The sequence below is a fragment of the Enhydrobacter sp. genome (assembly GCF_030246845.1).
Lineage (GTDB): Bacteria > Pseudomonadota > Alphaproteobacteria > Reyranellales > Reyranellaceae > Reyranella.
The window spans coordinates 1,839,590-1,894,118 of record NZ_CP126889.1; the positions used below are offsets into that span (position 1 = coordinate 1,839,590).

Consider the following 54,529-nt stretch of genomic DNA (forward strand, 5'->3'; position numbering starts at 1 on the left):
ATCGAGCCGGTCAGGCCAACGATCACCATACGACTTCGCCCGTCAGAGGAAAGATTGCGCCACTGGAGTGGCGCGCTCCCCTGAGCGCTCATCGGAGCGCGCAACTCCAGTTGCGCCTGCCCTGAGGCCTGCCGAAGGGCTCATGCGGTGTGGCGACCGTATTCCAATGAAGTGTCGGGCAGGTCTTTCAAGGCACCAGGATCGTCTGGCCGGTGGTCTTGCGGTTTTCGAGGTCGATATGGGCCTGTCCCGCCTCGCCGAGCGGATAGCGCTGGTCGATCGAGATCTTGACCTTGCCGCTTTTCACCATCCTGAACAGCGAGTTCGCCGAGGCCTCGAGCTCCTTGCGGGTCGAGGTGTAGGCGCCCAAGCTGGGGCGGGTGACGTAGAGCGACCCCTTGGTGTTCAGGATGCCGAGCGCGACCGGCGGGACCGCGCCCGAGGCATTGCCGAACGACACCATCAGGCCGCGGGGCTGGAGGCAGTCGAGCGAAATCGTCCAGGTGTCCTTGCCGACGCCGTCGAACACGACCGGCACACCCTTGCCCTTGGTGATCTTCTTCACCTCGGCCACGACGTCGTCCCTGGTATAGTCGATGACCCACTTGTAGCCGTTCTTTTTGGCGAGCGCGGCCTTTTGCGCCGAGGAAGTGGTGCCGATCACCTTGTAGCCGCGCGCCTTGGCCCACTGGCCGAACAGCAGGCCGACTCCGCCCGCGGCGGCATGGAACAGGATGGTGTCACCCCTCTTGAGCCAACCCTTGGGCGTGCGATCGACGAGATATTCCGTCGTCATGCCCTTCAGCATGATGGCCGCGGCCTGCTCGTCACTCACGCCCTTCGGGATATGCACGAGCTGCTCGGTGCCCATCAGACGCTCCTCGCAATAGGCGCCGAGCACGCCGCAATAGGCGACATGATCGCCTTTCTTGAAGCCCCTGGTCCTCGGCCCCACCTCGACGATCACGCCCGCCGCCTCGCGTCCGACGGCATTGGGCAGCGGCGTTTGGTAGAGGCCGCTGCGGGTGTAGATGTCTATGAAGTTCAGCCCGATCGCGGTGTGCCGGATCTTCACCTGGCCGGGGCCGGGACTACCGACCTCGACATCGGCAAGCTGCATCTTTTCAGGCCCGCCATTCTCGTGGATCAGGATCGACTTCGACATTGGCAACTCCCCCTGGAGGTTCGGGTTCACTCCGCCGCGCGGCTCGACCTGGCGGCGTACTTCGCGATCTCGCCTTCCACCGCGGCCTGGCTCTGCGCCGAGTAGGTGCCGCGGTTGGAAGTGGCGATATCGTAACTGCGCTGGCGCAGCGTATTGGCGCCGCGCTGGAAGTGGGGATGGACGAAGCGGGCCATCAATTCGTAGGAGCGCAGGGTCGCCGGCCAGTCGGCCCAGTTGTTGGCGAGCAGCAGCACGGCGCCGAAGCCGCCGTCCGATCCCTGCCACAGCCGCTCGAAATGCCGGATGCAGTCGTCGGGCGTGCCGATGCAGGCGATGCCCTCCCGGGTAAGATAGTCGACGGCATCGGTGATGCCCGGCGGCAGGATCGGGAAGGTCGCGACATCGGTGAAATACCGGGCGAAACGATCGAGGCCGAATTTCACCTCCTCGTGCGCCTTCTCGCGGGTCTCGGCCACGTGCGCGAAGGTGACGATGCGCCACCTGGAACGGTCGGCGGCCTTGCCGGCCTGCCGGGCATGGTCGGTGTAGATCTTCCAGTTGTTGGCATGGGCTTTCAGGGCGTCGTCCGATGTGCCACCGATCGACAGCATGCCGATGCCATGGCGGCCGGATGCCACCGCGCCGACCGGCGAGCGGGCGCAGGCCACCGCCATTTCCATCCCGGGCTGGCTGTAGGGTCGGAGCTGGAGCTGCGCGGCGTTGAGGTCGAACCAGTCCGTCTTGCGCGTGACCGACCGGCCGGCCATCAGCTCGACGATGGCATCGAGCGCCTCGTTCATGCGATCGCGCTGGTCGGCCGCCTTGATGCCCATCTTCGCCGCATCGTGCACCAGGGCGCCCGGCCCGACCCCGAACATGGCGCGGCCGCGGGTCATGTGATCGAGCTGGGTCATGCGCGAGGCCAGCATGAAAGGATTGTGGTAGGGCAGCGACACGACGCCCGTCCCCAGGCGGATATGGCGCGTGCGCTCGGCAGCCGCGGCGATGAACATCTCCGGGCTCGCGATGATCTCGAAGCCGCCGGAATGATGCTCGCCGATCCAGGCCTCGTGGTAGTTCAGGCGGTCGAGGTGCTGGAGCAGCTCCATGTCGCGCTCGAGCGCCAGGGTCGGATTCTCGTCGAGCGCATGGAAGGGCGCCATGAAGATGCCGGTACGCAGATAGCGGTCAGACACGGAACCCTCCCGATTTGGCGCGCCGAGTATAATGGCCGGCCTTTCGTGCGCCAGCCCGGAGCGCCCATGTGCCATCCCCGCGACCAGGAGAGTTTATTGCAACGTCGCCGTTCCTTCCTTGCCACCGCTGCCGCGGCCGTGGCCACACCCGCGATCGCACGCGCCCAGGATGTGATCCGCAGCGCCAAGGCGTCGTACCGGCTGGTCACGCTCAGCCGCGATCTCGAGCAGCCGTGGTCCATCGCCTTCCTGCCCGACGGCCGGCTGCTGATCACCGAACGGCCAGGCCGCCTGCGGCTGTTTGCCCGGGGCCGGCTCGAGCGCGCGCCAGTCGGGGGTTTGCCCAAGGTCTATGCCCGCGTCCAGGGCGGCCTGCTGGATGTCTGCCTGCATCCACGCTTCACCGAGAACCGGACCCTCTACCTTTCATACGCCGGCGAGGGCGAAGGGGGCGCCGCGACCGTGGTGGCGCGCGCCGAGCTGGCCGAAAGCGGCGGTTTGCGCGGTGTGCGTCCGATCTTCGAGGCTTTGCCGCGCGCCTCCGGCGGCCTGCATTTCGGCTCGCGGATCGCCTTCGACCGCGCCGGCCTGATGTATGTCACCACGGGCGAGCGCTTCCAGATGCAGCGCGCCCAGAAGCTGGGCGATCTCGGCGGCAAGGTCGTCCGGCTCCGGGACGACGGGTCGGTGCCGCCGGACAATCCCTACCTCGGCCGCGACGGGGCGCGACCGGAAATCTTCACCTACGGCCATCGCAATCCGCAGGGGATCGCCATGCATCCCGACACCGGGCGGATGTGGCTGATCGAACATGGGCCGCGCGGCGGCGACGAGCTCAACCTGCTGACTGCCGGCGCCAACTACGGCTGGCCGCTCGCCACGCACGGCATCGACTACAACGGCGCCACGATCTCCGATCACAAGAGCCTGCCCGGCATGAAGGATCCCGTCCGGGCCTGGGTGCCTTCGATCTCGCCCTGCGGCCTCGCTTTCTATACCGGCGACAGGTTTCCGGGATGGAAAGGCTCGCTGTTCACGGGCGCCCTGTCGAACCATGCCCTGTTCCGCATCGAGCTCCAGGGCGAGCGCTATGTCGGCGAGGAACGGTTGCTCGTCGACCGTCTTCCCTTTATTCGCGACGTGCGCCAGGGCCCGGACGGGCTCCTCTATCTTGTCACTTACAGCGATGACGGCGGATTGTATCGTCTGGAGCCCGCGTAATCGTAGATCCCATGCCCATCCCATCGCTTATCCTTGCGTCCGCCAGCCCGTCCCGCCGCCAGCTCCTCCGCAATGCCGGTCTCGACTTCGAGATCGAGGCGTCGGGTGTCGACGAGGACGAGGCCAAGCGCAGCCTCGTCAGCGGGCGCGCCGCGCCGCAGGAAATCGCCGAGAAGCTGGCCGAGATGAAGGCGCTGCGCGTCTCGGCGAAGCATCCCGACGCCATGGTCGTGGCCGGCGATTCGACCCTCGCCTGCCAGGGCCGGCTGTTCGACAAGCCGCCCTCGATCGAGACGGCCCGCAAGCAGCTTCTCGCCCTGCGCGGTCAGACGCACGAACTCTTCTCCTGCGTCGTCGTGGCCCGTGGCGGCGCACGGTTGTGGCATTGGAACGAGCGCGCCCGGCTCACCATGAGGCCGTTCAACGAGGCGTTTCTCGACGCCTATCTCGCCCGTGCCGGCGACAGCGTGCTGAGCTCGGTAGGCGCCTATCAGCTCGAAGGTCTGGGAGCACACCTCTTCAGCCGGGTGGACGGCGACTATTTCACCATCCTGGGCCTGCCCCTGCTGCCGCTGCTCTCGTTCTTGGCCGGCCACGGCATCGGCCTGGCGAAGGCCGCGTGACCGCCTACGAGACCCTGCTGGCCGAAGCGCGCGACCGGCTCTTCGCCGCGATCGTCGGCTGGCCCGTCGAGCATTCGCGCTCGCCGGCGCTGCACGGCTTCTGGCTGCGACAGCACCGGATCGACGGCCATTACGGCCGACTGCCGGTCGAGCCGACCAAGCCCGCGCTCGAGACGCTCGTCACCTTCCTGCGGCGCACCCCCAATGCGCGCGGCTGCAACCTCACACTGCCGCACAAGATCGAGATCATGCCGCTCCTGGACCGCATCCATCCCGAGGCGGCCCGCATCGGCGCCGTGAACACGGTGGTCAAGCAGGCCGACGGCGCACTGGAGGGCCGCAACAGCGACGGCTTCGGCTTCCTGGCCGCGCTGAAGGACGGCGCTCCCGGCTGGGACGCGGCCGCCGGTCCGGTGGTCGTGCTGGGGGCGGGCGGCGCCGCGCGCGCGGTCGTCGCCTCGCTGGTCGGGGCCGGCGTGCCGGAGCTGCGGCTCCTCAACCGCACGCGGAGCGCGGCGATCGAGCTGGGCCTTGCCTTCACGCCCGACGACGGACGACAGATCGCGATCGAGCGCTGGGACGAGCGCGCGGCGGTGCTCCATGGGGCGACGTTGCTCGTCAACACGACCTCGCTCGGCATGAAGGGCCAGCCGCCGCTCGATCTCGACCTCGCCCGCCTGCCCACGACCGCCGTCGTGGACGACATCGTCTATGTGCCGCTCGAGACGCCGCTGCTGGCCGCCGCGCGCGTACGCGGCAACCGCTGTATCGACGGGCTGGGCATGCTGCTGCACCAGGGCCGCATGGGTTTCGAGGCGTGGTTCGGAGTCGAGGTCGCCGTCAGTCGCGAGCAGCGCCACGCCGTCGCGGCGGATCTGGGCGCGTAATCGAGTTCGTTTCTGGACTCAAGAAAACAGTGTCAACCCGAACGAAGTGAGGGATCTTTGATTGCCAATCGGCCAAGATCCCTCGCCACGCTCGGGATGACACGGAACAAGAGGTCGCGCGCTACTGGTTCATCGAGCTGAAGAAGTCGGCGTTGGTCTTGGCGGTCCTGAGCTTGTCGAGCAGGAACTCGATGGCATCGACGGCGCCCATCGGCATGAGGATGCGGCGCAGCACCCACATCTTGGAAAGCGTCGCCCGGTCGACCAGCAGCTCCTCCTTGCGTGTGCCCGACTTGGTGATGTCGATCGCCGGGAAGGTGCGCTTGTCGGCGACCTTGCGGTCGAGGATGATTTCGGAATTACCGGTGCCCTTGAACTCCTCGAAGATCACCTCGTCCATGCGGCTGCCGGTGTCGATCAGCGCCGTGGCGATGATGGTGAGCGAGCCGCCTTCCTCGATGTTGCGCGCCGCGCCGAAGAAGCGCTTCGGCCGTTGCAGCGCGTTGGCGTCGACGCCGCCTGTGAGCACCTTGCCCGAGCTCGGCACCACGGTGTTGTAGGCACGACCGAGGCGCGTGATCGAGTCGAGCAGGATCACCACGTCCTTCTTGTGCTCGACGAGGCGCTTGGCCTTCTCGATCACCATCTCGGCCACCGCGACGTGGCGGCTCGCCGGCTCGTCGAAGGTCGAGCTCACGACCTCGCCCTTCACCGTGCGCTGCATGTCGGTCACTTCCTCCGGCCGCTCATCGACGAGCAGCACCATGAGGTAGACCTCCGGATTGTTGGCGGTGATGGCGTGGGCGATGTTCTGCATCAGCACCGTCTTGCCGGTGCGCGGCGGCGACACGATCAGCGCGCGCTGGCCCTTGCCGATCGGCGCGATCAGGTCGATCACGCGGGTCGAGATGTCGAGCTGCTGCTGCGGCGTCGAGGTCGCCTTCTTGGTGAGCGTCCCGGTGGTGCGGCGGCCCGAGCTGACGCGGCCCGACGAGGTGGCGCGACTGCTCGACTGCTCCTCGGAAATGGTCGCGGCCATGGCGCCCGCGCCCTCCATCTCCAGCTTCAGCTTCTCGTCGGGGTAGAGCGGCGTCAGCGAATCGAAATTGATGCGGTGCCGCAGCGCCTCGGGATCATCGAAGTTGATCTTGTTGATCTGCACCAGGGCGAAGTAGCGCTCCCCGTCCTTGGGGGCGCGGATCTCGCCATCGACCGTGTCGCCGGTCCTGAGGCCGAAGCGGCGCACCTGGGCCGGGCTCACGTAGATATCGTCGGCGCCGGGCAGGTAGTTGGCTTCCATCGAGCGCAGGTAGCCGAAGCCGTCGGGCAGCACCTCGATGGTGCCGCTGCCGAAGATCGCCTGGTCCGAGGCGGCGAGCTTCTGCAGGATGGCGAACATCAGCTCCTGGCGACGCATCTGCGCAGCGCCTTCCACGCCCTGTTCCTCGGCGAAGGCCAGGAGTTCGGGCGGCTTCTTCTTCTTCAGGTCTTCCAGATTCATTGGGGCTTCAGGGGTTGGGGAAATGACGCACGCGCTCGCGCGACCGTTTGGTCGAATCTCGATGAGTGTCGTGTCGTAATGGGTGGACCCCGTCGATCACCGCCGGGCGGCGGCGCCAAGGGCCCGAAGGTGGCGTTTATATAGGGAAACGCAGGGAGCGTGTCAAAGGGTGGCCGGGACGCTCGCTCAGCTCCCTTCCTCGGCCAGCATCTCGGCATAGCGGAAGATCTCGGTGTGGTCGGCGGACGCGCCGATCCTGCCGTTGGCATCGGCCCAGTAGGCCACGGCCTGCTTCAGGTTGGGCATGTTGAGCTTGAGATGGCTCGCGACGTCGGCCGCCGTCCGCAAATCCTTGACCATGAGACCGGCCGTGAAGCCTGCGGCGAAGGTGCGCGAGACGACGAACTGACGACCCTTCACCTCGGTGGCGTTGCTCTTGCCGGTCGAGCTGTTGAAGACGTCGACCATGGTTCCTGGATCGAGGCCGAACGCCTCGCCCACGACCAACGCCTCGCACATGGCGACCAGCCCGGCGGCCGAGAGGTAGTTGTTGAGCGCCTTCATGGCATGGCCTGCGCCAGCGGGCCCGCAGAGCGTGATGGTCTTGCCCATCGCGGCGAAAGCTGGACGGGCGCGCTCGAGGTCGGCGGCCGCGCCGCCCACCATGATGCTGAGCGAGCCGTCGACGGCACGTTTCACGCCGCCCGAAACCGGGGCATCGAGCAGCGCGAGGCCCCGCCCTGCAAGGTCGCGTGCGAGCTTTTGCGTATCGACCGGGTTGGAGGAGCTCATATCCATCACCAGTGCGCCCGCCTCGAGGCCCTCGACCGCGGCATCGCGTCCTTCGAGCACCGCCTGTCGCACCGCCTTGCCGTCCGGTAGCATGGTGATCAACGCTGCCGCCCCCTGCGCCGCCGCCTTGGCCGAGGCCGTCGCCAGCGCCGACGGATGACTGCCGACGAAATCGGACACCGCCTTCTGCGACAGATCGAACACGCGCAACTTGAAGCCCGCTTCGGCCAGACGATTGGCCATCGGCCGGCCCATCATGCCGAGGCCGATGAAGGCGATGGTGGCGGGCGGCGCGAGTGTGGTCATTGGGCGGCTCCGGACATGAGATCGTATTCGTAGAACGGCAGGGTGCGGCCGGGAATGGCATCCGACGGCGCGTTTCGCACAAACCGCGCGCCCATCCGCTCGTAGAATGGCGCGGCATTTGGATCGGCCAGGATGGCCATGCGTTCCGCGCCGAGTTCGCGGGCAAGCGCCGCGGCCGCGGTGAACAGCGTGCGCCCGACGCCGCTGCCGATGGCCGGCGGATCGACGAACATCAGGCCCAGCTCGGCCGCCGCACCCTCGGGCTGGACGCGCACCAGGCCGACGGCATTGCCCACGGCATCGCATGCCACCAGCACATGCCCCGCTTCGATGTCGGCTTCGTCGACCGTGATCGCCGGCCTGCTGAGGCGCATGAATTCGGCATCGTAGCCCCAGTGCGCCTTGGAGCGCAGACAGATCGCGGTGAGGCTTGCCGCCTCGCCGCGTCGTGCCGGCCGAACCGAGATCATCGGCTAGATGCCGCGCTCCTTGAAGACCTCGCGGGCGGTCTTGAAGGCGTCGAGGCTGGCGGGGATGCCGCAATAGATCGCGACCTGCAGGAAGATCTCCTTGATCTCGTCCTTGGTGAGGCCGTTGGTCAGCGCGCCGTTGATATGGAGCTTGAGCTCCGGCCCTCGGTTCAACGCCGCCAGCATGGCGAGGTTCAGCATCGAGCGCGTCTTCTTCGGCAGGCCCGGCCGCGTCCAGACATAGCCCCAGCAATACTCGGTGGTGACGTCCTGGAAGGACATCATGAAGTCGTCAGCGTTGGCCATCGAGTTGTCGACGTAGCTGGCGCCCAGGACCGCTTTGCGAACCTTTATGCCCTCGTCGTACAGCTTCTTGTTGCGCGGCTTGGGTTTGCCCTTCCTCGTGGTCGCCTTGGCCATCGTCTGCTCCTCCAAATCAAACAGCGGCGGAGCATAGCGCAGGATCGTCTATGCGACGACCCGCGGAGGATGCCGCAGAGCACCCATCTTCGCGGCATCGAGCCCCTTGGCGCGCACGCGCTGGCAGAGATCGTCGATGGTGATGGTGTCGAGCTGCATCATCATGTCGTCGCGCAGCTTCTCCCACATCGGCCATACGACCTCGTGCGCGAGCGGCGAGCCGACCGACAGGTCCGAAGGCTCGGTCTCGGCCTCGAGCCGACGCACCACGCGCACGACCTCGCCCAACGTGATGTACGCCTTGTCGCGACCGAGGCGATAGCCGCCGCGCGGCCCACGCTTGCCGGCCAGGATGCCGGCATGCACCAGATGCTGCAGGACCTGCTCGAGATAGCGCCTGGGGATGCGCTGGCGCTCGGTGATGTCGCCGCTGCGGACGGGCTGCTCGCCATCATGGCAGGCGACATCGAGGACCGCCTCGATCGCAAACATGGTCTTCTTGCTAAGCCGAGGCATTCCTCCGATTTCCCCTTGGCCCTAGCTCCGCTTCGACGCCCCTGCCCCGACACCCGTGGAGCCGAAGCCGCCGGCGCCTCGGGCCGTTTCGTCGAGCGCCGGCACCTCTCGCCAGACCGCCCGGGCGTGTCGCGCCACGACGAGCTGTGCAATTCTCATGCCACGGCTCAGCCTGAACAGCTCCTTGCTCAGGTTGACGAGGATCACGCCGACCTCGCCGCGATAGTCGGCATCGATCGTGCCCGGCGCGTTTGCGACGGTGATGCCGCTTTTGGCAGCGAGCCCGGAGCGCGGCCGCACCTGGGCCTCGAAGCCCACCGGCAGGGCGATGGAGATGCCGGTCGGCACGATTCGCCGCTCCAGCGGCGCGAGCTCGATGTCGTGGTCGATGGCGGCCAGCAGATCCGCACCGGCGGCCGCGGCGGTTGCATAGTCGGGTAGGGCCAGGTCGCGGCCGTGCGGCAGGCGCACGACCCGGATTTCGACCGTCTCGACGCCTGTCATTTTCCGACCGTCACTCTGCAGCCGCCGCCGGACGCGGGCGACCGAGATGGTCGGCAATCCGATCCGCAAGCCGCGCCGCGACCTCTTCCTTGGCCAGTGTCGGCCACTCCTCGACGCCGCCGGCGCTCACCAGATGCACGGTGTTGCGTTCGCCGCCGAAGGTGCCGGCGGCCGGCGAGACGTCGTTGGCGACGATCCAGTCACAACCCTTGCGCCGACGCTTGTCGACGGCGTTGGCGACGAGGTTCTCGGTCTCCGCCGCGAATCCCACCACCAGCTTCGGCCGCTTCGGCCCGGCTTTGGAGAGCGTCGCCAGGATGTCGGGATTGGGCGCGAGCTCGAGGCTGGGTGGCGCGGCCCCCGGCTTTTTCTTGAGCTTGGCCGAGGCGGGCCGTGCCGCCTTCCAGTCGGCGACGGCGGCGGCGCAGACCGCAACGTCGACCGCGCCCGGCTGCAGGCAGGCCGCGAGCATCTCGTCCGCCGACTCGACCTTCACCACTTTCAGGCCCGGCGGGTCGGCGATCGCGACCGGTCCGCTCACCAGCGTCACCTCGGCGCCGAGGCACGCCAGCGCTGTGGCGATGGCGTGGCCCTGCTTGCCCGAGGAATGGTTGGAGATGTAGCGCACCGGGTCGATCGCCTCGCGGGTCGGCCCCGAGGTCACGAGGGCCCGCTTGCCGGCGAGTGGACGGCCCTTCGCCAACAAGGCCTCGATGGCGGCCACGATCTCCTCCGGCTCGGACATGCGGCCGGGCCCGAACTCGTTGCACGCCATGACGCCCTCGTTGGGACCGACGAAGGCGACGCCTCGCCCTCTCAATGTGGCTACGTTGGCCGCGGTCGCCGCATGTGTCCACATGCGGACATTCATCGCCGGTGCCGCGAGCACCGGCTTGTCGGTGGCCAGCAACACCGTCGAGGCGAGATCGTCGGCAAGGCCCGCCGCCATGCGCGCCAGCAGATTGGCCGTCGCGGGCGCCACGACCAGCAGGTCGGCGTCGCGCGACAGCTGGATATGACCCATCTCGCTCTCGTCGGTGAGCGAGAACATGTCGCTGTACACCCGATCCTCGGTGAGCGCCTGCAGGGAAAGCGGCGTCACGAATTCCGCCCCCGCTTCCGTCAGCACGCAGCGGACCGCGGCACCCCGCTTGCGCAGCAGGCGGATCAGCTCCTGCGACTTGAAGGCCGCGATGCCGCCCGCGACGATCAACAGGATACGCTTGCCGTTCAGCATGGCGCCGAGACTAGCACGGTGCGGGCGGCTGCGAAAATCGAGCCATCCGTCAACTCCACCCCTCGACGATCGCAACGACCGCAAGGACCAGCGCCGCTACCGCGATCACCTCGACGAGCACCGTCCGCCAGCCGCGTCCCGCCAATGCCGGCACCATCTCGGACTGTTCGGCCCTGCGCCGCTCGCGCTCGGCGACCAGATGCAGGTTGTCGATCAGCCGCGGCAGCCGGCGCAGTCCGTGGGCAATATCGCGAGCGGCGCGGCGCGTCGTGGCTCGCGGCCCGAAGTGCGTGACCATCCAGTCCTCGATCAGGGGCCGCGCCAGCTCCCAGATATTGACCATCGGGTTCAGCCGCGTGCCCATGCCCTCGGCCATCAGCATGGTCTTCTGCAGCAGGAGAAGCTGCGGCTGCACCGCCATCTCGAACTGCTCGGTGACGCGCAGCAGATGGGCGAGCAGACGCGCGATCGAGATCTCGTGGCTCGGCTTGCCGAAGATCGGCTCGCCGATCGAGCGGCAGGCCTGGGCGAACATCTCGAGCGACTGGTGATGCGGCACGTAGCCGGCGCGGAACTGCACCTCGGCCACCGCGCGATAGTCGCGCCTCAGGAAGGCGACGAGAAGCTCGGCGAGGTAGCCGCGCGTGTCCTCGTCGACGCGGCCCATGATGCCGAAGTCGACCGGCACGATGCAGCCGGACCGATCGACGAAGGCATTGCCGCCATGCATGTCGGCATGGAAGAAGCCGTCGCGGAACACCTGGTAGAAGAAGGCCTCGGCGCACTTGCGCATGATCTCGTTGGGATCGTGCCCGGCGGCGACGATGGCGTCGCGATCGCCGATCGGCGTGCCGTCGACGCGCTCCAGCGTCATGACGCGCTGTGCCGTGCGGTCCCAGTCGATGTCGGGCGTGCGATAGGTGGGATCGTCGCGGAAATTGTCGCCCAGTTCCTGCGCTGCTGCGGCCTCCATGCGGAGATCCATCTCGACCCGCACCACATCGGCGAAGGCCTTGACCGACTCGATCGGCTTCAGCCGGCGGAAGCGCGGCTGGGTGCGCTCGACCAGTTCGGCCATCCAGTAGAAAAGGTCGAGATCGCGCGCGAAAGCTTCCTCGATGCCGGGCCGCAGCACCTTCACGGCGACATCCCGGCCGTCGGACGTGACGGCGAAATGGACCTGCGCGATCGAGGCCGCGGCGACCGGCACGTCGTCGAAGCGTTCGAACAGCTTGTCCACCGGCCGGCCGAGCTCGTTCTCGATGATGCGTCGCGCCTCCGCCCCCGAGAAGGGCGGCAGATGGTCCTGCAGGCGGGCGAGATCGGCCGCCACCTCCTCGCTCAGGAGGTCGGCGCGCGTCGACAGGGCCTGGCCCAGCTTGATGAAGGAGGGGCCCAGCTCCTGCAGGGCGGTCGCCAGCCGTTCGCCCGGCCGGCGCGTCTGACGACGCCAGGCGAACAGCCGCGCCCAGGCCACCAGCGCGGGCGCGATCGCCAGCGTCTCGAGCGGGAACAGCGCGTCGTGCCGGGCGAAGGTGACCGCCATCCGCAGGAGGCGCCAGCCATTGCGCAGGGCGCGGAACATTCAGATCCGCCAGCCCGAATGAAGCGCGACGACGCCGAGCGTCATGTTGCGCCAAGCGACCTGCGCAAAACCGGCGCGGCGCAGACGCGCGGCAAGCTCGCGCTGCGGCGGGAAGCGGCGGATGCTCTCGTGCAGGTAGCGATAGGACTCGGCGTCGTGCGCCACGATGCGGCCGAAGAACGGCAGCGCGCGCTCGGAATAGGCATCGTAGAGGCGGCCGACAGGCGCCGAGGTGACCTTGCTGAATTCGAGACAGTAATAGCGACCGCCAGGTTTCAGCACTCGCCAGGCCTCGCGCAGCGCCTGGTCGATGTCGGTGACGTTGCGCAGTCCGAAGGCGATCGTGTAGGCGTCGAAGGCGCGATCGGGGAACGGCAGGTTCTCGGCGTCGCCTGCCGCCCAGGTCAGACCCTGCAAGAGGCCGCGATCGATGGCACGGTCGCGGCCGACACGCAGCATCGCTGGATTGATGTCGCAGACCGTGACGTCGGCGCGTGCCCGCCCCTTCTCCTCGACCCTCCTCGCCAGCCGGAAGGCGATGTCGCCGGTGCCGCCCGCCACGTCGAGCAGCCTTTCACCCGCGCGCGGATTCACGACATCGACCAGCGCGTTCTTCCACAGACGGTGTACGCCGCCGGACATCAGGTCGTTCATCAGGTCGTAGCGCGGCGCCACGCTCTCGAACACCTCGCGCACGAGGCCGGCCTTTTCCGCCCTCGGCACATCGCGATAGCCGAAAGACGCCAGCCCGTCGTCCGTCCGGGCCTCCCGGTCGGCGGCGGACGCGCTAGGATCGGGTTCGCTCATGGGGCGCAACCTAGAGGAATCGCCATGCTGCTGAAAGACCGGGTGATGCTGATCACCCATGTCGAGAAATTCGCAGGCTACGGCACCACCGAGGTGGCACTGGCGCAGGGCGCCACTGTGCTGGCGCACGATCCGTCCTTCGAGGCGCCGAGCGCGCGCCGCCAGTACGAGGGCCGGTTTCCCGGCGCCCATGCGCTGTCGGCGACCGATCCCGCCACCGTGGTCGAGCTGGCCCTGAAGCGGCACGGTCATATCGACGCGCTGGTGAGCAACGACGCCTATCCGGCGCTGCGTGCGCCGCTTGGCGAGGCGCGGCTCGAGGACTATCGCGCGGCGTTCGAGACGATGGCGGTGGCGCCGTTCCACCTCGTGCAGCTGGTGGCGCCCTCGATGCGCAAGCGCAAGTCGGGCCGCATCGTGTTCGTCTCGTCGGCCGCCCCGCTGCGCGGCATCGCCAACTACACGCCCTATGTCTCGGCCCGCGCCGCGGCCAACGGGCTCGTCGCCTCGCTCGCTCGGGAGCTGGGCCGCGACGGCATCACCGTCAACGCCGTCGGCTCGAACTACGTCGAGAATCCCGAGTACTTTCCGCCGGCGCTGCTGGCCAATCAGGAAGCCATGGCCAAGATGACGGCACAGATCCCGCTCGGCCGGCTGGGCAAGAGCACGGAGCTCGGCGCGGCGATCTGCTTCCTCTGCTCCGACGGCGCGGGCTTCATCACCGGCCACGTCCTGCCGCATGCCGGCGGCTGGGCGTGACGGGCTCCAGTCGCGATTGGCGACCTGTCCGATTGCGACAAGCCCGTGTCATTCCGAGCGAAGCGAGGAATCTTTCGCGGTGCCGAAGATCCCTCGCGCCGCTCGGGATGACAGCCCTTTTGCATGACTGCGAGGCCGTTAGCCGAACGCCTCCTCCCAGGTGCCGCGGGTCGAGGCCTTGGAATATTCGGTGGCGCGGTTCTCGAAGAAGTTGGTGTGCTCGATGGCGTTCAGCATCTGGTCCATCCATGGCAGCGGATTCTTGGCGTCCTTGCGGTAGATGGGCTGCAGGCCGAGCTGGGTGAGGCGGCGGTCGGCGATGAAGCGGATGTAACGCTTGACGTCGGTCGCGGTCATGCCCTCGATGCCGTCGAGCTCGAAAGCGAGGTCGATGAAGGCATCCTCGTGATCGACGATGGTCGAGCAGGCGATGTAGAGCTCGCGCTGCAGCGCCTCGGTCCAGACCTCCGGGTTCTCCTGCACGAAAGTGCGGAAGAGCCGGATGATCGAGTTGCAATGCAGGGTCTCGTCGCGCACCGACCAGGAGATGATCTGGCCCATCCCCTTCATCTTGTTGAAGCGCGGGAAGTTCATCAGCATCGCGAAGGAGGCGAAGAGCTGCAGGCCCTCGGTGAAGCCGCCGAACACGGCCAGGGTCTTGGCGATGCCGGGCTTGGAGTCGACTGTGAAGCCTTGCATGTAGTCGTACTTGTCCTTCATCTCCTTGACGCGGAGGAAGGCGGAGTATTCGGCTTCGGGCATGCCGATCGTGTCGAGCAGGTGGCTGTAGGCCGCGATATGGACCGTCTCCATGGCGGAGAAGGCCGCCAGCATCATCTGCACCTCGGTCGGCTTGAAGACGCGTGCGTAGGCCCGCATGTAACAGTTGTTCACCTCGACGTCGGCCTGGGTGAAGAAGCGGAAGATCTGCGTGAGCAGATGCCGCTCGCTGTCGGAGAGCTTGTTGCGCCAGTCCTTGACGTCGTCGGCCAGCGGCACCTCCTCGGGCAGCCAGTGGATGCGCTGCTGGGTCAGCCAGGCATCATACGCCCAGGGATAGTGGAACGGCTTGTAGATCGGCTTGGCGTCGAGCAGGGACATCGGTTCACTCTCATCGATTCTTGCAAACCGGTGTCATCCCGGGCGCAGCGGGGGATCCTTCGTCGAACGACGCGGAACGATCCCCCGCTTCGCTCGGGATGACACGGGCGGAGCCTCTTACTGGCAGCTCAGGCATTCCTCGTAGTTGTTGGCCTCGCCGACCGGCGGCGTGCCGGTCGGCCGAGGCAGGGGGGCGTCGAGGTTAGGCGCTGAAAGGGCCTGATCGCCGATGGGCGCGACGACGGCGTCGTTCGACACGGTCTCGGCGCGCTGGATGGAGAGCGAGCGGCAGTAATAGAGGCTTTTGACGCCGCGCTTCCAGGCCATCAGGTGGATCTGGTGCAGGTCGCGCTTGTGCACGTCGGCCGGCAGGAAAAGGTTGAGCGACTGGCTCTGGCAGATGAAGGGCGCGCGGTCGGCGGCATGCTCGACCAGCCAGCGCTGGTCGATCTCGAACGCCGTCTTGAACACCGCCTTCTCGTGATCATCGAGGCAGTCGAGATGCTGCACCGAGCCCTGGCTGGTCATGATCGAGGTCCAGGTGTCCTCGTCGTCCCTGCCCTTCGCGGCCAGCACTTTCTCGAGATACGGGTTGCGCACCACGAAGGAGCCCGACAGGGTCTTGTGGTTGTAGACGTTGGCCGCCGAGGGCTCGATGCCGGGCGAGGCGCCGCCGCAGATGATCGAGATCGAGGCCGTGGGTGCGATCGCGAGCTTGTGGGAGAAGCGCTCCTCGATGCCGAAATCGGCGGCGTCCGGGCAGGCACCGCGCTCCCTGGCGAGCGTCTTCGAGGCGAGATCGCACTGGCTGCGGATGTGCTTGAACATCTTCTTGTTCCACACCTTCGCCATCACCGCCTCGATCGGGGTGTTGTTCTGCTGCAGGAAGGAGTGGAAACCCATGACGCCGAGCCCCACCGAGCGTTCGCGCATGGCGGCGTAGGTGGCGCGCGCGAAGTCGCTGCCGGCATTGTCGATGAAGCCCTGCAGCACGTTGTCGAGGAAGCGCATCACGTCCTCGATGAAGGTCGGATGCTCGTGCCACTCGAGGTAGGTCTCGAGATTGAGGGAGGAGAGGCAGCACACGGCAGTGCGCTGCTTGCCGTCGCGGTCGACGCCGGTCGGCAGCGTGATCTCGCTGCACAGGTTGGAGGTCTTGACCTCGAGACCCGCCAGCTTGTGGTGCTCGGGCCGCGCCCGGTTCACGTGATCGACGAAGACGAGGTAGGGCTCGCCGGTCTCGATGCGCGCCGTCAGGATGCGGATCCAGAGATGCCGGGCCGAGATCTTGCGCAGGACGGCGCCGTCCTTGGGGCTGGTGAGCGCCCATTCCTCGTCGTTCTCGACGGCGCGCATGAAGGCGTCGGAGACCAGGAGGCCGTGATGGAGGTTGAGCGCCTTGCGGTTGGGGTCGCCGCCGGTCGGCCGGCGGATCTCGATGAACTCCTCGATCTCGGGATGGCTGACCGGCAGATAGACCGCCGCCGAGCCGCGCCGCAACGAGCCCTGGGAGATCGCGAGCGTGAGCGAATCCATCACCCGGATGAAGGGCACGACACCGGAGGTCTTACCGTTCATGCCGACCTTCTCGCCGATCGAGCGCAGGTTGCCCCAGTAGGAGCCGATGCCGCCGCCACGCGCGGCGAGCCACACGTTCTCGTTCCAGAGACCGACGATGCCTTCCAGCGAGTCGGTGGCTTCGTTCAGGAAGCAGGAGATCGGCAGGCCGCGCTGCGTGCCGCCGTTGCTGAGCACCGGCGTCGCCGGCATGAACCAGAGATTGCTGATGTAGTCGTAGAGCCGCTGGGCGTGCGCATCGTCGTCGGCATAGGCCGAGGCGACCCGGGCGAACATGTCCTGGTAGCTCTCGCCCGGCAGCAGGTACCGGTCGGTCAGGGTGGCTTTGCCGAAGGCCGTCAGGCGGGAGTCCCGGGAGGAGTCGGTAACAACACGCGCACCGCTTCGAACTTGAACGACATCAAACACTTGCGGCCCCCATTTTCTTCTTGTCCACACCTGTGGATAAAACAGTTTGTGGAAGACACCTACATGTAGGGACCGGCTTCCGCATCCCCACTATCCATTGATGATACGCTGGGCGGCGCGCCTGTCATGGGCAAATTTATACGTCGATTGTGAATCTGAGGAATTGTAAGTTAAGCCTTTGTTATTACGTCATAAAAAATAATCCTGGATTTTTGAACCGTGGCTGAATCACCACCTTCGCAAGCGCAGCAAAGGAAGAGAACAAAACGCGCTTCCCCGCGGAATCTTTGACCACCAAACAGAAACCGCAGCGATTTGGCCGACCATCGTCTGCGCACCTGTCCAAAGGCTCGACGCGGTAGGCACTTCTGCCATCGCCAACTCATCGTCGTCAGATTGTCACAGAGCAGCGTACCATCGGCCGGGCGCTGCAGGACGGGACGAGGTTATGGCGACAGCATTCGCACCGCGGATTTCGGAGCTCGAGGCCATTTGCACGGCCGCGGTGACGAGCTCGGGCAGCGAGGAGACGGCTCAGTTCGCCCATCGGCTCTATCAGCGGGTGGCCGACAAGGACCTCCGCCTGGCGCCGGTGGAGCAACGCGCGGCGGCCGCCGCCTGCCTGATGGCCTTCGCCCGCCGGCGACTGCCGGGGGTGGCCAAGGTACGTGTCTTCAACCCCACATTGGCCGACCACGGCTTCGAGAGCCGGCATACGATCGTTCAGATCGTCAACGACGACATGCCGTTCCTGGTCGATTCGATCGCCAACGAGCTGAACCGTCGCGAGATCACCGTCCATCTGCTGGCCCATCCGGTGATGGCGACCCGGCGCGACCTCGACGGCGATCTGGTCGAGGTGACCGGCGAGGCAGGCCAGCGCGCCCGGCCGGAATCGATGATGCAGATCGAGATCGATCGCCAGGCCGACCGCCTGCAGCTCGACGATCTCGCCGCGGCGCTCAGCCGGGTGCTGGGCGAGGTGCGGATGGCGGTCGAGGATTGGCGGCCGATGCGCCAGGCCTGCCTCGATGCGCTCGAGGACCTGATGGCGGGCCACGGCAACGAGCTGGCCGAGCAGGAGGAGTTCCTGTGCTGGCTCGAGTCGAACCATTTCACGTTCCTCGGCCATCGCCGCTACCGCTACGCCGACGATCCGGCTTATCCGGGCGGCATCCGCTACGAGCTGGTCCCCGGCTCGGCGCTCGGCATCCTGCGGCGCGACGAGGTGCGCCTGTTCGAGAGCGGGCTGGGCGGGGGCGAGCCGATGTCGCGCTTCGCGCGCGGCCCCAGGCCGCTCATGATCGTCAAGACCGACCGGCCGTCGCTGGTCCATCGCAGCGGGCCGATGGATTGCATCATCGTCAAGACCCACGACGCGGACGGGCGGGTCACCGGCGAACGCCGCCTGGTCGGCCTCTTCACCTCGACCGCCTACCACGCCATGGTGCGCGAGGTGCCGCTGCTGCGCGGCCGGGTCGATAGCGTGCTGCGGCGCGCCGGCCTCGACCCCAACGGCCACGACGGCAAGGCGCTGCTCGCCATCCTCGACGCCTATCCGCGCGACGAACTGTTCCAGATCGACGAGGACACGCTCTACAACCATGCGCTCGGCATCCTGCAGTTGCAGGAACGCCGCCGCGTCGCCCTGTTCACGCGGCGCGACCCGGTCGGCCGATTCGCGACCTGCCTGGTCTTCGCCCCGCGCGAGCGCTTCGACGCGGCGCTGAGCGACCGCTTCGGACACCTCCTGCAGGAGGCCTGGCACGGCAGGGTGACATCGGTCGCAGGCTCGAGCAGCGACGAGTCGGCGCTCGCGCGGGCGCTCTACACGCTGAAGCTCGACCGGCCCGATGCGCCCACACCCGATCTCGCCGCCCTCGAGCAGGCGCTGGCCGACGCGGCGACCTCGTGGAACGACCGGCTGCGGCTCAGCCTGCAGGCGAAGTTCGGCGAGGCCGAGGGTCGGGTGGCGGCCCGGGCCTGGCGCAGCTACTTTCCATCGGTCTATCGCGACAGCTTCGATGCCAGCCAGGCCGTGGCCGATCTCGAGCCGCTGCAGGCGGCGCTTGCCGGCACGCCATTCGGCGTGCGCCTCGCGCGCGCCCCGGGCCTGCCTTCCCATCGCTTCACCGTTCGCCTTTTCCATCCCGAGGAGCCGATCGCGCTCTCCGATATCCTGCCGCTGGCCGAGAATCTCGGCCTGCGCGTCCTGAGCGAAGCGCCCTTCCTGCTGCGCGGCGACGACGGGAAGAGGAGCGTCGCGCTGCAGGTGCTGAGCGTCGAAACGGCGGACAAGTCGGCGGTCGATCTCGACCTGGTGGGCCCGCGCTTTGCCGAGACGCTGCGGCAGCTCTGGGCGGGCGCGATGGAGAATGACGGGCTGAACACGCTGGTGCTGCGCGCCGGCCTTGCCTGGCGCGAGGTGGCGCTGCTCCGCGCCTATGCCAAGTATCTGCGCCAGGCCGGTATCGCCTTCAGCCGCGAATACATGGAGCGCACCCTGGCGGCCTATCCGGCGATCGCGCGCGGCATGGTCGATCTCTTCATCGCCCGCTTCGACCCGGCGCTCGGTGCGGCCGACGCCGATGCGCGCAAGGGCCGCCTGGAGGCGATCGAAGGCGCGCTGTCCAACGCGCTCGACTACGTCACCACCCTCGACGAGGATCGCATCCTGCGGCGCTTCCTCAATGCCGTGCATTGCAGCCTGCGCACCAACTACTGGCAGAAGGACGAAGCCGGCGCGCCCAAGGAGTGGATTTCCTTCAAGATCGACAGCCGGGCGATCGACGATCTGCCCGCCCCGCGCCCGCTGGTGGAGATCTTCGTCTACAGCCCGCGCATGGAGGGGATCCACCTGCGTGCCGGGCGCGTGGCGCGCGGCGGCATTCGCTGGTCCGACCGGCGCGAGGACTTCCGCACCGAGATCCTGGGCCTGATGAAGACCCAGGTCGTGAAGAACGCCGTGATCGTGCCGACCGGCTCCAAGGGCGGCTTCTATGTGAAGCGGCCGCCCTCGGGCGGCACGCGCGAGCAGATCCAGGCCGAAGGTGTCCGCTGCTACCAGACCCTCGTCCGCGGTCTGCTCGATCTCACCGACAACTACGCCGGCGGCGCGATCACGCCGCCGCCGGATGTCGTACGGCACGACGGCGACGATCCCTATCTCGTGGTCGCCGCCGACAAGGGCACCGCCACCTTCTCCGATATCGCCAATGCGCTGGCGCGCGAGTACGGCTTCTGGCTCGACGATGCCTTCGCCTCGGGCGGCTCGGCGGGCTACGACCACAAGAAGATGGGCATCACCGCGCGCGGCGCCTGGGAATCGGTGAAACGCCATTTTCGCGAGCTCGGCACCGACATCCAGCGTACGCCGTTCACCGTTGCCGGAGTGGGCGACATGTCGGGCGACGTGTTCGGCAACGGCATGCTCTTGTCGAAGGAGATCAAGCTGGTCGCTGCCTTCGACCATCGTCATATCTTCATCGATCCCGCGCCCGATCCGGTCGCGAGCTGGACCGAGCGCAAGCGCCTGTCCGACCTGCCGCGCTCCTCCTGGATGGACTACGACAAGGCACTTCTCTCGGTCGGCGGCGGCGTCTACGACCGGAACGCGAAATCGATCGCGCTGTCGGAGGAGGCGCAGGCCGCTCTGGGCATCGACCAGCCGACGATGACACCGGTCGACCTGATGCGCGCCATCCTGAAAGCGCCTGTCGATCTTCTCTATTTCGGCGGCATCGGCACCTACGTGAAGGCCTCGGGCGAGACCAATGCCGATGCGGGCGACCGGGCCAACGACGCGCTGCGCATCAACGCCGCCGATCTCAGGGCGCGCGTCGTCGGCGAGGGCGCCAATCTCGGCTTCACCCAGCGCGGACGGATCGAAGCGGCGCGCGCCGGTCGCCGGATCAACACCGACGCGCTCGACAATTCGGCGGGCGTCGACACGTCCGACCACGAGGTGAACATCAAGATCGCCACCGGCGCCGCGATCGAGCGCGGCGAGCTCGCCGCGGCCGACCGCGACGCCCTGCTGTTCGGCATGACCGAGGAGATCGCGGCGCTGGTGCTCCGGAACAATTATCAGCAAAGCCAGGCGATCAGCGTCGCAGTGGCGCAGGCCGCCGAGGAGCACGACCGCCTCGAGCGCTTCATGCGCGATCTCGAGCGGCCTTTGGAGCGTCAGGGCCGGCTCGACCGCGCCGTCGAGTTCCTGCCCGACAGCGCAGCGATGCGCATGCGGGCGCAGAATCGCCAGTACCTCACCCGGCCCGAGCTCTCGGTGCTGCTCGCCTACGCCAAGATCGACCTCACCGACCAGATCCTCGATTCGGACCTGCCGGACGATCCGCTGCTGGTCGGCGAGCTGCTGCGCTATTTCCCGACGACCTTGCAGCAGCGGCTCGGGGACGTGATCCGCGAACATCGCTTGCGGCGCGAGATCGTCACGCTGCAGGTCGTGAACTCGCTGGTCAATCGCTGCGGCCCCACCTTCGTTCGCAGCGTCGCGCAGCGCACCGGAGCCACGGGCGATGCCATCGCGCGCGCCTTCGCGGTGGTGCGCGACGCCTGGAAGCTGCGCGACCTCTGGGCCGACATCGAAGCGCTCGACCAGACGCTGAAAGCCGAGGCGCAGACCCGCATGCTGGTGGCCTCGCAACGCTTCCTCACGCGAGCGGTGCAGTGGACGCTGCGCCGCCTGCCGCAGCCGCTCGACACGATGGCGGCGACCGATCTGCTGCGCGCAGCGGTGGCCGCGCTGGACGATCTGCCGCCGGCGCTGATCGGTCCCGCGGAAAGCGCGGCGCTGAACGAACGCGCGGCGACCTTCGAGGCGCTGGGCGCGCCGCCACCGGTGGCCCGCAGAGCCGCATCGCTCGACACGCTGGCCGCCGCCGGCGACCTGATGCAGGCGGCCCGCGCCAACGGTTGCAGCCTCGAGGAGGCGGCCCGCCTTTACTTCAGGCTGGGCGAGCGGCTGTCGCTGGCGGCCCTCGGCAACGGCGCGCAGAAGCTGCCGCGCGAAGGGCAATGGCCCTCGCAGGCGGCGCTGTCGATGCTGGACGACCTCGCCGGCTTGCACGCCGATCTCCTGGCTTCGGTCCTGCGCGCCGCCGGGCCGCGAATGGCAGGCGATGCCGACGCGGCGCTGGCGCGCTGGGGCGAGGGCCGAAAGCTCGCACTCGAGCGCGTCGACCGGCTGAGGGACGAGCTTGCCGCGGCGGGCCAGCTCGATCTCGCCATGCTCTCGGTCGCGGCAGCCGAGTTGCGCGGGCTTGTCTGAGGCGGGATCATCGCCACATCGGCGGCGCGACATTGGAGGAAATCATGGACGACAAGGCCCCCATCGATAAAGGCGATGCCGAATGGCGCCAGGAGCTCGATCCGCTGCAGCATCACGTGCTGCGCGAGCATGGCACCGAGCGGCCCTTTACCAGCCCGCTGAACAACGAGAAGCGCAAAGGCGTTTTCCGTTGCGCGGGCTGCGGCCAGCCTTTGTTCGATTCCTCGACCAAATACGAAAGCGGCTCGGGCTGGCCGTCGTTCTGGGCGCCGATTCCCGACGCCATCGGCACCTCGGTCGACAAGAGTCACTTCATGACCCGTATCGAAGCTCATTGCGCCAAGTGCGGCGGCCATCTCGGCCATGTCTTTCCCGACGGCCCGCAACCGACAGGCCAGCGCTACTGCATGAACGGCGCCGCGCTGAAGTTCGAGGAGAAGAAATAGCCTTCTTTTGGACCGCGCGCTTCCAGCGCGCCCTCATGAGCGCGCAGGATGCGCGCGGTCCAGAAGAGATCAAAGTCCCTTCAGGAACTCGACCAGCAGCCGGTTCACCTCTTCCGGCCGTTCCTGTTGCACCCAGTGGCCGGCGCCATCGAGGATGTGGCTGCCGCGCAGCCCGGGCAGCGTCTTGGGATAGGCGTCGAGCTGGCTTTGTGCGGCGGGGAACTTGAGAACACCGTCGCGGCTGCCGGCAATGAAGAGCGAGGGCTGGCGGATGGGCAGGCCGCGCCAAGGCGCGGCAAGCTCCCAGTTGCGCCGCAGGTTGCGATACCAGTTCAGCCCGCCGCGAAAGCCGGTGCGCGCGAATTCCTGGACGTAATAGTCGAGATCCTCCGGCCCCAGCCAGGCCGGCAGCGCCGGCGGATCGACCGTGTTGCCGAGCAGAGTGCCGGTCGTGAGACGGGCGAAACCCTTGCCCTTCTCGGTATGATCGCCGCTCGCGGTGAAATAGAGTCGGCGCAGCGCGCCTTTGATGTCGGCCTGCAGCTCGGCCTCGGGCACACCGGGCTTCTGGAAATACTGCAGGTAGAAGTCGTGGATGCCGAGCTTGTCGAGGGCGGTCAGGATATCGACATAGCCCGGTGGCGCGTAGGGCACGCTCATGGCGCACACCGCCGGAAAGAGATCGGGCCGCCAGAGCGCGGCATGCCAGGCGACCGGTGCTCCCCAGTCGTGACCCACGATCACGGCGCTGGTCTCGCCCAGCGCCTTCGTGAGCTCGGCCATGTCGCCCACGAGCTGCAGCAGCGTGTACTGGTCGATCGCCTCGGGCGCCTCGGTGCCGCCGTAGCCGCGCATGTCGGGCGCCACGCAGCGGAAGCCGGCGGCGCTCACGCCGGCCAACTGATGGCGCCACGAATACCAGCTCTCCGGCCAGCCATGGCAGAACAGCACGAGCGGTCCGCTGCCGATCTCGGCGTAGCGCATATGGATGTTGTTCGCCGTGACCGTCTTGAGCGCCACGCCCGGCACCGGTGAGCTGCCCATGCCTCTTTCCTCCTCCAACGACATGGCGCGAGACTAGCCGCGAAGATGGGCCGGTTGCGACAGCCTTGCGCGCACCGAGGCGCGTGAGCCGAAGAGCAGCGAGCCAAGGAAGAAGAGGCTCGCGACCAGCACGATTGCCGGCCCGGAGGGCAGGCCGGCGTGGAACGAGACCAGGAGCCCGATCGCGGCCGACAGGAAGGCCATGGGCGCGGCGATGGCCGTCATCGACCAGACCTCGCGCGCCCAGAACGAGGCCGCCACCGCCGGCAGCAGCATCAGACCGAGCGCCATCAGCGTCCCGAGCGCCTGGAACGCCGCCACCATGTTCAGCACGGCAAGCGCCAGGAAGAGATAGTGATAGACCGCGCCGCGCACGCCCATCGCCGCCAGGAAGCCGGGATTGAAGCATTCGACGACCAGCGGCCGGTAGATCGCGGCCAGTCCGACCAGGGTCACGGTCGTGGCGCCGACCACGAGACAGAGCGCGGTGTTGTCGACGGCGAGGATGGCGCCGAACAGGATGTTCATCAGGTCGATCGCCGAGCCACGGAAGGAGACGATCATCACGCCGAGCGCAAGCGCGGTGAGATAGGCTGCGCCGAAGCTCGCATCCTCGCGCATGCGCGTGAAGCGCGCGATGGCGCCGGAGGCGAGGGCGGTCGCGATGCCGGCGGCGAAGCCGCCGAGGCTCATGGCCGGCAGCGACAGCCCGCCCAGCACGAAGCCGAGAGCGGCCCCCGGCAGCAGCGCATGGGCGAGCGCATCGCCCATCAACGTCATGCGCCGCAGGATCAGGAACACGCCGATCGCGGCGCCGCCTGTCGACAGCGCGAGGCTCGCGACCAACGCCCGCCGCATGAAGGCGAAATCGGCGAAAGGCCCGATCAGGCTGTCGTAAAGCATGGATGCGCGATCACGCGCTCAGCCGCATCGGCACCTCGCAGGCGCCGGCATGCTCGTCCCAGGCCTCGGCCATCGCGCGGGCGCGCCGGAGATTGTCGGCCGACAGCACCTCGGATGTCGGGCCCGCGGCGACCAGCTCGCGCGCCAGCAGGAGGCTGTGCGGAAAGTCCCGCCGCACCTGCTCGAGATCGTGCAGCACGGCAACGACGGTGCGCCTCTCGGCGCGCCAGCGCCGGATGACCTCCATCAGGTCGGCGACCGTCTTGGCGTCGATCGCGGCGAACGGCTCGTCGAGCAGCACGAGATCGCCGTCCTGCAGCAGCAGCCGGGCAAACAGCACGCGCTGGAACTGGCCGACCGAGAGCGTGTCGATCGGCCGGCGCTCGAAGCCCCCAAGGCCGACCGCCTCGATCGCCTGCTCGGCAGCGCGGATGTCCGATCGCCCCGCCGCGGCGAAGCCGCCGAACCGCGCCCAGCGCCCCAGCAATACCGTGTCGAGGACGGAGATCGGGAAGCTGCGATCGATCTCGGCCTGCTGCGGCAGGTAGGCGATGCGCCGGGCGGCGCACTCGATGCGCCCCTCGATTCCTGGCACGAGACCCAGCAAGGCCTTCAGGAGCGTGCTCTTGCCGGCACCGTTCGGGCCGACCAGCGCCGTCATCTCGCCGACCGGGATGTCGACGGAAACGTGATGCACCGCCGGATGGCGGTCATAGCTCACGGTCAGATCGACCAGGCGAAGCGCCGCGCTCATGGGGCCTACACCACCAGCCAGACGCAGAGCCACAGCACCGCCGCGACGGCCAGGGCCGCCGCGACGCGGCTCGCCGCGCTCATCGCCAGCAGGGCCGTGCCGGGAGACGGAGGAAGGTGCATCGGCATTTTGTTATATTATTACCTATGGAGAGTCCAGCCGGCGCTAACCGTTTGTTGATTGGCTCGTGTCCGCGCGCATGCTCATCTTCGCTTCATGTCGATTTTTCGCTTGTCCGGCCGACGCGCGCTCCTTGTCGGCGGCGCATCGCTTGCAGGCGCGGCCTTGCTGACCGGTGAAGGCGGTTCGGCCCCGGCGCGCGAGACCTCTTCCGGTCCGTGGGCCATCGAGCTCTTCACCTCGCAGGGATGCAGCTCTTGTCCCCCCGCCGACCGCCTGCTAGGCGAGCTGGCGCGGCGGTCCGATATCGTGGCGCTCTCCTATCACGTCGACTACTGGGATTACATCGGCTGGAAGGACCGCTTCGCGACACCGGCGACGACGGCGCGCCAGCGCACCTACGCCAACGTCCTGAAGCAACGCTACGTCTATACGCCGGAGATGGTCGTCGACGGCATCGCCCACGATCCCGGCACGGCACTGGGCCCGATCGAGGCGCTTCTGGCCAAGGCGGCCCGCCGCACGCCGCGGCGCGCCACGCCGACATTGTTGCATCCGACCGGCGCGCCACTCACCATCAAGCTTGCGCCGTTCAAGCTCGAGGATGGCCCGGCCGACATCGTCTTCGCAGCCTACGACCGGCGGCGCAGCACGCCGGTACATGCCGGTGAGAACGACGGCCGCACACTCGAGAACTTCAACGTGGTGCGTCACTTCGAGGTCCTGAGCCAGTGGGACGGCACGGCGGCGCAATGGACCGTTCCCGCCGATCGCTTCAAGTCGGACCAGGGGCTGGCGGTGCTGGTCCAGCACGCCGGTCAGGGCCCGATTCTTGGCTGCAACAAGCTCGAGCCGATGGCCACCGGCTGAGCGCCGATTGTCATCCGCGGCCTTGCGTCGACCGCGGACGCGCGCGAAGGTGGCTGCATGTCGCTCAGTAGCGCCGCCGGCCGCCTGACGGCCGTCCTCGGTCCCACCAACACCGGCAAGACCTATCTCGCGATCGAACGCATGCTCGGCCACGAATCGGGCATGATCGGCTTCCCGCTGCGCCTGCTGGCCCGCGAGAATTATGACCGCATGGTGAAGATCAAGGGCCAGTCCCAGGTCGCGCTGATCACCGGCGAGGAGAAGATCACGCCACCCGGTGCCCGCTACTTCGTCTGCACCGTCGAATCGATGCCGGTCGAGCGTACGGTTTCGTTCCTGGCGGTCGACGAAATCCAGATGGCCGCCGACCCCGAGCGTGGCCACTTCTTCACCGACCGGATGCTGCACGCCCGCGGCACGAACGAAACGATGCTGCTGGGCGCCGACACGATCCGGCCAGTGCTGAACCGGTTGCTGCCGGACATCGACGTCGTGGCGCGGCCGCGCTTTTCCAAGCTGAGTTATGTCGGGCCGAAGAAGGCGACGCGCCTGCCGCGCCGTTCCGCCGTGGTCGGCTTTTCGGCGAGCGAAGTCTACGCCATTGCCGAGCTGATCCGCCGCCAGCGCGGCGGCACCGCGATTGTCATGGGTGCGCTCAGCCCACGCACGCGCAACGCCCAGGTCGAGATGTTCCAGTCGGGCGAGGTCGAGTATCTGGTCGCCACCGACGCGATCGGCATGGGCCTCAACATGGACGTGAACCATGTCTGGTTCGCGTCCCTGCGCAAATATGACGGCCGTACGCTGCGCCCGCTGCGCGCGGTCGAGCTGGCGCAAATCGCCGGCCGCGCCGGTCGGCACATGAACGACGGCACGTTCGGCACGACGATCGATGTCGGCGGCCTGGAGCCCGAGACCGTCGAGGCGATCGAGAACCATCGCTTCGATCCGCTGCGCGACGTGCAGTGGCGCAATTCCGATCTCGATTTTCGCTCGGTGCCGGCGCTGCTGTCGACGCTCAATGCACTTCCGCCCCATACCGCCTTGCAGCGCGTTCGCGAGCAAGATGACCAGCTCGCCCTGCAGGCACTCGGGCAGCGGTCGGAGTTTCTGCCGCGCCTGCACGCGCCGGGGCGGGTGAAGCTCCTGTGGGAAGTGTGCCAGGTGCCCGACTTCCGCAAGACCATGACGGAGGAGCACACGCACCTTCTCGGCGAGCTCTTCCGGCATCTGACGCAGGGCGGCGAGCGCCTGCCCGAGGACTGGATCGACGGTCACGTCAAGCGACTGGAGCGTTATGACGGCGACATCGACACGCTGATGGCGCGTATCGCACATGTGCGGACCTGGACCTATATCTCGCACCGCGCCGACTGGATCCAGCGGGCGGCGCACTGGCAGGAACGCGCGCGCGCGATCGAGGACAGACTTTCCGACGTACTACACCAGCGTCTGACGCAAAGGTTTGTCGATAGACGTGCTGCGCTGCTTGTACGAAGATTGCGTGATGAGGGTGAAATGACGACGTCGGTCGCCGAAGCAGGCGAGGTCATTGTCGAGGGCGAGCATCTCGGACGCGTCGAGGGCTTCCGCTTCGTGCCCGACGCGACCGAAGGCCAAGCCGATCAGAAGGCCGTCCTGACCGCGGCGCTGCGGGCGCTGCGCGAGAACCTGCCGGCGCGCCTGCAGGCTTTCACCTCGGCGCCCGATGGCGAGCTGGTCTTCGATTCGCAGTTGCGCGTCTGCTGGGGCGGCGGACCGGTCGCGCGTCTGCTGCCGAGCGGCGACGTGCTCGCGCCCAAGATCGAAGCCCTGCCCTCCGATCTCCTCGACGGCCCGGCGCGCGAGGACGTGCGCAAGCGCGCCGCCACGTGGGTCGAGACCCGCATCCGACTCGGGCTCAGCGAGTTGATGGATGCCCGGGCGACCGCCGAGCTGCCGGCAGGTGCGCGCGGCATTGTCTTCCAGCTCTGCGAGAATCTCGGCGTGCTGCCGCGCCGGCCGATCGAGCAGCAGCTTGCCGAGCTCGGCGACGAGGATCGCCGCGCGCTGGCGCGCCTCGGCGTGCGCATGGGCGTCTACTCGCTCTATTTCCCCAGCATGCTGAAGCCGGTGCCGATCAGGCTGCGCGCCGGACTTTGGATGGTGGCGCACGGGCGCGACACGATCCCGCCGCTGCCGGCCGAGGGACGAACCTCGACCGATCTGCCGCGTGATGCCGAGCGCGACTTCTACGCCGCCATCGGCTACCTGCCGCTCGGCGGCCACGCCATCCGTGCCGACATGGTCGAGCGACTGGCGGCGATGGCGCGCCAGGCGGTGCGCGAAAGCCGGGAGGCGGCACGCCGCGCGCAGCAGGACAAGAAGGCTGCAAGTCCGGGTCCGGCGGCGGCCGGCGAGCCCGCGCCGTCGACCGACGAGATCACCGAATGGGCAATCGTCGCCGCCGCCTTCGGCGAGGCCGAAGCGCGGCCGCCGGCGGCCGAGACTCAGCCGGCACCGGTGCCTGCGCAGCCTGCCGCCGAGGACGAGACGGCGGCAACGCCGACCGAACCGGTAGCGGAAGCCGCTCCGGCAGAGTCCGAGGCGGAGGCCGCGGCGCCGGCCGCGGCCGAAGCGGCCCCGGAAAGCGCCGAAGCCGACAGCGAAGCCGGGACACCGACGAAGGCGGAGCCCGCGCCACTGCCGCCCGGCCACTTCCGGGCGACGCCACAGATGATGTCGCTGGTCGGCTGCTCGGAACCGGAAATGGCCGACGTGATGCGCGCGCTGGGCTATCGCGTCCTGCCACCCGCGGAGGAAGGCGGGCCGCACAGCTTCTCGGTGAAACCGCGCTTCCTGCGCGAGCGCGAAGAGCAGCGCGAACGTCAGCGCCAGCAGCAGCGGCAATACCGCGAGCAGCGCCGTCGCGAACGGCCGGACCGTCCGAACGAGCGGCAGTTCTTCGCCGACAGCCCCGGCCGCGACGGGCCTCGGCGCGACAATGCCAAGCATCAGGGCCCGCGGCCCGATAACGCCAAAGGCGGATCGCGGGACGACCGCCGCGACGAGCGCCCGCGCGGACCGCGTCCACCGCGCCGCGACGCCGGCGGACCGGCCCTGCGGCTTTACGCCACCACCGAGAAGAAGGGCGACAACACCGCCGATTCTCCCTTCGCCAAGTTGCTCGAGCTGAAGCTCGGCGGGAAGAAGTAGCCGTCGCGGCCGCCGGCTTGGTGCAATGCGCCTCGACAAGTGGCTGTGGCAGGCCCGCTTCTTCAAGACCCGATCCTTGGCCACGCGCTATGTCGAAACTTCCCGATGCCGGGTCGACGGACGGGTGACCGACAAGCCGCACGCCGCCGTCGTCCCGGGCATGGTCCTCACCTTCGCCTTGGGATCGCGCGTCCATGTCGTCCGCATCCGCGCCCTCGGCGAGCGCCGTGGACCAGCGCCGGAGGCACGAGCGTTGTATGACGAAATCGAGCCGGACTGATCTGGAGCCTTGCGCCCGCTGCTCGAGCGCGTTAAGCACGCGCCGCTCGTGTCAGGAGCTTGTTGATGACCTATGTGGTTACCGAAGCTTGCATCAAGTGCAAGTACATGGATTGCGTCGAGGTCTGCCCGGTGGACTGCTTCTACGAGGGCGAGAACATGCTGGTCATCAATCCGGACGAATGCATCGACTGCGGCGTGTGTGAGCCGGAGTGTCCGCCGGCGGCAATCGTCCCGGATACCGAGAAGGGGATGGAGCAGTGGCTGGAGCTTAACAGGACCTACTCCACCCAGTGGCCCAACATAACCCGCAAGGGCGAGGCCCCGGCGGACGCCGATGCCTTCAAGGACGAAAAAGGCAAATTCGACAAGTATTTCAGCGACAAGCCGGGCGCGCGCTGACTCGTCGAGCCTTCTCCGGAAGGTCCTTCAAAGCTCTTTTGCCATAGCCATGCAGCTTTCGCATGGGCGAACCGTTGCGAAAATGCAACATAGCACGCGACTCCCGACCAAATTTCTGTTATAAAGCTTTCGTCGGTAGTGGTCCGGGTCCGGTCCGCCACTGGCTCGGTGACCCTATCGGTATCCGAAAACAACTTACCGATACCGGTCATCGGGTCAAGTGCGCAGGGGAGCGTGCGTGGCGGGTCGCGGTATCGCAATCGCGGGGCGAAGAGTGAAGGGAACAGACATGGCCAAGCCGAGGAAGCCGACGGCGAAGGCGAAGGAATTTGCCTTCGAGAAGGGTGATTTTGTCGTCTATCCGACCCATGGCGTGGGTCGCGTGATCGATATCGAGGCGAAAGAGATCGCCGGACACAAGCTCGACCTGTTCGTCATCTCGTTCGAGCAGGAGCGCATGATGCTGCGTGTGCCGGTAGCGAAGGCCAAGATCTCCGGCCTGCGCAAGCTGAGCTCCCGCAAGATCATGGAAAATGCATTGGTGACGCTCAAGGGTCGCAGCCGCGTGAGCCGCGCGATGTGGAACCGCCGCGCCCAGGAGTACGAGGCCAAGATCAACTCGGGCGATCCGGTGTCGATTGCCGAGGTGGTGCGCGACCTGCACCGCAATGCCGGTCAGCCCGACCAGTCGTACAGCGAGCGCCAGATCTACGAGGCCGCGCTCGACCGTCTGGCCCGCGAGCTGGCGGCTGTCGAGCGCATCGACAAGGATCTGGCGACGCAAAAGCTCAACAGCGTGCTGCAAAAGGTCGCGTAGGCGGCGGACCGGCGAATATCGAAGGCGGCGCGGAAGCGCCGCCTTTTTCATGGCTCGTGGCCGGACTCACGGCTGGACGATCTTGATCTGCGCGAGGCGCATCAGCGCCGCCGGACTGTCGACACCGTTCAAGGTCAGCAGCCGCTCCATCTGGTGGTCGCGATAGGGCATACGGGCGGCCAGTGCGGCCGCCGTCGTGCCCGCCGACGAGACCACACGGAGCCGATAGGGCTCGAGGGTCGCCGCCTGCGCATCCGACAGACTGTGGAAGCTCCGGACCGCCGCCGTCATGGCCTCGATGCGCCGGTCGCGGTCGGGGCCATCGCTCAGAAGATTGAAGTAGCAGATGCCCGTGCCGCGGCGCACCAGCACGTACCTGATTTGCGCCAGGCTCGTGTCGGAGCCGCGCGGCTTCGAGCCGATCGCGGCCTCGGCGCCGCCGATCTCCGTGGCCTGGATGTTGGTCGGCGTCGGCTTGAGCTCGTTGCGCATCCAGTCGTCGAGGCGTCCGGGCACCTCCTCGTTGGTGCAGGAGAAGTACAGGAGAGACCGGTCGCGCCCCACGCCCAGCACGCCATCATGCGCGTTGAAGAGGCGAAAATCCGGCAAGGCCGTGAAGGCAAGACGCATCGTCGGATGCAGGAAGGATGGACCGCGGACAAAGCCTTCTTCCGGCGAGTCGTCGACCGACATGCCGTCGACGGCCGCGAGATAGGCTTCGCGACCCGATTTGCCGGGCCGGCGATCCCCCTCGACCGACCGCAGGGACAGCAGGCGCTGGGCCGGGCCGGGGTGGGTCGAGAGAGCGCTCCGGTCGTCGCTTTCCGGCGTCGGCCCCATCAGCTCGTCCTCGAGCCGCGCCTGGAGCTGCAGCTTCTCGATCAGGGTCGTCATGGCATCGCCGCGATAGCCGGCGCGCACGATATAGCTGACCCCCAGGCGGTCCGCCTCGAGTTCCTGATCGCGCGAGTAGCGGCGCAGCGCCAGCAGGCCCTCGTGCGCCACCGACCGGCCGACGGTGACCGAGCCGCTGATCACGGCGGCGTTGATGGCGGCATCGGTGACATCGCGGCGGACCCGTTCGCGCTTGACCGCATGGCCCTTCTCGATATGGCCGAGCTCATGGCCGATCGCCGCGGCGAGCTCGGCCTCGTCGTTGACCAGGGCCAGCAGCCCGCGCGTCACGAACACATAGCCCGGCGAGATCGCATGGGCATTGGGCACCGGATCATCGAGCACGAAGAAGCGGAAAGGTCCCGGGAGGCTGGACTGCTGGGCCACCTGCTGCCCGACACGGCTGACGAAGGCCTGCAAGGTTCGCGAGGTGTAGATCGGCCCGACCTCGCGCTCGATCTGCGGCGGCAGCGTCTCCAGTCCGCTTGCGGAGGACACCTGCGGCGGATTGTGTGCGGTCGAGCAGGCGCTCGCGGCGAAAAGCAGCGCGAGCAGCGCCAGAATACTCCGAAAGACCACTGTTCCTCCTCGGCGCCCGCGCCAACTTAGCCGCTCGGCGGCCGGGCCCGCAATGCGGCAAGGCTGGAACATGAGCCGTCTCTGTGGCAGTGATGCGGTGGGACATTGGCATGCCGCGTTCAGAGACACCGCTTCGCTCCGATCTGTTTCCCGAGCTCTCGCCGTACGCCAGCGGCATGCTGGCGCTCGACGGCCGGCATACGATGTACTGGGAACAGAGCGGCAATCCCGAAGGCGTGCCGGTGGTATTCCTGCACGGCGGCCCCGGTGCCGGCTCGGCACCGGTCCATCGCCGCTTCTTCGATCCGCAATTCTACCGCATCGTCGTCTTCGATCAGCGCGGCTGCGGCCGTTCCATGCCGCTCGGCGACCTGCACGACAACACGACCGCCCATCTGGTCGCCGACATGGAAAAGCTCAGGATCCATCTCGGCATCTCGCGCTGGCTGCTGTTCGGCGGCTCGTGGGGCAGCACGCTGGCGCTCGCCTACGGGCTTGCCCATCCCGACCGCGCCACGGGCTTCATCCTGCGCGGCATCTTCCTCGGCGCGCGCGCCGAGATCGATTGGTTCCTCCACGGCATGCGGACGATCTTTCCCGAGGCCTGGCGCGACTTCGCCGAACACCTGCCCGAGCATGAGCGCGGCGACCTGCTGGGCCACTACTATCGCCGCCTCGTCGACCGCAATCCCGACATCCATCGGCCGGCCGCCCGTGCCTGGAGCCGCTACGAGGCGGCCTGCTCGACTCTCTATCCGACGACCCGCGCACCGTTCGAGGCCGACCATGGCGGCTTCGCGCTCGCGCTGTCGCGCATCGAGGCGCACTACTTCGCGCACGGCACCTTCCTGTCCGAAGGCTGGCCGTGGAGCGATCTCGGCCGCGTGCGGCACCTGCCCTGCACGATCGTCCAGGGCCGCTACGATATCGTCTGTCCGCCGATCACCGCCGACATGCTGGCGCGCCGTTGGCCGGAGGCCCGCTACGTGATCGTGGCCGATGCCGGCCATAGCGCTCTCGAGCCGGGCATCCGGGCCGCGCTCGTGAACGCCACCGAAAGCTTTCGCCTCTCGTTGTCTGACGACGAACTGTTCGCGCCGCGCTTTCCGTGGGAAACGGCGTGAACGAGCCCGCCTTCGATCTGCCGCCGGAGCAGTTGGGCGCCGCGGCCTGGTACGGGCCCGAGATGGCGAAGCGGACCGACTGGCTGATGGCGCTTTCGCCGGCGGAGATCGACGAGATCGAGACCGCGGCCAGGACGCTCGCGGCGCGCGGGACCGACATCGCGGCTATCACCGCAAGCGACTTCCCGCTGCCTATGCTGGCGGCCAGGCTCAAATCACGGGTCGAGGCGGAGGTGCTGAACGGGCGGGGCTTCCTGCTGTTGCGCGGCCTGCCGGTCGAACGCTGGACCATGCGGGAGGCGGCGACGGCCTTCTACGGGCTCGGCGTCCATCTCGGCAGCCCGCGCTCGCAGAACGCCAAGGGCCATGTGCTGGGACATGTCCGCGATCTCGGTCTCGACGTGAAGGACCCGAACGTCCGCATCTACCAGACCCACGAGCGTCAGACCTACCACACCGATTCCTGCGATATCGTCGGTCTGCTGTGCCTCAAGACCGCGAGGTCGGGCGGACTGTCGGCCCTGGTGAGCTCGACCACCATCTTCAACGAAATGCGCCGCCGCCGGCCCGATCTCCTGAGGCTGCTGTTCGAGCCGATCGCCACCGACCGGCGCGGCGAGGTGCCGACCGGGCAGAAACCCTATTTCGAGATTCCGGTTTTCAACTGGCACCGCGGCTTTCTGAGCGCGATCTATCAGCGTCAATATATCGATTCGGCGCAGCGCTTCCCGGACGCGCCGCGCCTCGGGCCGCGGCAGATCGAGGCGCTCGACATGTTCGACGCGCTCGCCAACGATCCGTCGCTGCATTTGTTCATGGAGTTCAAGCCGGGCGATGTGCAGCTCGTGCACAACCACACGCTGCTGCACGACCGGACGGCGTTCGTCGACTGGCCCGAGCCCGAGCGCCGGCGGCACCTGTTGCGCCTGTGGCTCGCCGCCTCGGGCGCGCGGCCACTGCCCGAGATCTTCGCCCAGCGCTACGGCTCGGTCGCGGTCGGCGACAGGGGCGGCATCATCGTTCATGGAACCACGCTGCATGCGCCGCTGGAGGCGATGTGACGAAGCCGTGTTCCGTCACGGGCGGGTTGACCGGGCGCGGCGTGATCCCTAAGTGAAGGCCGCCGAAAGAAACCACTCCAACTAGGGATTAACGTATGGCCAGCGATCCAACCGCGGGCGGCGCCCCGGCTGAGATGCCGGTCGAGAGCGCCGACGACCCCGACATTCAAACCCAGGCGAACGAGCTCGAACGCCGTGCCGAGCAGCTCCAAACGGAGAATGCCGAGCTGCAGGACAAATACCTGCGCGCCGTGGCCGAGGCGCAGAACGTGCGCCGCCGTGCCCAGCAGGAAGTCGAGAAGGAACGCAAGTTCGGCATCGAGCGCTTCGCCAAGGACGTGCTTTCCGTGGCCGACAACCTCGGCCGCGCGCTGTCGGCCCTGCCGGCCGACACGCTCGATCCGTCGCTGGCCAACATCGCCGCCGGCGTCAAGGCCACCGAGCGCGAGCTGCTGTCGGTCCTGGAACGCCATGGCGTGACGCGCGTCGAGGCTCTCGGCAAGCCGTTCAACGCCGAATTCCATCAGGCAATGATGGAAATCGAGGATCCCTCGGTGCCGGCCGGCACGGTGGTGCAGGAGCTGGTTCCTGGCTATCTCATTGCAGGCCGTCTGCTGCGGGCGGCGATGGTCGGCGTCTCCAAGGGCGGTCCGATGCGAACGGCCGACGCCGGCAGCAAAGCCAACAACGAGAACTGAGCGGTACGCGCCCCGATCCCGGCCGATGCGGCCGGAATCCGATCTGGTCGCGCATTTGCCTCAGGGCGTTCCGCTATTTTCGCCGCTTTTCGGGCTCCCGAACCATTGCAGGCACGCTTATAGGCCCTATATAGCCCCTGTCCTGACCCGGGTTTTCCGGCAGGTAACAATCGTACGGGGATCTGGCCGGCGCCCCCTTGGGGCCGGAGCGATCCGCCGAGCAAGAGAGTGGGAACATGGCGAAAGTCATCGGTATCGACCTGGGTACGACCAACTCGTGCGTCGCGGTCATGGAAGGCGGCGACACCAAGGTCATCGAGAATTCAGAAGGCGCGCGGACGACGCCATCCATGGTCGCGTTCGCCGATTCGGGCGAGCGCCTGGTCGGCCAGTCGGCCAAGCGCCAGGCGGTCACCAATCCGCTGAAGACCCTCTATTCCGTGAAGCGCCTGATCGGTCGTCGCTTCGACGATCCCATGGTGCAGAAGGAAATGGCGCTGGTGCCCTTCAAGATCGTGAAGGCGCAGAACGGCGACGCCTGGGTCGAGGTGGCGGGCCAGCAGTACAGCCCGAGCCAGATCTCGGCCTTCGTGCTGGGCAAGATGAAGGAGACCGCCGAATCCTATCTCGGCGAGAAGGTCGAGCAGGCGGTGATCACCGTCCCGGCGTATTTCAACGACGCCCAGCGCCAGGCGACGAAGGACGCCGGCCGCATCGCCGGCCTCGAGGTGCTGCGCATCATCAACGAGCCGACCGCGGCAGCCCTTGCCTATGGCATGGACAAGCGCAAGAGCGGCACGATCGTGGTCTATGACCTGGGCGGCGGCACCTTCGACGTCTCCATCCTCGAGATCGGCGACGGCGTGTTCGAAGTGAAGGCCACCAATGGCGACACCTTCCTGGGCGGCGAGGACTTCGACCTGCGCGTCATCAGCTATCTCGCCGACGAGTTCAAGAAGGAGCAGGGCATCGACCTGCGCAACGACAAGCTTGCCCTGCAGCGCCTCAAGGAAGCGGCCGAGAAGGCGAAGATCGAGCTCTCCAACTCCAAGGAGACCGAGATCAACCTGCCGTTCATCACTGCCGACGCGAGCGGCCCCAAGCACCTCGTGATCAAGCTCTCGCGCGCCAAGCTTGAGGCCCTGGTCGATGACTTGGTGCAGCGGACGCTCGAGCCCTGCCGCGCCGCGCTCAAGGATGCGGGCCTGCAGGCCGGCCAGATCGACGAGGTCATCCTCGTCGGCGGCCAGACCCGCATGCCCAAGGTCATCGAGACGGTGAAGCAGTTCTTCGGCCGGGAGCCGGCTCGCAACGTCAATCCCGACGAGGTCGTCGCGGTGGGCGCGGCGGTCCAGGCGGCGGTGCTGAAGGGCGAGGTCAAGGACGTCCTGCTGCTCGACGTGACGCCGCTGTCGCTCGGCATCGAGACGCTGGGCGGCGTGTTCACCCGCCTTATCGAGCGCAACACGACCATCCCGACCAAGAAGAGCCAGGTCTTCTCGACGGCCGACGACAATCAGACCGCGGTCACCATCCGCGTGTTCCAGGGCGAGCGCGAGATCGCGTCCCAGAACAAGCTCCTGGGCCAGTTCGACCTCGTGGGAATCCCGCCGGCGCCGCGCGGCGTGCCGCAGGTCGAGGTGACCTTCGACATCGACGCCAACGGCATCGTGCAGGTTTCGGCCAAGGACAAGGCCACCGGCAAGGAGCAGCAGATCCGCATCCAGGCGTCCGGCGGCCTGAGCGAGGCCGACATCCAGAAGATGGTGAAGGATGCCGAGCTGCACGCCGAGGAAGACAAGAAGAAGCGCGAGCTGATCGATGCCCGCAACCAGGGCGAGGCGCTGGTCCATTCCACGGACAAGCACCTCAAGGAGTACGGCGACAAGGTGAGCCCGGCCGAGAAGACCGAGATCGAGGGCGCGCTGGAGAGCCTGAAGACGGCGCTCGCCGGCGAGGATGTCGAGGACATCAAGAACAAGACCAACACGCTTGCCCAGGCGGCGATGAAGCTGGGCGAGGCGATGTACAAGGCCCAGCAGGCCGAAGCCGGGGCGGCGGGGACAGCCTCGGGCGGGGCCGGTGCCGGGGCGGCGAACGAGGGCCAGGGCGAGAAGGTCGTCGACGCCGAGTTCGAGGATGTCACGGACAAGAACAAGAAGACCGGTTCCGGCTGAGCCAGGACCAGGCTGCAGAATCGGCCTCCCGCCTGGCGGGAGGCCGAACTTTATCAGTGGAAGCGACGAACGGGGGGCAGCGTAGCGCGTCATGTCGCAGGACTATTATGAGCTGCTGGGTGTCAGCCGGACCGCGAGTGCCGACGACATCAAGAAGGCTTTCCGCAAGCTCGCCATGCAGCATCACCCGGATCGCAATCCGGGGAGCAAGGAAGCCGAAAAGAAGTTCAAGGACGTCAACCACGCCTATGACATCCTGAAGGATCCCGACAAGCGCGCCGCCTACGACCGCTACGGTCCCGCCGCCTTCGAAGGCGGCGCTCCCGGAGGACCCGGCGGCTTCCAGGGCCAGGGTTTCGATTTCGGCTCGGTCTTCGGCGACATATTCGACGAGATGTTCGGTGCCGGCCGCGGCCGGCCGGGCGGCCCGCGGGCCGACATGCGCGGCCAGGACCTGCGCTTCAATCTCGAGATCACGCTGGAGCAGGCCTATTCGGGCACGGAGGCCACGGTCCGCGTTCCGAGCTCGGTCACCTGCGAGAGCTGCCACGGCAGCGGCGCCGAGCCCGGCTCCAGGCCGCAACAATGCCCGACCTGCCACGGCCGCGGCCGGCTGCGCGCCCAGCAGGGCTTCTTCACCGTCGAGCGGACCTGTCATGCCTGCCACGGCGTCGGCCAGGTGATCGACAAGCCGTGTCGTGCCTGCGCCGGCCAGGGCCGGGTGCGCCGCGAGAAGACGCTGAAGGTCAATATTCCCGCCGGCGTCGAGGACGGCACGCGCATTCGGCTGTCCGGCGAGGGCGAGGCGGGCACGCGCGGCGGGCCGGCCGGCGATCTCTACGTCTTCCTGTCGGTGCGGCGCAATCCGCTGTTCGAGCGCGAGGGCGCCGACATCCATTGCCGCGTGCCCATCTCCATGGTCCAGGCGACGTTGGGCGGCAGCATCGAGGTGCCGACGCTCGACGGCAAGATGGCGCGCATCAACATTCCCGCCGGCGCGCAGGGCGGCCATCAGTTCCGGCTGCGCGGCAGGGGCATGCCGGTCGTCCGCTCCACGCAGCGCGGCGACATGTACATCGAGATCAACGTCGAGACGCCGACCAACCTCACCGCCCGCCAGAAGGAGCTGCTCAAGGAGTTCGAGAAGGCCGGCAAGACGAGCCCCGAATCGGAAGGCTTCTTCAGCAAGGTGAAGGAGATGTTCGGGGGCTGATGTCCGGGACGTTCTTCTCGACCTGGCAGATCGTCCTCTCGATCGTAACTCCTCTCGCGGTCGCGCTCCTGATTCTGACGCTCGAGGCGCGCGGCCCGCTGGCTCCGGCACTGCAGAAGACCACCGGTCTGGTGGCACCCTACTTCACCGCCGTCGCCATCCTGTTCGGTCTCTTCGCCGCCCTGCTGATGAGCGACGTCTGGGAAAAGGACAATGCAGCGCGGCAAAGCGTGGAGATCGAGGACGATTCGCTGCGCGCAGTCATCCAGCTCGCCCGCGTGAACGGCGTCTCGGCAGCCCTCCTGCCGCGGATCAAGGCCTATGTCGCGGCCGCAAGCGGCGAGAACCCCTATCGCGACGGCGCCAGGGAAAAGACCGATGCGGCCTATGAAGCGTTGCTTGCCGTCGCAAGCCATGCCGATGGACTCGACACGACGGCGCGAACGGCTCTGCTGGGTGCACTTACGGAACTGCGCCATGCCCGCGACAGGCGGCTCTATCTGGCGGACGAGGGCACCACCGCCATCAAATGGCTGTCCATCCTGATCCTGGGCGCCCTGACGCAGATCGCCATCATGCTGGTCCATATCGGCAACCGGCGCGCGATCCGGGTCAGCGTCGGCCTGTTCACGGTCGCCTTCACCTTCTGCCTGGTCGTCGTGGCGCTTTTCGATACCCCGTTCGAGCTCGCGCTCGCCCACGAGCCCGGCGCCACGCTGAACCGGACGATCGAGGGTCTTTAGCACCCGATCTTCTTGGCGACCTCGATGATTGAATGGCCGACTGCGTCCCAGTCGCCGTCCGGCGCGAGATCGCTCTTCTGGCCGGGACCGTGCTCCCTCGGACGGTGGACGAAGCCGGTCGCCAGCCCGCATTTCTGCGCGGCCCGCAGATCGCCGTTATGGGCGGCGACCAGCATCACCTGATGCGGCTCCAGATACATCGTCCTCGCCACACCGAGATAGGCCTCGGGATCAGGCTTGTAGTGGTGGAAGGTCTCGCCCGAGAAGCAGTGATCCCACGGTATGCCGCCGTTCTTCGCCATGTTGATCAGCAGAGCGACGTTGCCGTTGCTGAGCGTCGCCACGACGTATTTCTTCTTCATCAGGCCGATGCCTTCGACCGAATCGGGCCAGGGCCGCAGCCTGTGCCAGAGCCGTGTGAATTCCCACGCCGCGGCTTCGCCGGGATGCCCGAGGCCCCGTTTCTTCAGGAGCGTCTCGAACGCTTCCTTGTGCAGCTCGTCGATGTTGGTCCAGGGGATCTCGCCCTTGCGGACGCGATGCATCTGCGGCTGGTAGAGACCGCGCCAGTCGTCGGCGAAGCTCGTCCAGTCGGTGTCGAGACCGTGCTTGCGCCCGAGTGCCGGCAGGTCCTCGATCAGGCTGCCGCGCCAGTCGACGACAGTGCCGAACACATCGAAGATGCAGACCTTGAGGTCGGCGAGATCCTTGGCCATGGGTGGGTCCTCCAGTGAGCGCCGAGTGTGGCGCGGGTGGCGGCGCTTGGGTAGGGTCCGGCCATGGCCTGGAAGCACGATACGATCGCCGGCACCGACGGCAAGCCGCGCTGCGGCTGGGCCACGGCCGATCCGCTTTACGAGAAGTATCACGACGCCGAATGGGGCCGGCCGCTCCGCGACGATCGCGCGCTGTTCGAGCTTCTGACCCTCGAAGGCTGCCAGGCCGGCCTGTCGTGGATCACCGTGCTGCGCAAGCGCGGGCACTACCGCAAGGTCTACGACGGCTTCGATCCGGGAACGATCGCGCGCTACACGCCGGCGAAGCTTGCCCGGCTGCTTGCCGATCCGGGTATCATCCGTCACAAGGGCAAGATCGAAGCCAGCGTCGGCAACGCCAAGGCCTATCTGGCGCTGGTCGAGCGCGAAGGCTCGTTCTCGACGTTTCTCTGGAGCTTCGTCGACGGCAAGCCGAGAAGGAACCATCCGAGGAGCCTGAAGGACGTGCCGGCCCGCTCGGCCGAAAGCGACGCCATGTCGAAGGCCCTGCAGAGGGCCGGCTTCAAGTTCGTCGGCTCGACGATCTGCTACGCCTTCATGCAGGCCTCCGGCATGGTCGACGATCATATCGTCGGCTGCCATCGCCATCGCAGATAGCGGGGGAGTCCTGCACGACCACAGATTCGGTGTCATCCCGACCGGAGTGAGGGATCCTTCGCAAGACCGTCAAGGATTCCTCGCTTCGCTCGGAATGACACCGGCTTGATATCCATGTCGGATGTCTCCCGTTCCATCCCGAATGTCGTGTATTCTCGAATGGCAAACGGACAGGATCAGATATGAAAGTCGCGATCGTCGGCGCCGCGGGGCGCATGGGCCAGATGCTGATCCGCGAGATCGCCCGGACCGAGGGCTGCAGTCTCGCCGGGGCCAGCGAGGCGGCCGGCAGCAAGGCGATCGGCCGCGATGCCGGGGAGCTTGCGGGCGTCGCAGCCACGGGCGTGAAGATCACCGCCGACAGCGCCGCGGCGATCGGCGCCGCCGAGGTGGTGATCGATTTCACCGTGCCCGCCGCGGCGGTCGCCCATGCCGGGATCGCAGCCGACAAGGGCGTGTCGATGGTGATCGGCACGACCGGCCTCGACGCCCGGCAGACCGCGGCCGTCCATGACTGCGCCCGGCGCATCCCGATCCTGTGGGCGGCCAACATGTCGATGGGCATCAACATCCTGATGGCGCTGGTCGAGAAGACCGCGTCGCTGCTCGATCCCGGCTACGACATCGAGGTGCTGGAAATGCATCACCGGCACAAGATCGATGCGCCTTCGGGCACCGCGCTGGCGCTGGGACGCGCCGCGGCGGCCGGCCGCAAGGTCAGGCTGGAGGATGTGTGGCGCAAGAGCCGCGACGGGCACACCGGGGCGCGGCCTGCCGGCGAGATCGGCTTCGCAACGCTGCGCGGGGGCGAGGAGGTGGGTGTGCACACGGTGATGTTCGCCGCCGCCGGCGAGCGGCTGGAGCTCAGCCACCGTGCCTTCAGCCGCGAGACCTATGCCTCCGGCGCCGTCCGCAGCGCGCTGTGGCTGACGGGCAAGAAGCCGGGCCTCTATGGCATGAAAGACGTGTTGGGGCTGTAGGCGTCGTCTTCCCTGTCCCAGGGATGCTCGAAGCGCGGCGAGCGCATGCGGGCAAGCGCGGCCTCGAGCTGCTCGCCGACCTCCTGCCGCACGGCCGGCGCCAGGAAGCGGCCGATGACGACACGGTTGCCGCGCGACGTCGCGATCAGCCGCTCGCCCTGCTCGATCTTCAGCCAGTAGGCATCGAGGCGGTGTTGCTCACGCTCACCGTCGGGCGCCGTCCGATCGACGATCAGCTCGTAATCGGTCAGCACCAGGGTCTCGCTGCGCCGGGCGTCGAGGTAGTTGCGCTGGAACAGCCACCAGAGGAGCGCGACGTCGAGGCCCATGAACCCCATCACCGGCCAGGCGCCAAGCAGATAGAGCGGCAGGCCGATCATCAGGTTCGCGATCACGACGGCGCGGATCAGCCACTTGAAGCCCTCGGGGGGCAAGCTGCGATGCGGCCTGAGCGATGTGGAGAAGTGGATCGCCGGAGAGGAGTCGGCCATGGCGTCACCCTAATGCGTCGGCTAGCGTCCCGCCATGGCCTTGATGACACCTGCGGAAGTACGGCTTTTCTTCATCCGTTTGCGCCAGACCATGCCGGAACCGGAGACCGAGCTCGAATACGACAACGTCTACCAGTTGCTGGTCGCGGTCGTCCTGTCGGCCCAGGCGACCGATGCCGGCGTCAACCGCGCCACCGAGCCGCTGTTCGAGAAGATCAAGAGGCCGGCCGAGATGGTGGCGCTCGGCGAGAAAAAGCTGATCGGCTACATCAAGACCATCGGACTCTATCGTACCAAGGCAAAGAACGTGATCGCGCTCAGCCGGTTGCTCGTCGAGAAACACGGCGGCGAGGTCCCGCGCAGCCACGAGGCGCTGCAGGAGCTGCCGGGGGTGGGCCGCAAGACCGCCAACGTGGTCATGAACGTGGCTTTCGGCGAGCCGACGATCGCCGTCGACACCCACATCTTCCGGGTCGGCAACCGCACCGGCTTGGCGCCGGGCAAGAACCCGCTCGAGGTTGAGCTGCGGCTGCTGAAGCGCGTGCCGCCCGAATTCCGTCTCCACGCCCATCACTGGCTGATCCTGCACGGCCGCTACACCTGCAAGGCGCGCAAGCCCGAATGCCCGCGCTGCGTGGTGAACGACCTGTGCAAGTTCCGGGCGAAGACCGTCGCCCTCTAAATTCAGGCGAGGCTACACCGCTTCGGCCAGGACCTTGGCCATCTCGTTGTCGACCACGACCGATGTCTCGAAGTAGCGGATCTCGGGCGGTGCGCCATAGCGCTCGGCAATGTAGGCCTGCCATTGCGGCGTGTAGACCGCTTCGGCGTCGGCCCTGCTCTTCCAGAGATAGACGCCGCCGCCGATCCGCTTCTCGGCGTCGTAGAGATAGTACTTGCGCACCAGGCCCTTCATGCCGCGGTATTTCGGTGCCGAGCCTTTGAAGAGATCGGCGGCCTTCCGGGCATCGATGTCGGCGGGCAGCTTGAAGTTCACGATGGCCGTGATCATGACGTCCTCCAGAGCTCGGCGAAGCCTAGCACCCGGTGCGCCCGGCCGCACGCTGCGGAAGCTGCCGGATGGCGTCGCGATTGGTGGGTGAGAAGGTCTTCGCCATCGCCTCCCGCCAGGGCAGCCAGAGCTGCGCGATGTGCTCCGCCGGATCGAGCGTTGCCACGGTCTGCCCGTCCACCCGGAAGCCGAACACATGCTCGACATTGTGGGTGACGCCGGGTGCGTAGCGGCTGCGCCATTGCGGCCAGATCTCGTAGCGGTTCACGAGATGCCAGTCGGTCAGTGTGCCGAGCGTGAGACCGGTCTCCTCCCGCAATTCGCGCCGGGCCGTGGCCGCCAGATCGGGATCGTCAGGCTCGCGGGCGCCGGTGACGGATTGCCAGAAGCCCGGCTGCGCCGCCCGCTCCAGCAACAGCACTTCGAGATCGGTGGTGTGAACCACCACCAGCACCGATTCGGGAATCTTGAACGCCATCGCGTCAGCATAGCGCCTGCATTGACTCCCCGCCCGCCCCCGCTATGGTCCGGCGGCTTTTTCGAGGAGATCATGAGCAAAGAGCTTCAGAGCGCCATCGACGCGGCATGGGAGAAGCGCGACGGCATCACCAGCGCCACCAGGGGCGCCGTGCGCGACGCGGTCGAGGCAGCCATCGGTGGCCTCGACGACGGCACCTTCCGCACCGCCGAGAAGGTGGGCGACGAGTGGGTGGTGAACCAGTGGCTGAAGAAGGCCGTCCTGCTCTCCTTCCGCCTCTACGATTCGGTGCCGATGGATGGCGGCGCTGCCTTCCCCGGCCTGGGCGCCGCGCCGTGGTTCGACAAGGTGCCGCTCAAGACCACGGGCTGGAACGCCGCGCGCTTCGGCAAGGCGGGCTTTCGCGCCGTGCCGGGATCGATCGTGCGCCGCGGCTCCTATATCGCGCCGTCGGTCGTGCTGATGCCCTCCTTCGTCAATCTCGGGGCCTACGTCGACTCGGGCACGATGGTCGACACCTGGGCGACCGTCGGCTCCTGTGCGCAGATCGGCAAGAACTGCCACCTCTCGGGCGGTGTCGGCATCGGCGGCGTGCTCGAGCCGTTGCAGGCCAATCCGGTGATCATCGAGGACAATTGCTTCATCGGCGCGCGCTCGGAAGTCGTCGAGGGCGTGATCGTGGGAACGGGCGCAGTGCTCTCGATGGGCGTGTTCATCTCGGCCACGACCAAGGTGGTCGACCGCGCCACCGGCCAGATCCATGTCGGCAAGGTGCCACCCTATTCGGTGGTCGTGCCCGGCAATATCGGCGGCGGCCCGGACCGGCCCTCGACCTATTGTGCCGTGATCGTGAAGACCGTCGACGAGCGCACGCGGTCCAAGACCTCGATCAACGAGTTGCTGCGGGATTGACGCAACGCGAAAAGATTCCTCGCTGCGCTCGGAATGACACAGTCATTCAAGTCCCAAAAAGGCCGTGTCATCCCGAGCGCACGCGAGGGATCTTTCAGCGACAGTCACACCAAATGCCGCGCCCATTCGGGGCGGGCCTTGAAGCGGGCGGCCTCCTTGAGGAGGATCTTGGCCACGCGCTCGGGCGCGAAGCCGATCTCGAGAAGACCAACGCCGGCGTTCGCGACCTCGCGGTACTCGGCGATCCTGCCGTCGCGCAGCGTCATGACCGACACGCCGTCGAAGCCCACGCGCCGGCCCTTGGCCTCGGGCAAGGTCGAGACGTAGCTGAAGGTATAGTAGGCGTAGAGCGTGCGGCCGTCGCTCACCGGCCGGAACATCTCCCAGCGGAAGTCGCGCGCGGTCCGGTGGAACCAGTCGTCGATCATCTCGGCGATCTTCTGGCGTCCCTCGAAGGCGCCGTAGAAGACGTCGTGATAGACCCCGTCCTCGGTGAACAGGCCGGCGAAGGCCTTGCCGTCGCGCCGCTCGACGGCGGCGCAGAATTCCCTCAGCAGCGCTTGCACGTCCATGCATATTCCTCCCGGCTGGCGATCATGACTAAACTGGCTGCGGCGGCAAGGGAGGAGACCCCGGCATGAGCCTTTGGATCGTCATCGGCATCGTCGTCCTGATCGTGCTCTGGCTGATCGTGATCTACAACGGCCTCGTCACGGGACGGAACCAGGCGCAGACCGCCTGGAGCCAGATCGACGTCCAGCTCAAGCGCCGGCACGATCTCATCCCCAATCTCGTGCAGGTGGTGAAGGACACGATGGGCTACGAGCAGGAGACGCTCACCAGGGTGATCCAGGCCCGCAATGCCGCGGCAGCCGCTTCCGGCCCGGCCCAGGCGGGACCGGCCGAGGCGGCCCTGAGCCAGGCCACGCGTGGCCTGCTGGCGCTGGTCGAAAGCTATCCGCAGCTCAAGGCCAACGAGAACGTGAAGCAGCTCCAGGAGGAGCTCACCAGCACCGAGAACAAGATCGCCTTCGCCCGCCAGTTCTACAACGACTCGGTCAACAGCTATAACAACCGCCGGCAAAGCTTCCCCGCCGTGCTGGCCGCCGCCTCGCTGGGCTTCGGGCCCATCGAGCTCTTCGCCATGCCCGAGACCGAGCGCGAGGTGCCCAAGGTCGCGCTGCGCTGAGATGAGCGGCCCGACCGACTTCGTCGCCGCGCAGGCCGCGAACCGGCGCAACACCCTGCTGCTGCTCGTGCTGCTGACGATCCTGGCGGCAGTGACCGGCTACGTGGTGGGCTGGCTGCTGCAGAGCGAGGTGGTCGACCACGTGCCGGTGGTGAGCGAGGTCGGGCTCCTCGGCGCAGGCCTGATGGCCGTGGCAAGCATCGGCTGGAGCGCGATCTCGCTTGGCTTCGGCGACCGGCTGGTGCTGGCCATGGCCGAAGCGCGGCCGATCGACAAGCCGGACGCGCCGCAGCTCTACAATGTCGTCGAGGAGATGTCGCTCGCCGCCGGCGTGCCGATGCCCAGGGTCATGATCCTGGAGACCGAGGTGCCCAACGCCTTCGCAACCGGCACGAAGCCCGGCCACGGCACCATCGCCGTCACGCGCGGCCTCCTGGACAAGATGAATCGCGACGAGTTGCAGGGCGTCGTCGCCCACGAGATGGCCCATGTCGCCAATCTCGATACCCGCTACATGGTGGTAGTGGGCGTCACCGTCGGCCTGATCGCGCTGGTGTGCGACCTGATCCTGCGCACCATGCGCTGGGGCGACTTCTCCGGCCGACGGCGCGACGGCGACGACAAGAGATCGGGCAGTGGATCGGGCGCGGGCCTCCTGATCCTCCTGCTGATCGTGGTGGCGGTCCTGGCGCCGCTTGCCGCCAAGGCTGTGCAGATGGCGGTGTCGCGCCAGCGCGAGTACCTCGCCGACGCAACCTCGGTGCAGTTCACGCGCAATCCTGACGGCCTCATCTCGGCCCTGACCAAGCTCGCCGCGGCCGCCGGCCCCTTTCCCGGCGTCAGTCGCGCCACCCAGCACCTGTTCATCGTGAACCCGGTCCAGCCGATGACGTCCAGGACGCCCGCACTGCTGGCCACTCATCCGGATATCGCCGACCGCATCGCGCGCCTGCGCAATCTCGGCGCTTAGACGTTGACTTCGCAGGCTCCGTGTTCTGTATACAGAATGCGATGAGACCTTTCGATCCCGAACCCGATCTCAGCGAGCGCATCCATGACGCCGTGCTCGAGGCCATCTGCTCCGGCGAGCTGAAGTCGGGTGCGCGCATCACCCAGGAAGAGCTGGCCAATCGGTTCGGCGTGTCGCGGCAGCCGGTGCTGCAGGCCATGATGCTGCTGCGCCGCGAAGGCTTCCTGGTCGATGCCGGCCGCAAGGGAGTCTGCGTGGCGCCGCTCGATGTCGAGCAGGCCAACAATCTCTACATCGTGCGGGCCGCCCTGGACGCGGTCGCGGCCCGTCTGGCGGCGGCGCGCTACACGCGCGAGCTCGCCCATCGCGGCCGCCTCCTGCTCGACGTCGGGCGGCGGGCGATCGCCAGCGGCTATATCCCGTCGGCCATCGAGGCCGACATCGATTTCCATCTCTTCATCTACGAGGCCTCGGGCAATCCGGTGATTTCCGAAACCACGCAGCCGCACTGGCAGCATCTGCGGCGGGTGATGGCGGCCGTGCTGAGCGAGGAGGACCTGCGGGTCAGCGTGTGGGACGAGCACGAGGCGATCCTGCAGACGCTGGAGGCCGGCGACGCGAGTCGGGCCGAAGCGCTCTGCCGCAAGCATGCCGAACAGACGGCCGGCGTGCTGACCAGCCGGTTGAAGGCCGTGATCTCGCGCGCCGCTTGATCAGCGACGAAACAGCAGGAGGAACGCCATGAAGCTCACTCCCGACCAGCTCAGGCAATTCGACGAGGAAGGCTATCTCTTCTTCCCCGACTATTTCTCGCCCGAGGAAACGGCGATCCTGAAGGCCGAGATCCCCGGCGTGTTCCAGCAGCGCCGTGAGGAGAATGTGCGCGAGAAAGCCGGCGACGTGGTGCGCACCGCCTTCGCCGTTCATACCTATCATCCGGTGTTCGAGGCGCTGGTCCATCATCCGCGCTTCGTCGAGCCGGCCGAGCAGCTCCTGGGCGACAGGACCTACATCCACCAGTTCAAGATCAACGGCAAAGCCGCCTTCGACGGCGATGTCTGGCAGTGGCACCAGGACTACGGCACCTGGAAAGCCGACGACGACATGCCGGAAGCCCGCGCCATGAATCTCGCCGTGTTCGTCGACGACGTGAACGAGTTCAACGGCCCGCTGTGGTTCATTCCCCGAAGCCACAAGAAGGGAGCGATCGAGGCCAAGCACGATCTCACCACCACTTCCTATCCGCTGTGGGTGATCGACAACGACACCATCGCCAAGCTGGTGAAGCAGGGCGGCATCGTGGCCCCCAAGGGTGGGCCGGGCTCGGCGATCTTCTTCCACGGCACGCTGGTGCACGGCAGCCCGCCCAACATGTCGCCGTGGGACCGCCAGATCATCTATGTCACCTACAACGCCGTCTCCAACGCCATCCGCCGCTTCAAGCGCCCGGCCCATATCGCGCATCGCGACTTCACGCCGATCGACGCCTGGCAGGACGACGCCGTGCTGCGCGCGGCGCGCCGCAAGGCCGCGGCGGAATAGCGACAGCCCCGGGAGGACATCATGAACCTGCATCGCATGCTGCTCGAGCGCGCCGCCGAGGGCAATCCGCTGCGCATCGGCCTGATCGGCGCCGGCAAGTTCGGCGCCATGTATCTCAGCCAGATTCCGACCACCCCGGGCATCCACCTGGTCGGCATCGCCGATCTTTCGCCGGCGCGGGCGAAGGAGAACCTCGCCCGGCTGGGCTGGAAGCCCGACGTCACTTCGGCGATCTCCTTCGCCGAGGCGCGCAGGCACGGCAACACGCATCTCACCAACGACTGGCGGGCGCTGGTGAGCAACCCCGAGATCGACATCATCGTCGAGGCGACGGGCGATCCGATCGCCGCGGTCGAGCACGCGCTCGAGGCGTTCGGCAACGGCAAGAGCGTGGTGATGGTGACGGTCGAGGCCGACGCCTTCTGCGGCCCCTTGCTCGCCCGGCGCGCCGCCGCGGCAGGTGTCGTCTACAGCCTGGCCTACGGCGACCAGCCGGCCTTGATCTGCGAGCTGGTCGATTGGGCGCGCACCTCCGGCTTCTCGGTGACGGCGGCCGGCCGCGGCCACAAATGGCTGCCGCACTATGCGCAGTCGACGCCCGAGACGGTGTGGAAGTACTGGGGCCTCAACGAGGAGCAAGCGAGGCGCGGCGGGCTGAACCCCAAGATGTTCAACTCCTTCCTCGACGGCTCCAAGCCCGCGATCGAGAGCACCGCCGTGTCGAACGCCACCGGTCTCACGCCGGCGCCAGACGGGCTCGCCTTCCCGCCCTGCTCGGTGGAGGACCTGCCGTTCGTGATGCGCCCGACCTCCGAGGGCGGCCACCTGCACCACAAGGGCCAGGTCGAGGTCGCCTCGTCGCTCGAGAAGGACGGACGCGCGATTCCGTACGAGATCCGCAAGGGCGTGTGGGTCGTGTTCGAGGCCTCGACCGAATACCAGAAGAACTGCTTCGAGGAGTACATGCTCTGCACCGATCCGAGCGGCCGCTACTCGGTGATGTACAAGCGCTGGCATCTGATCGGCCTCGAGGTCGGCATGTCGGTGGCCTCGGTCGGCCTGCGCAAGGAGCCGACCGGCTGCCCCACCGGCTTCCACGCCGACGTGATCGCCACCGCCAAGCGCGACCTCAAGCCGGGCGAGATGCTGGACGGCGAGGGCGGCTATACAGTGTACGGCAAGCTCTTCCCGGCCGAGAAGTCGACCGGGTTGGGCAGCCTGCCGCTCGGCCTCGCCCACAACGTCAAGCTCCTGAAGCCGATCAAGGCCGGCCAGTCGCTGACCTATGCCGATGTGGCGATGGACGAAAGCCTGACGGCGGTGAAGCTGCGCCGCGAGATGGAGCGCGACTTCGCCCCGGCGGCGGCAAAGATCGCCGCGCAGTAGCATTCATTGGACCGCGCGCTTCCAGCGCGCCCATGAGGCGCGCTGAAAGCGCGCGGTCCAAAAAAGCTAGAGCTAAAGCGCCGGCGCGTGATCCTTTGCCTTGGCCGCCGGCTTGCCTTCGGCGGCCTCGCGCTCCTTCTCCTTCCGGGCCTTCAGGAGCTTGCGCAGGATCATATTGCGCTTGAGCGCGGAGATATGGTCGATGAACAGGATGCCGTCGAGATGGTCGATTTCGTGCTGCACGCAGGTCGCGAGCAGGCCCTCGCAGGCGAGCTCCTTCTGACCGCCGTCACGGTCGAGATAGCGCACCGTCACCTGCGCCGGGCGGACCACGTCGGAATAGTGGTCCGGCACCGAGAGACAGCCTTCCTCGTAGGTCGCGTCCTCGTCCGAGGCCTCGACGATCTCCGGATTGGCCATGAAGAGGGGACCGACCTTGGTATCCTCGCGGTCGATGTGCAGGACGACGACTCGCTTCAGCACGCCGACCTGGGGCGCCGCCAGTCCGATCCCGGGCGCGGCGTACATGGTCTCCAGCATGTCATCCATGAGCTGGCGCACGCCCTCGTCCACCGCCGCCACGGGCAGCGACTTCTTCTTGAGGCGCGGATCGGGCGCGGTGAGGATCGTCCTGATGGCCATGGCGGTTAAATATGCAAGGAAATCAGGCGTTTCAAGGCCGGTTGCGAGGCGCTCGCAGCCGCTTCAGGCGCGCTTGACCATGGTGCCGACCCCCGCCTCGGTGAAGACCTCGAGCAGCAGGCAGTGCGGCACACGGCCGTCCATGATGGTGGCCGCCTCGACGCCGCGGCTCACCGCGTCGATGCAGTTCTCGACCTTGGGGATCATGCCGCCGGAAATGGTGCCGTCGGCGATCAGCGCTCGCGCCTGCTCGACCGTCATCTCCGGGATGAGCTGGCCGTTGCGGTCGAGCACGCCCGGCACGTCGGTCAGGAACAGCAGCCGCTTGGCCTTCATCGCGCCGGCGATGGCGCCCGCCGAGGTGTCGGCATTGATGTTATAGGTGAGCTCGTCGTTCACGCCGAACCCGATCGGCGCCACCACCGGGATGACGTCGGCCCGCCGGAGCTGCTCCAGCACCATGACGTTGATCATGGCGGGCTCCCCCACCTGCTTGAGGTCGACCTTCAGCATCTCTCCCGTCTTGGGATCGCGCATCCGCTCGACCCTGTTGGCGAGGATCAGGTTGCCGTCCTTGCCGCAGATGCCGACCGCGATGCCGCCGCATTCGTTGATGTCGGCCACGATCGCCTTGTTGATGGAACCGGCCAGCACCATCTCGACGATCTCCATGGTCGCGGCGTCGGTGACCCGCAGCCCGTTCACGAACTCGCTCTTGATCCCGACCCGCTCCAGCATCCTGTTGATCTGCGGGCCGCCGCCATGGACCACGATCGGGTTCATGCCGACCTGCTTCATCAGCACGATGTCGCGGGCGAAAAGGTCGCCCAGCCTGGGATCGGTCATGGCATGGCCGCCATATTTCACGACGAAAGTCGCGTCGTTGTGACGGCGCATGTACGGCAGGGCCTTGGAGATGGTCTCCGCCATGCGGATGAGCCGCTTCTGCTCCTTGTCGGTCTGAACCGGCTCGACCATGTCGCGTGAAATCCCAGTTTGGCAAAAGCCCTCTCCGCGCCGGGAGAGGGCTAGGCAGGCATCATATATCAGGCGTGCGGCGGATAGAAGAAGCGGCAGCAGGACGTCAAGATGATTGTGGGGATTTCAGATGATCGACACCGACACCCTCGCTGATCGCGGCCATGTCGTGGCACCTTCGCTGCTTCCGCCGCAAGAGTGCCGTGAACTGGCGGCGCTGTGGCCCGAACAGGCCCGTTTTCGCAGCCATGTCGTCATGCAGCGGCACGGCTACGGCCAGGGCGACTACAAGTACTTCACCTATCCGCTGCCCGAGCCGGTGCAGCGGTTGCGCCAGGCGCTCTATCCTCCGCTGGCAGCCGTCGCCAACGGCTGGAGCCAGGCCCTGGGGGTCGACAAGCGCTTCCCGCCCACGCTCGAGCGCTGGCTCGCAGAATGCCATGCCGGCGGTCAGAAGCGGCCGACCCCGCTGCTGCTGCGCTACGGCGCCGGCGACTACAACTGCCTGCACCGCGATCTCTACGGCGACCTCGTCTTTCCCCTGCAGGCGACGATCCTGCTGAGCGATCCCCGACGCGACTTCGAGGGCGGCGAATTCATGCTGGTCGAGCAACGGCCGCGCCAGCAGTCGCGCGGCGAGGTGGTGCCGCTCGGCCAGGGCGATGCGGTGATCTTCGCGGTCAATCAGCGGCCCGCCAAGGGCAGCCGCGGCTGGCATCGCACCGCGATGCGTCATGGCGTGTCGAGCGTGCGCCGCGGCCGGCGCTTCACCCTCGGCATCATCTTCCACGACGCCGCGTAAGAGCCTCATGGGAGCGGGCCACTCCAGGGGCGCTCATGCTCGTGTGGACCGCGCGGAACTTGCCCGCTTATGAGCGAGCTGGAAGCTCGCGGTCCAGAAGATGCGCCACTGGAATGGCGCGCTCCCGTGAGCTTATCCCGTCGCGACGGCGAGGATCTCCGCCCGCAACTCGGGCAGGCCGAAGCCCGTCTCGCTGCTGGTCGGCAAAGCCTCGGGATGGGCGGCGCCGTGCCGGCGCGCGACCGCTTCCGCGGCGGCGACCGCGCGCGGGATCTCGGCCGGCTTGAGATGGTCCGTCTTGGTGAGCACGAGCTGATAGGAGACGGCGGCTGCGTCCAGGTTCTTCATCGTCTCGCGGTCGGACTCCTTCACGCCGTGCCGCGAATCGATCAGCAGGCAGACCCGCTTCAGGGTCGGACGACCGCGCAGATAGGCCGAGGCGAGATCCTGCCAGGTCTCCTTCATCGACCTCGAGACCTGGGCGAAGCCGTAGCCCGGCAGATCGACCAGCAGGAGCCGGTCGGCGAGATTGAAGAAATTGATCTGTCGTGTATGGCCGGGGCTGGACGAGGTGCGGGCGAGCGTCCGCCGGCCGGTGAGCGCATTGACGAGGCTCGACTTGCCGACGTTCGAGCGGCCGGCGAAGGCGACCTCGGGCAGGCCGATCGGGATCAGGGAGTCGAGCGACGCGGCTCCCGCAATGAAATCGCAGCGACCGGCAAAGAGCTTGCGCGCCGCCTCGATCTCGCCGGCCGTACGTCCAACCGCCTTCGGTTCGTCCATCAGCCTTTCTTGGTGACGGCCTTGCCGCCCTTCTTGCCGTTGCCGCGTGCCGGTGGCGGCTGCGTCGCGGGTGCGGACGACGCTGCCGGCGCGGTGGCCTGCGCCTTGCGGCCGATCGGTGCGCCGTGACGGCGCATGATGAAGTACTGCTGCGCGATCGAGAGCGTGTTGCTCCACGCCCAGTAGATCACAAGTCCGGCCTGGAACGGCGCCATCATGAAGGTGAACAGGACCGGCAGGAACTGGAACACCCGCTGCTGCATGGGATCGGCCGGCGCCGGATTGAGCTGCTGCTGCAGGTACATCGTCACGCCCATGATCATCGGCCACAGGCCGATGTTGAAGAAGTGCAGGTACTCGGGCACCTGCCAGGGGAACAAGCCGAAGCCCGTCAGGATGGTGAGCGGGTCGGGCGCGCTGAGGTCGTGGATCCAGCCGAAGAACGGCTGATGGCGCATCTCGATCGTTGTGTAGAGCACCTTGTAGAGGGCGAAGAACACCGGGATCTGCACGACGATGGGCAGGCACCCCGCCGCTGGATTCACCTTCTCGCGGCGATAGAGCTGCATCAGCTCCTGGTTCATGCGCTGCTTGTCCTCGCCGTAGCGCTGCTTCAGCTTCTCCATCTCGGGCTGAAGCCGCTTCATCTTGCTCATCGCGGCGTACGACTTGTTGGCGAGCGGGAAGAACGCCGCCTTGACGATCACGGTCAGCGCCAGGATGGCGAGGCCGAAATTGCCGAGCTGCCTGTAGAGCCATTCGAGCAGCCAGAACAGGGGCTTGGTGAAGAACCAGAACCAGCCCCAGTCGATCGTAAGGTCGAAGCGCTCGAAACCGTACTTGTCCCGGTAGGCATCGACCACGCGTACGATCTTGGCGCCGGCGAAGAGGTGCGAGCTGCTGTCGCCGGCCGCGCCGGGCGCGATCGAGAGCGCCGGCGCGACGAAGTCGACCTGGTACCGGACGTTGGGGTCGGTGCCGGTCTCCTTCAGCGTCACGTCCACTTTCTGCTTCTGGTCGGGGATGAGCGTGGCCATCCAGTACTTGTCAGTGATGCCGACCCAGCCGCCAGTGGTGCTGATCTTCTCCTGCTTGTCGCCCTTGAAGTCCTTGTAGCTGAATTCCTTGAGGCTGCCGTTGAACACGCCGTACGGCCCCTCGTGCAGCACGTAGGTGCCTTCCGGCGGCGGCTGGCCGTAGCGCACCACCAGGCTCCAGGGAAAGAGCGTCACCGGCTTGTCCGACTTGTTCTCGACGCTCTGCTTGACGTTGAACAGGAAGTGATCGTCGATCGAGAAGGTCAGCGCGA

54 protein-coding genes (2 of these 54 cut by a window edge) are annotated in these 54,529 nt (G+C 67.2%); 27 read left to right on the forward strand and 27 right to left on the reverse strand.

The features are described from left to right. From coaE to OJF58_RS09275, 3 genes are all read right to left on the reverse strand, one after another. Nucleotides 1-29, reverse strand: partial view of a dephospho-CoA kinase gene (gene coaE, locus OJF58_RS09265; RefSeq protein WP_300783723.1) — the beginning only. It extends 634 nt beyond the left edge of the window; the window shows 29 of its 663 coding nt (coding positions 1-29); its start codon is at nt 27-29; its stop codon lies beyond the left edge, outside the window. A 158-nt stretch (nt 30-187) separates the two neighbouring features. Then, nucleotides 188-1,165, reverse strand: a complete 978-nt coding sequence (locus OJF58_RS09270) for a quinone oxidoreductase (RefSeq protein WP_300783724.1) — start codon at nt 1,163-1,165, stop codon at nt 188-190. A gap of 26 nt (nt 1,166-1,191) precedes the next feature. Further along, complete coding sequence (locus OJF58_RS09275) at nt 1,192-2,361, reverse strand: LLM class flavin-dependent oxidoreductase (RefSeq protein WP_300783726.1); 1,170 nt, start codon at nt 2,359-2,361, stop codon at nt 1,192-1,194. A 96-nt stretch (nt 2,362-2,457) separates the two neighbouring features. On the opposite strand from OJF58_RS09275, the gene OJF58_RS09280 reads away from it, so the two are divergent. The 3 genes from OJF58_RS09280 to OJF58_RS09290 are packed head-to-tail and all read left to right on the forward strand — an operon-like array spanning nt 2,458 to nt 5,092. Continuing rightward, entirely contained in the window at nt 2,458-3,582 is a 1,125-nt protein-coding gene (locus OJF58_RS09280; protein WP_300783727.1) for a PQQ-dependent sugar dehydrogenase, read from the forward strand. A gap of 11 nt (nt 3,583-3,593) precedes the next feature. Then, on the forward strand, nt 3,594-4,205 hold the full coding sequence (locus tag OJF58_RS09285; protein ID WP_300783728.1) for a Maf family nucleotide pyrophosphatase: 612 nt from the start codon (nt 3,594-3,596) through the stop codon (nt 4,203-4,205). Further along, complete coding sequence (locus OJF58_RS09290) at nt 4,202-5,092, forward strand: shikimate dehydrogenase (protein WP_300783730.1); 891 nt, start codon at nt 4,202-4,204, stop codon at nt 5,090-5,092. The genes OJF58_RS09285 and OJF58_RS09290 overlap by 4 nt, the downstream gene beginning before the upstream one ends. Nucleotides 5,093-5,213: 121 nt before the next feature. Here the strand turns inward: OJF58_RS09290 and rho are convergent, their stop codons facing one another. From rho to ubiE, 9 genes are all read right to left on the reverse strand, one after another. Beyond that, on the reverse strand, nt 5,214-6,593 hold the full coding sequence (gene rho / locus OJF58_RS09295; protein WP_300783731.1) for a transcription termination factor Rho: 1,380 nt from the start codon (nt 6,591-6,593) through the stop codon (nt 5,214-5,216). 186 nt (nt 6,594-6,779) lie between these two features. Continuing rightward, nucleotides 6,780-7,691, reverse strand: a complete 912-nt coding sequence (locus OJF58_RS09300) for an NAD(P)-dependent oxidoreductase (protein WP_300783732.1) — start codon at nt 7,689-7,691, stop codon at nt 6,780-6,782. Further along, nucleotides 7,688-8,161 (reverse strand): GNAT family N-acetyltransferase, encoded by a 474-nt coding sequence (locus tag OJF58_RS09305; protein ID WP_300783733.1) that lies wholly within the window; start codon nt 8,159-8,161, stop codon nt 7,688-7,690. The genes OJF58_RS09300 and OJF58_RS09305 overlap by 4 nt, the downstream gene beginning before the upstream one ends. Nucleotides 8,162-8,164: 3 nt before the next feature. Next, nucleotides 8,165-8,581, reverse strand: a complete 417-nt coding sequence (locus OJF58_RS09310) for a carboxymuconolactone decarboxylase family protein (RefSeq protein ID WP_300783735.1) — start codon at nt 8,579-8,581, stop codon at nt 8,165-8,167. A gap of 48 nt (nt 8,582-8,629) precedes the next feature. Beyond that, on the reverse strand, nt 8,630-9,097 hold the full coding sequence (locus OJF58_RS09315; RefSeq protein WP_300783736.1) for an Rrf2 family transcriptional regulator: 468 nt from the start codon (nt 9,095-9,097) through the stop codon (nt 8,630-8,632). Between the two features lie 21 nt (nt 9,098-9,118). Then, nucleotides 9,119-9,601, reverse strand: a complete 483-nt coding sequence (dut, locus tag OJF58_RS09320) for a dUTP diphosphatase (RefSeq protein ID WP_300783738.1) — start codon at nt 9,599-9,601, stop codon at nt 9,119-9,121. A 10-nt stretch (nt 9,602-9,611) separates the two neighbouring features. Beyond that, nucleotides 9,612-10,838, reverse strand: a complete 1,227-nt coding sequence (gene coaBC, locus OJF58_RS09325) for a bifunctional phosphopantothenoylcysteine decarboxylase/phosphopantothenate--cysteine ligase CoaBC (protein WP_300783739.1) — start codon at nt 10,836-10,838, stop codon at nt 9,612-9,614. Nucleotides 10,839-10,887: 49 nt separating this feature from the next. Then, complete coding sequence (gene ubiB, locus OJF58_RS09330; RefSeq protein WP_300783741.1) at nt 10,888-12,423, reverse strand: 2-polyprenylphenol 6-hydroxylase; 1,536 nt, start codon at nt 12,421-12,423, stop codon at nt 10,888-10,890. Next, complete coding sequence (ubiE, locus tag OJF58_RS09335; protein ID WP_300783742.1) at nt 12,424-13,230, reverse strand: bifunctional demethylmenaquinone methyltransferase/2-methoxy-6-polyprenyl-1,4-benzoquinol methylase UbiE; 807 nt, start codon at nt 13,228-13,230, stop codon at nt 12,424-12,426. Nucleotides 13,231-13,254: 24 nt separating this feature from the next. Between ubiE and OJF58_RS09340 the strand changes: the two genes are divergently transcribed. After that, nucleotides 13,255-13,989 (forward strand): SDR family oxidoreductase, encoded by a 735-nt coding sequence (locus OJF58_RS09340; protein ID WP_300783744.1) that lies wholly within the window; start codon nt 13,255-13,257, stop codon nt 13,987-13,989. A 138-nt stretch (nt 13,990-14,127) separates the two neighbouring features. Here the strand turns inward: OJF58_RS09340 and OJF58_RS09345 are convergent, their stop codons facing one another. Beyond that, nucleotides 14,128-15,090 carry a ribonucleotide-diphosphate reductase subunit beta gene (locus OJF58_RS09345; protein WP_300783746.1) on the reverse strand — a complete coding sequence of 321 codons (963 nt, stop codon included), beginning with the start codon at nt 15,088-15,090 and terminating at the stop codon, nt 14,128-14,130. Nucleotides 15,091-15,207: 117 nt separating this feature from the next. After that, entirely contained in the window at nt 15,208-17,076 is a 1,869-nt protein-coding gene (locus OJF58_RS09350) for a ribonucleoside-diphosphate reductase subunit alpha (RefSeq protein ID WP_300783748.1), read from the reverse strand. Between the two features lie 448 nt (nt 17,077-17,524). Here OJF58_RS09350 and OJF58_RS09355 point away from each other — a divergent pair, with 448 nt between their 5' ends. Both OJF58_RS09355 and msrB read left to right on the forward strand, forming a co-directional pair. After that, the gene (locus tag OJF58_RS09355; RefSeq protein WP_300783750.1) at nt 17,525-22,363 is read left to right on the forward strand and encodes an NAD-glutamate dehydrogenase; all 4,839 of its coding nucleotides are present in this window, start codon (nt 17,525-17,527) and stop codon (nt 22,361-22,363) included. Between the two features lie 44 nt (nt 22,364-22,407). Then, the gene (gene msrB, locus OJF58_RS09360) at nt 22,408-22,809 is read left to right on the forward strand and encodes a peptide-methionine (R)-S-oxide reductase MsrB (RefSeq protein WP_300783751.1); all 402 of its coding nucleotides are present in this window, start codon (nt 22,408-22,410) and stop codon (nt 22,807-22,809) included. Nucleotides 22,810-22,878: 69 nt separating this feature from the next. Here the strand turns inward: msrB and OJF58_RS09365 are convergent, their stop codons facing one another. The 3 genes from OJF58_RS09365 to OJF58_RS09375 are packed head-to-tail and all read right to left on the reverse strand — an operon-like array spanning nt 22,879 to nt 25,510. Further along, nucleotides 22,879-23,853 (reverse strand): alpha/beta hydrolase, encoded by a 975-nt coding sequence (locus OJF58_RS09365; RefSeq protein WP_300783752.1) that lies wholly within the window; start codon nt 23,851-23,853, stop codon nt 22,879-22,881. Between the two features lie 33 nt (nt 23,854-23,886). After that, on the reverse strand, nt 23,887-24,756 hold the full coding sequence (locus OJF58_RS09370; protein WP_300783753.1) for a metal ABC transporter permease: 870 nt from the start codon (nt 24,754-24,756) through the stop codon (nt 23,887-23,889). A gap of 10 nt (nt 24,757-24,766) precedes the next feature. Beyond that, nucleotides 24,767-25,510: a metal ABC transporter ATP-binding protein gene (locus tag OJF58_RS09375; protein WP_300783754.1), complete on the reverse strand. Its 744-nt coding sequence runs from the start codon at nt 25,508-25,510 to the stop codon at nt 24,767-24,769. A 231-nt stretch (nt 25,511-25,741) separates the two neighbouring features. On the opposite strand from OJF58_RS09375, the gene OJF58_RS09380 reads away from it, so the two are divergent. The 5 genes from OJF58_RS09380 (at nt 25,742) to OJF58_RS09400 (ending at nt 31,193) form a co-directional block, all read left to right on the forward strand. Beyond that, nucleotides 25,742-26,500 (forward strand): thioredoxin family protein, encoded by a 759-nt coding sequence (locus tag OJF58_RS09380; protein ID WP_300783755.1) that lies wholly within the window; start codon nt 25,742-25,744, stop codon nt 26,498-26,500. Nucleotides 26,501-26,557: 57 nt separating this feature from the next. Beyond that, nucleotides 26,558-29,695, forward strand: a complete 3,138-nt coding sequence (locus OJF58_RS09385; protein ID WP_300783756.1) for a helicase-related protein — start codon at nt 26,558-26,560, stop codon at nt 29,693-29,695. Nucleotides 29,696-29,720: 25 nt separating this feature from the next. Beyond that, on the forward strand, nt 29,721-29,975 hold the full coding sequence (locus OJF58_RS09390; RefSeq protein ID WP_300783757.1) for an RNA-binding S4 domain-containing protein: 255 nt from the start codon (nt 29,721-29,723) through the stop codon (nt 29,973-29,975). 65 nt (nt 29,976-30,040) lie between these two features. After that, nucleotides 30,041-30,376: a ferredoxin FdxA gene (fdxA, locus tag OJF58_RS09395; RefSeq protein ID WP_300783758.1), complete on the forward strand. Its 336-nt coding sequence runs from the start codon at nt 30,041-30,043 to the stop codon at nt 30,374-30,376. A 289-nt stretch (nt 30,377-30,665) separates the two neighbouring features. Further along, nucleotides 30,666-31,193 carry a CarD family transcriptional regulator gene (locus OJF58_RS09400; RefSeq protein WP_300783759.1) on the forward strand — a complete coding sequence of 176 codons (528 nt, stop codon included), beginning with the start codon at nt 30,666-30,668 and terminating at the stop codon, nt 31,191-31,193. A gap of 66 nt (nt 31,194-31,259) precedes the next feature. Here the strand turns inward: OJF58_RS09400 and OJF58_RS09405 are convergent, their stop codons facing one another. Then, on the reverse strand, nt 31,260-32,666 hold the full coding sequence (locus tag OJF58_RS09405; RefSeq protein WP_300783760.1) for a M48 family metalloprotease: 1,407 nt from the start codon (nt 32,664-32,666) through the stop codon (nt 31,260-31,262). A 110-nt stretch (nt 32,667-32,776) separates the two neighbouring features. Here OJF58_RS09405 and pip point away from each other — a divergent pair, with 110 nt between their 5' ends. From pip to OJF58_RS09435, 6 genes are all read left to right on the forward strand, one after another. Further along, on the forward strand, nt 32,777-33,790 hold the full coding sequence (gene pip / locus OJF58_RS09410) for a prolyl aminopeptidase (protein WP_300783761.1): 1,014 nt from the start codon (nt 32,777-32,779) through the stop codon (nt 33,788-33,790). Further along, a complete protein-coding gene (locus tag OJF58_RS09415; protein WP_300783762.1) occupies nt 33,787-34,851 on the forward strand; it encodes a TauD/TfdA family dioxygenase in 1,065 nt (354 codons plus the stop codon). Before pip ends, OJF58_RS09415 begins: the two co-directional genes overlap by 4 nt. 95 nt (nt 34,852-34,946) lie before the next feature. Next, nucleotides 34,947-35,549 (forward strand): nucleotide exchange factor GrpE, encoded by a 603-nt coding sequence (gene grpE, locus OJF58_RS09420; RefSeq protein ID WP_300783763.1) that lies wholly within the window; start codon nt 34,947-34,949, stop codon nt 35,547-35,549. Between the two features lie 236 nt (nt 35,550-35,785). Further along, nucleotides 35,786-37,726, forward strand: a complete 1,941-nt coding sequence (gene dnaK, locus OJF58_RS09425) for a molecular chaperone DnaK (RefSeq protein ID WP_300783764.1) — start codon at nt 35,786-35,788, stop codon at nt 37,724-37,726. Between the two features lie 91 nt (nt 37,727-37,817). Next, nucleotides 37,818-38,939, forward strand: coding sequence for a molecular chaperone DnaJ (dnaJ, locus tag OJF58_RS09430; protein ID WP_300783765.1), 1,122 nt, complete (start codon nt 37,818-37,820; stop codon nt 38,937-38,939). Next, the gene (locus tag OJF58_RS09435; RefSeq protein ID WP_300783766.1) at nt 38,939-39,682 is read left to right on the forward strand and encodes a hypothetical protein; all 744 of its coding nucleotides are present in this window, start codon (nt 38,939-38,941) and stop codon (nt 39,680-39,682) included. Before dnaJ ends, OJF58_RS09435 begins: the two co-directional genes overlap by 1 nt. Here OJF58_RS09435 and OJF58_RS09440 read toward each other — a convergent pair. Continuing rightward, on the reverse strand, nt 39,679-40,398 hold the full coding sequence (locus OJF58_RS09440) for a haloacid dehalogenase type II (protein ID WP_300783767.1): 720 nt from the start codon (nt 40,396-40,398) through the stop codon (nt 39,679-39,681). The two genes, OJF58_RS09435 and OJF58_RS09440, sit on opposite strands and share 4 nt — an antisense overlap. Nucleotides 40,399-40,461: 63 nt before the next feature. On the opposite strand from OJF58_RS09440, the gene OJF58_RS09445 reads away from it, so the two are divergent. After that, on the forward strand, nt 40,462-41,055 hold the full coding sequence (locus OJF58_RS09445; RefSeq protein WP_300783768.1) for a DNA-3-methyladenine glycosylase I: 594 nt from the start codon (nt 40,462-40,464) through the stop codon (nt 41,053-41,055). Between the two features lie 182 nt (nt 41,056-41,237). Beyond that, nucleotides 41,238-42,035: a 4-hydroxy-tetrahydrodipicolinate reductase gene (dapB, locus tag OJF58_RS09450; protein WP_300783769.1), complete on the forward strand. Its 798-nt coding sequence runs from the start codon at nt 41,238-41,240 to the stop codon at nt 42,033-42,035. Here dapB and OJF58_RS09455 read toward each other — a convergent pair. After that, nucleotides 42,005-42,526, reverse strand: a complete 522-nt coding sequence (locus OJF58_RS09455; RefSeq protein ID WP_300783770.1) for a DUF2244 domain-containing protein — start codon at nt 42,524-42,526, stop codon at nt 42,005-42,007. The two genes, dapB and OJF58_RS09455, sit on opposite strands and share 31 nt — an antisense overlap. Nucleotides 42,527-42,560: 34 nt before the next feature. Here OJF58_RS09455 and nth point away from each other — a divergent pair, with 34 nt between their 5' ends. Beyond that, entirely contained in the window at nt 42,561-43,208 is a 648-nt protein-coding gene (nth, locus tag OJF58_RS09460; RefSeq protein WP_300783771.1) for an endonuclease III, read from the forward strand. A 12-nt stretch (nt 43,209-43,220) separates the two neighbouring features. On the opposite strand, the gene OJF58_RS09465 is transcribed toward nth, so the two are convergent. Both OJF58_RS09465 and nudB read right to left on the reverse strand, forming a co-directional pair. After that, nucleotides 43,221-43,538 carry a monooxygenase gene (locus OJF58_RS09465; protein ID WP_300783772.1) on the reverse strand — a complete coding sequence of 106 codons (318 nt, stop codon included), beginning with the start codon at nt 43,536-43,538 and terminating at the stop codon, nt 43,221-43,223. A 25-nt stretch (nt 43,539-43,563) separates the two neighbouring features. After that, nucleotides 43,564-44,016, reverse strand: coding sequence for a dihydroneopterin triphosphate diphosphatase (nudB, locus tag OJF58_RS09470; RefSeq protein WP_300783773.1), 453 nt, complete (start codon nt 44,014-44,016; stop codon nt 43,564-43,566). Nucleotides 44,017-44,085: 69 nt separating this feature from the next. On the opposite strand from nudB, the gene dapD reads away from it, so the two are divergent. Then, the gene (gene dapD, locus OJF58_RS09475) at nt 44,086-44,928 is read left to right on the forward strand and encodes a 2,3,4,5-tetrahydropyridine-2,6-dicarboxylate N-succinyltransferase (protein WP_300785228.1); all 843 of its coding nucleotides are present in this window, start codon (nt 44,086-44,088) and stop codon (nt 44,926-44,928) included. Between the two features lie 104 nt (nt 44,929-45,032). On the opposite strand, the gene OJF58_RS09480 is transcribed toward dapD, so the two are convergent. Then, nucleotides 45,033-45,500, reverse strand: coding sequence for a nuclear transport factor 2 family protein (locus OJF58_RS09480; protein ID WP_300783774.1), 468 nt, complete (start codon nt 45,498-45,500; stop codon nt 45,033-45,035). A 65-nt stretch (nt 45,501-45,565) separates the two neighbouring features. Between OJF58_RS09480 and OJF58_RS09485 the strand changes: the two genes are divergently transcribed. From OJF58_RS09485 to OJF58_RS09505, 5 genes are read left to right on the forward strand one after another with little or no spacing between them, the layout of a single operon-like run. Next, a complete protein-coding gene (locus OJF58_RS09485) occupies nt 45,566-46,117 on the forward strand; it encodes a LemA family protein (RefSeq protein WP_300783775.1) in 552 nt (183 codons plus the stop codon). 1 nt (nt 46,118) lies between these two features. Next, entirely contained in the window at nt 46,119-47,087 is a 969-nt protein-coding gene (locus OJF58_RS09490) for a M48 family metallopeptidase (RefSeq protein ID WP_300783776.1), read from the forward strand. A gap of 41 nt (nt 47,088-47,128) precedes the next feature. Then, nucleotides 47,129-47,800 carry a GntR family transcriptional regulator gene (locus tag OJF58_RS09495; RefSeq protein WP_300783777.1) on the forward strand — a complete coding sequence of 224 codons (672 nt, stop codon included), beginning with the start codon at nt 47,129-47,131 and terminating at the stop codon, nt 47,798-47,800. A gap of 28 nt (nt 47,801-47,828) precedes the next feature. Continuing rightward, complete coding sequence (locus OJF58_RS09500; protein WP_300783779.1) at nt 47,829-48,629, forward strand: phytanoyl-CoA dioxygenase family protein; 801 nt, start codon at nt 47,829-47,831, stop codon at nt 48,627-48,629. Between the two features lie 21 nt (nt 48,630-48,650). Next, complete coding sequence (locus OJF58_RS09505) at nt 48,651-50,015, forward strand: Gfo/Idh/MocA family oxidoreductase (RefSeq protein WP_300783781.1); 1,365 nt, start codon at nt 48,651-48,653, stop codon at nt 50,013-50,015. Nucleotides 50,016-50,087: 72 nt separating this feature from the next. Here the strand turns inward: OJF58_RS09505 and def are convergent, their stop codons facing one another. Together def and argB are read right to left on the reverse strand one after the other, a co-directional pair. Continuing rightward, nucleotides 50,088-50,657 carry a peptide deformylase gene (gene def / locus OJF58_RS09510; protein ID WP_300783783.1) on the reverse strand — a complete coding sequence of 190 codons (570 nt, stop codon included), beginning with the start codon at nt 50,655-50,657 and terminating at the stop codon, nt 50,088-50,090. A gap of 63 nt (nt 50,658-50,720) precedes the next feature. Beyond that, nucleotides 50,721-51,635: an acetylglutamate kinase gene (argB, locus tag OJF58_RS09515; protein ID WP_300783785.1), complete on the reverse strand. Its 915-nt coding sequence runs from the start codon at nt 51,633-51,635 to the stop codon at nt 50,721-50,723. A gap of 130 nt (nt 51,636-51,765) precedes the next feature. Here argB and OJF58_RS09520 point away from each other — a divergent pair, with 130 nt between their 5' ends. Further along, nucleotides 51,766-52,437: a 2OG-Fe(II) oxygenase gene (locus tag OJF58_RS09520; protein ID WP_300783787.1), complete on the forward strand. Its 672-nt coding sequence runs from the start codon at nt 51,766-51,768 to the stop codon at nt 52,435-52,437. 132 nt (nt 52,438-52,569) lie between these two features. Here OJF58_RS09520 and yihA read toward each other — a convergent pair whose 3' ends face one another. Together yihA and yidC are read right to left on the reverse strand one after the other, a co-directional pair. Beyond that, on the reverse strand, nt 52,570-53,220 hold the full coding sequence (yihA, locus tag OJF58_RS09525; RefSeq protein WP_300783789.1) for a ribosome biogenesis GTP-binding protein YihA/YsxC: 651 nt from the start codon (nt 53,218-53,220) through the stop codon (nt 52,570-52,572). Then, a protein-coding gene (gene yidC, locus OJF58_RS09530) for a membrane protein insertase YidC (protein WP_300783791.1) crosses the window boundary here: on the reverse strand, nt 53,220-54,529 show its 3' portion. It continues 541 nt past the right edge of the window; only the last 1,310 of its 1,851 coding nucleotides appear in the window; the start codon falls outside the window, past its right edge; the stop codon is at nt 53,220-53,222. The genes yihA and yidC overlap by 1 nt, the downstream gene beginning before the upstream one ends.

What these genes read in the sequence shown, in the direction of transcription:
- OJF58_RS09390 (WP_300783757.1), top strand. Translation starts at nt 29,721, where the DNA reads ATGCGCCTCGACAAGTGGCTGTGGCAGGCCCGCTTCTTCAAGACCCGA.
- dnaK (WP_300783764.1), top strand. Translation starts at nt 35,786, where the DNA reads ATGGCGAAAGTCATCGGTATCGACCTGGGTACGACCAACTCGTGCGTC.
- nth (WP_300783771.1), top strand. Translation starts at nt 42,561, where the DNA reads ATGGCCTTGATGACACCTGCGGAAGTACGGCTTTTCTTCATCCGTTTG.
- OJF58_RS09495 (WP_300783777.1), top strand. Translation starts at nt 47,129, where the DNA reads ATGAGACCTTTCGATCCCGAACCCGATCTCAGCGAGCGCATCCATGAC.
- OJF58_RS09490 (WP_300783776.1), top strand. Translation starts at nt 46,119, where the DNA reads ATGAGCGGCCCGACCGACTTCGTCGCCGCGCAGGCCGCGAACCGGCGC.
- fdxA (WP_300783758.1), top strand. Translation starts at nt 30,041, where the DNA reads ATGACCTATGTGGTTACCGAAGCTTGCATCAAGTGCAAGTACATGGAT.
- rho (WP_300783731.1), bottom strand. Translation starts at nt 6,593, where the DNA reads ATGAATCTGGAAGACCTGAAGAAGAAGAAGCCGCCCGAACTCCTGGCC.
- OJF58_RS09400 (WP_300783759.1), top strand. Translation starts at nt 30,666, where the DNA reads ATGGCCAAGCCGAGGAAGCCGACGGCGAAGGCGAAGGAATTTGCCTTC.
- OJF58_RS09445 (WP_300783768.1), top strand. Translation starts at nt 40,462, where the DNA reads ATGGCCTGGAAGCACGATACGATCGCCGGCACCGACGGCAAGCCGCGC.
- pip (WP_300783761.1), top strand. Translation starts at nt 32,777, where the DNA reads ATGCCGCGTTCAGAGACACCGCTTCGCTCCGATCTGTTTCCCGAGCTC.
- coaBC (WP_300783739.1), bottom strand. Translation starts at nt 10,838, where the DNA reads ATGCTGAACGGCAAGCGTATCCTGTTGATCGTCGCGGGCGGCATCGCG.
- def (WP_300783783.1), bottom strand. Translation starts at nt 50,657, where the DNA reads ATGGCCATCAGGACGATCCTCACCGCGCCCGATCCGCGCCTCAAGAAG.
- nudB (WP_300783773.1), bottom strand. Translation starts at nt 44,016, where the DNA reads ATGGCGTTCAAGATTCCCGAATCGGTGCTGGTGGTGGTTCACACCACC.
- OJF58_RS09310 (WP_300783735.1), bottom strand. Translation starts at nt 8,581, where the DNA reads ATGGCCAAGGCGACCACGAGGAAGGGCAAACCCAAGCCGCGCAACAAG.
- OJF58_RS09340 (WP_300783744.1), top strand. Translation starts at nt 13,255, where the DNA reads ATGCTGCTGAAAGACCGGGTGATGCTGATCACCCATGTCGAGAAATTC.
- OJF58_RS09385 (WP_300783756.1), top strand. Translation starts at nt 26,558, where the DNA reads ATGTCGCTCAGTAGCGCCGCCGGCCGCCTGACGGCCGTCCTCGGTCCC.
- OJF58_RS09375 (WP_300783754.1), bottom strand. Translation starts at nt 25,510, where the DNA reads ATGAGCGCGGCGCTTCGCCTGGTCGATCTGACCGTGAGCTATGACCGC.
- OJF58_RS09285 (WP_300783728.1), top strand. Translation starts at nt 3,594, where the DNA reads ATGCCCATCCCATCGCTTATCCTTGCGTCCGCCAGCCCGTCCCGCCGC.
- yihA (WP_300783789.1), bottom strand. Translation starts at nt 53,220, where the DNA reads ATGGACGAACCGAAGGCGGTTGGACGTACGGCCGGCGAGATCGAGGCG.
- OJF58_RS09455 (WP_300783770.1), bottom strand. Translation starts at nt 42,526, where the DNA reads ATGGCCGACTCCTCTCCGGCGATCCACTTCTCCACATCGCTCAGGCCG.
- OJF58_RS09315 (WP_300783736.1), bottom strand. Translation starts at nt 9,097, where the DNA reads ATGCCTCGGCTTAGCAAGAAGACCATGTTTGCGATCGAGGCGGTCCTC.
- ubiB (WP_300783741.1), bottom strand. Translation starts at nt 12,423, where the DNA reads ATGTTCCGCGCCCTGCGCAATGGCTGGCGCCTCCTGCGGATGGCGGTC.
- OJF58_RS09435 (WP_300783766.1), top strand. Translation starts at nt 38,939, where the DNA reads ATGTCCGGGACGTTCTTCTCGACCTGGCAGATCGTCCTCTCGATCGTA.
- grpE (WP_300783763.1), top strand. Translation starts at nt 34,947, where the DNA reads ATGGCCAGCGATCCAACCGCGGGCGGCGCCCCGGCTGAGATGCCGGTC.
- OJF58_RS09345 (WP_300783746.1), bottom strand. Translation starts at nt 15,090, where the DNA reads ATGTCCCTGCTCGACGCCAAGCCGATCTACAAGCCGTTCCACTATCCC.
- OJF58_RS09365 (WP_300783752.1), bottom strand. Translation starts at nt 23,853, where the DNA reads ATGGGCAGCTCACCGGTGCCGGGCGTGGCGCTCAAGACGGTCACGGCG.
- argB (WP_300783785.1), bottom strand. Translation starts at nt 51,635, where the DNA reads ATGGTCGAGCCGGTTCAGACCGACAAGGAGCAGAAGCGGCTCATCCGC.
- OJF58_RS09500 (WP_300783779.1), top strand. Translation starts at nt 47,829, where the DNA reads ATGAAGCTCACTCCCGACCAGCTCAGGCAATTCGACGAGGAAGGCTAT.
- OJF58_RS09465 (WP_300783772.1), bottom strand. Translation starts at nt 43,538, where the DNA reads ATGATCACGGCCATCGTGAACTTCAAGCTGCCCGCCGACATCGATGCC.
- OJF58_RS09370 (WP_300783753.1), bottom strand. Translation starts at nt 24,756, where the DNA reads ATGCTTTACGACAGCCTGATCGGGCCTTTCGCCGATTTCGCCTTCATG.
- OJF58_RS09300 (WP_300783732.1), bottom strand. Translation starts at nt 7,691, where the DNA reads ATGACCACACTCGCGCCGCCCGCCACCATCGCCTTCATCGGCCTCGGC.
- OJF58_RS09305 (WP_300783733.1), bottom strand. Translation starts at nt 8,161, where the DNA reads ATGATCTCGGTTCGGCCGGCACGACGCGGCGAGGCGGCAAGCCTCACC.
- dnaJ (WP_300783765.1), top strand. Translation starts at nt 37,818, where the DNA reads ATGTCGCAGGACTATTATGAGCTGCTGGGTGTCAGCCGGACCGCGAGT.
- dut (WP_300783738.1), bottom strand. Translation starts at nt 9,601, where the DNA reads ATGACAGGCGTCGAGACGGTCGAAATCCGGGTCGTGCGCCTGCCGCAC.
- msrB (WP_300783751.1), top strand. Translation starts at nt 22,408, where the DNA reads ATGGACGACAAGGCCCCCATCGATAAAGGCGATGCCGAATGGCGCCAG.
- ubiE (WP_300783742.1), bottom strand. Translation starts at nt 13,230, where the DNA reads ATGAGCGAACCCGATCCTAGCGCGTCCGCCGCCGACCGGGAGGCCCGG.
- OJF58_RS09270 (WP_300783724.1), bottom strand. Translation starts at nt 1,165, where the DNA reads ATGTCGAAGTCGATCCTGATCCACGAGAATGGCGGGCCTGAAAAGATG.
- OJF58_RS09485 (WP_300783775.1), top strand. Translation starts at nt 45,566, where the DNA reads ATGAGCCTTTGGATCGTCATCGGCATCGTCGTCCTGATCGTGCTCTGG.
- dapB (WP_300783769.1), top strand. Translation starts at nt 41,238, where the DNA reads ATGAAAGTCGCGATCGTCGGCGCCGCGGGGCGCATGGGCCAGATGCTG.
- OJF58_RS09440 (WP_300783767.1), bottom strand. Translation starts at nt 40,398, where the DNA reads ATGGCCAAGGATCTCGCCGACCTCAAGGTCTGCATCTTCGATGTGTTC.
- OJF58_RS09480 (WP_300783774.1), bottom strand. Translation starts at nt 45,500, where the DNA reads ATGGACGTGCAAGCGCTGCTGAGGGAATTCTGCGCCGCCGTCGAGCGG.
- OJF58_RS09355 (WP_300783750.1), top strand. Translation starts at nt 17,525, where the DNA reads ATGGCGACAGCATTCGCACCGCGGATTTCGGAGCTCGAGGCCATTTGC.
- OJF58_RS09505 (WP_300783781.1), top strand. Translation starts at nt 48,651, where the DNA reads ATGAACCTGCATCGCATGCTGCTCGAGCGCGCCGCCGAGGGCAATCCG.
- OJF58_RS09520 (WP_300783787.1), top strand. Translation starts at nt 51,766, where the DNA reads ATGATCGACACCGACACCCTCGCTGATCGCGGCCATGTCGTGGCACCT.